Origin of the sequence: Luteimonas sp. TWI596 (assembly GCF_039674105.1) — a bacterium.
Lineage (GTDB): Bacteria > Pseudomonadota > Gammaproteobacteria > Xanthomonadales > Xanthomonadaceae > Luteimonas.
In genome coordinates, this window is the sequence record NZ_JBDJMU010000022.1 from 1 (window position 1) to 50,906 (window position 50,906).

Sequence of the window (50,906 nt, forward strand, 5' to 3'; positions counted from 1 at the left end):
ATGAACGGGCGACCGCGCAAGACGCTCGGCTGGGCAACACCAGCCCAGGTGATGGAGAGGGAAATCATCGACTTCAAATCACGTGTTGCACTTGATTCTTGAGACCGCCCTCTGCACTGGCGCTCCAATGTGGTGGCTGGAATGGCGCCGCCATTCTCCGACGACTTGTCCGGCAGCATTAGTCAAGCAAGATGCCCGTGCGCGCAGAAGGCACAGGGCAGCAGGCCTGATGGCGATGGCTGCAATCTGGGCAGTGATGCTCAATATCCTTCCGGCCTCGCAACCATCCGTCATATCCGGCTTTTGGGACGCCGTTTTCACGATATGGCCAGCACTCGCGCTCTGCGCAGCGCTTTACATTTTTCGAACTACAAGCACAGATCCATGCGGGATCGAAATCCTCGGAAGATGGGCACTCCTGAGCCGAAAGATCAGGGATATCCCTGTTTCTGAAATCAGAGATCAAGCTGTCAAAGCGTTCTTCCTTCCTTTGATGGTGAGCTTCGCTTACAACTGGTCAGACACCTTCAGCATCTCCAATCAAGCCCTGGCCACATCTTGGTTCCCGCTGTCGATTGCGACCTTTTACCTGATAGATACGATATTCGGTACCGTTGGTTATATTTCGACATCACGAAGACTCGACGCCCATATACGCTCGAGCAATTCGAGCTGGATCGGGTGGAGCGCTGCACTCTCCTGTTACCCGCCGATTTTCATATGGCTACAATCGGCCGGACTCAGATACAGCGATGGATTCACATGGAATAATTGGCTATCCACCAGCCACCCAACATATTATCTGTGGGCACTAGCGATAATTACGCTCACGGCCATATATACACTTTCAACAATATCGTTTGGCATCAGATTCAGCAATCTGACGAATAGAGGAATAATCACCAGCGGCCCCTATAGATTCACAAAGCATCCGGCCTATATAAGCAAGAACATTTCTTGGTGGCTGATATCAGTCCCATTCATTCCATCCTCTGGCGCAACGACCGCAGTCTGGCACTGCATCGCGCTTCTCGCGATCAATTTCGTTTACCTCATCCGCGCAAAAACCGAGGAAAGGCATCTTGCCCGAGACCCCGCGTACCAGGATTACTGCGCATGGATAACTGCTCACGGCATTCTCCCACGAATCCATCGCGCTTTGAGACAAGAAAATAAACCCCGCTCTTAACTTTCGCCCATAAGCTCCAACACCGCTCATTTGATGGCGCGTTGCAAGGCTTTGCAACGCCCAACTCACCCCACCTCTTCCTGAACGGCCTAGGAATTTTCCTACATCAGGACGCGCGCTTTCCCGAACCAAAATTGTGATCTCCAGCGCAATACTCGCTCGCCGGGCTGATCCGGCGCAGATGGAGATCATCATGGCGGGACGCTATGTGCTGTCGCGATCCGGGGACCAGTACCACTTCGTTCTCAAAGCATCGAACGGCGAGCCCATTCTCAGCAGCGAGCGTTACACAACCAAGGCGAACGCGCTCGGCGGTATCACGTCAGTCCGCAACAACTCACCTATCGATGCCCGCTACGAGAAGCGGACTGCGGCCAACGGTCAATTCTATTTCGTTCTGAAAGCATCGAATGGCGAACCCATCGGCACCAGTGAGACCTATACCTCGTCCGCAGGGCGGGATGCGGGGATCGCATCGGTCAAGGCGCATGGTCCCGACGCCACGCTCACCGACAACACCTGAGACCGCACCGAGGAAGGCGGGCTGCACCACGATGTGTTCAGTGCAGCCCCTGCGACCGTCGGAGCCGATGGGTGAGCCTTAGACCTCGGTCCAGCGCATGCGGTCACCCATGCGCTGGGCCTGATCCACCACATCCGGCCCAAACGCTAAGCGACAGCAAATCCACCCCACCCTACGAGCGCATGTTCGAATCACCCGGACGCCGTCCGGCGCCCGGTCGCAGCAACCGACAGGGCGACTGAGATGAAACGGCTGACCTGGCTTGATTTGATCGTCATCGCGATGATGGCGCACCGCCATGCACCCGTAGCCCCTTCTGCACTCCGGTGTCTTGCGTGCGGATGATGGCGGTCTTCGCACCGTTCTCTCACGCCTCGCAATGTCGAGCATTGACTTCTCGGATCAGAACGCTCGGTATGCTGTCCGTCGATCTTGAGAGCCGATGCGCTGGAGCCGCCACCGATGAGATCTTTCTGGCTCGCCCTGTCGATCGCCGCGATCGCCGGCCTTGCGCTCTGGAGTGCTGTGTCGCTGTCGTCGGGCGGTATCGAGCCGTGGGATGCGGCCCGCTACTGGACCCTCGCCTGTCCTGCAGCGCTGCTGTTGTCGCTGGCACTCGGCATCGCGTTCCCGGTGCGTGGGTGGGTCTGGGGCGCGGTCGTCATGCTCGCGCAGCTGCCCGTGGTGATCGCGGTGTCGGGCATCGGCCCCCTGCTGGCAGCCGGCGCGGTGTATGCCGTCCTGCTCGCGCTGCCGGCGATGCTGGCGTCCGCATTCGGGGTTTGGGGCCGGCGCCGACTACTCGGAAACACCGACCGGTCGTTGCGCGATCAGCGCTAGCCACCGCCAGAACCGGGGTCAGAGTGCAATTTCGCCAGGCGAAATTGCGCTCTGACCCCGGTTCTGGCGGCGAAGCCTCATTCATACGCATCGGCATTGCCGATCGCCGAGGGGCTTGTTGGGCCGCGATGCGCCGTCGCGACGCCGGTTGCAGTAGAGTGCCCGCGTCCACCGCAGAGCGATCAGATGAGCGTCCAATCCGGCCCCAATCTCGTCGGCATCACCGGCATCGCCCGCCGCTTGGTCATGGACGGTGCCCTGGACGAGGCAGCGGCGCGCGAGGCGCTGGACAAGGCGACCGCGGCGCGACGCAATGTCGCAGGCTACCTGCGCGAACACAAGCTGGTCAGCGCTGCGCAGATGGCGGCGGCGTTGTCGGTGGAGTTCGGCATGCCGCTGTTCGACCCGGCGGCGATGGCACCGCAGGCGAGTGCGGTCAAGCTGGTCAGCGAAGAGCTGCTCAACAAGCATGCGGTGCTGCCGCTGTTCCAGCGCGGCCCGCGGCTGTTCGTGGGCACCGCCGATCCGACCAACACCCTGGCGCTGGACGACATCAAGTTCCAGACCAACCTCACGGTCGAACCGATCCTGATCGATGAGGACAGCATCCGCCGCACCTTGGAGTTGTGGCTGTCGAGTTCGGATTCGCTGGCCGGCGCGCTGGACGATGCCGAAGGCCTCGAAAGCCTGGACGTGGGCAACGACGAGGACGGCGGCCGGATCGAGAACGTCGTCGACGGCAAGGACGATGCGCCGATCGTGCGCTTCGTCAACAAGGTGCTGGTCGACGCGATCAAGCGCGGCGCTTCGGACATCCATTTCGAACCCTACGAGACCGACTACCGCGTGCGGCTGCGCGTCGACGGCATGCTCAAGCTGGCGGCCAAGGTGCCGGTCAAGCTCAACCAGCGCATCGCCGCGCGCCTGAAGGTCATGGCGCAGCTCGACATCGCCGAGAAGCGGGCGCCGCAGGACGGACGCATCAAGTTGAACCTGTCCAAGACGCGACAGATCGATTTCCGCGTGAGCACACTGCCGACGCTGTTCGGCGAGAAAGTGGTGCTGCGCATCCTCGATGCCAGCGCCGCAAAGCTGGGCATCGACAAGCTGGGCTACGAGCCGGACCAGCAGAAGCTGTTCCTCGACGCGATCCACAAGCCCTACGGCATGGTGCTGGTCACCGGTCCGACAGGCTCGGGCAAGACGGTCTCGCTGTATACGGCGCTGGGCATCCTCAACGACGAGACCCGCAACATCTCCACGGTCGAGGACCCGGTCGAGATCCGCTTGCCGGGCGTGAACCAGGTGCAGCAGAACGAGCGCCGGGGCATGACGTTCGCCGCGGCGCTGCGCGCGTTCCTGCGTCAGGACCCCGACGTGATCATGGTCGGCGAGATCCGCGACCTGGAAACGGCGGAAATCGGCATCAAGGCCGCGCAGACCGGCCACATGGTGCTCTCGACGCTGCACACCAACGATGCGCCGCAGACGATCGCGCGCCTGATGAACATGGGCATCGCGCCCTACAACATCGTCAGTTCGGTCACGCTGGTGATCGCCCAGCGGCTGGCACGGCGGCTGTGCCCGCGTTGCAAGCAGCGCGTCGTGCTGCCCGACCATGCACTGCTCACCGAGGGCTTCACCGAAGAGCAGGTCCGCGCCGGTGTGGAAATCTACGAGCCGGTCGGCTGCGACGAATGCACCAACGGCTACCGCGGACGCGTGGGCGTGTACCAGGTGATGCCGATGAGCGAGCAGATCCAGACCATCGTGCTGCAGGGCGGCAACGCGATGCAGATCGCGGAGGCCGCGCAGCGCGCCGGGGTCAAGGACCTGCGCCAGTCGGCGCTGGAGAAGGCCCGCCAGGGCCTGACCAGCCTGGCCGAGATCAACCGCGTCACCAAGGACTGATCCCCCGCCGGAGCCCCGCGGCGTCGAGCGCCTGGGGCCGGTTTTCGCTACCATGCGGCCATCCGTCCGGCGAGGGACACGCCGACCCCTGGGGAACGTTCCATGTCGACCTCACGTACCGCGGCCCGCAAGACTGTCCGCGCTTCGAACGCGACGCCGGCACAGGCCGGGGCGACGCTGCGCCTGTTTGCCTGGGAAGGCACGGACCGGCGCGGCGTCAAGATGAAGGGCGAGCAGCAATCCAAGAGCGCGAACCTGCTGCGCGCCGAGCTGCGTCGCCAGGGTATCCAGCCGACGCTGGTGCAGCCCAAGCGCCAGCCGCTGTTCGGCGGTGCAGGCAAGTCGATCTCTGCACGCGACATCGCGATCTTCAGCCGGCAGACCGCCACGATGATGAAGTCGGGCGTACCGGTGGTGCAGGCGCTGGAGATCATCGGCAACGGCCAGAAGAACCCGCGCATGAAGCAGATGGTCGACGGCATCCGCGTCGACATCGAGGGCGGCGCGTCGATCTTCGAGGCGCTGAGCAAGTATCCGGTGCAGTTCGACGAGCTCTACCGCAACCTGGTGCGCGCAGGCGAGTCGGCCGGCGCGCTGGAAACCGTGCTCGACACGATCGCCTCGTACAAGGAGAGCATCGAGTCGATCAAGGGCAAGATCAAGAAGGCGCTGTTCTATCCGGTCGCGATCATCGGGGTAGCGATCCTGGTCTGCGCGATCCTGATGGTGTTCGTCGTCCCGACCTTCCGCGAGACCTTCGAAAGCTTCGGCACCGACTTGCCTGCGTTCACCGAACTGGTGTTCGGGATCTCGGCGATCATGGTGAAGTGGTGGTGGCTGATCGCGATCGTCGTGTTCGCGTCCGCGTTCGGCTTCATGTTCGCGTTCAAGCGCTCCCCGGCGCTGCAGCACGGAGTGGACCGCACGCTGCTGCGCCTGCCGGTGGTCGGCCGGGTGCTGCACAACTCGTCGATCGCGCGCTTTGCGCGCACGCTGGGCGTGACCTTCAAGGCCGGCGTGCCGCTGGTCGAGGCGCTGGACTCGGTGTCCGGCGCGACCGGCAGTTCGGTCTACGAGCACGCGGTGCTGCGCATGCGCGACGACGTGGCCGTGGGCTACCAACTCAACATGGCGATGCGGCAGACCGCATTGTTCCCGCACATGGTGGTGCAGATGACCGCGATCGGCGAGGAGGCAGGGGCGCTGGACACGATGCTGTTCAAGGTGGCCGAATTCTACGAAGAAGAGGTCAACAACGCTGTCGATGCGATCTCGAGCCTGATCGAACCGTTCGTGATGGTCATCATCGGCACCCTGGTCGGCGCGATCGTGATCGCGATGTACCTGCCGATCTTCAAGCTCGCAATGGCGGCGACCGGCTGACCCATGGCGTTTCTCGATCACAACCCGGCCCTGGGCTATCCCCTCGCCGCCGGCCTCGGCCTGCTGGTGGGCAGCTTTCTCAACGTGGTGATCCTGCGGTTGCCGCGACGCCTGGAATGGCAGTGGAAGCGCGACAGCCGCGAGATTCTCGGCGAACCCGACCTCTACGACCCGCCGCCGCCGGGGATCGTCGTCGAACGCTCCCACTGCCCGCATTGCGGGCACCAGTTGTCGTGGTACGAGAACATCCCGGTGGTCAGCTGGCTGGCGCTGCGCGGGCGCTGCCGCAGCTGCAAGGCGCCGATCTCGGTCCAGTACCCGGCGATCGAGCTGCTGACGATGCTGCTGTTCGCGGCCTGCGTGTGGCGGTTCGGCTTCGGCTGGCAAGGCTTCGGCGCGCTGGTGCTGACCGGCTTCCTGGTCGCGTTGTCGGGCATCGATGCGCGCACGCAACTGCTGCCCGACTCGTTGACGTTGCCGTTGATGTGGCTGGGACTCATCGCCAGCCTCGACAACCTGTACATGCCGGCCAAGCCCGCGCTGCTGGGGGCGGTGGTCGGCTACGCCAGCCTCTGGTCGGTGTGGTGGCTGTTCAAGCAGGCCACCGGCAAGGAGGGCATGGGCCACGGCGACTTCAAGCTGCTGGCCGCCCTCGGCGCTTGGTGTGGCTTGGCTGGACTGCTGCCGATCATCCTGCTGTCGGCGGTGACCGGGGCGATCGTCGGCTCGATCATCCTTGCGGTCCGCGGACGCGACCGGGCCACGCCGATTCCGTTCGGGCCGTACCTGGCCGTTGCCGGCTGGGTGACCTTCATGTGGGGCCAGGACCTGACCGCGTTCTACCTGCGCGTGTCCGGCCTGCAGTAGCGCACCGCCAAGATGGTCGCGCTGGTCATCGGTCTCACCGGCGGCATCGCCTCGGGCAAGTCCGCGGCCACGGCGGCGTTCGAAGCGCGCGGCATCGTCGTCGCCGACGCCGACGTCGCGGCGCACGCGGCTGTCGCCCGCGGCAGCGAAGGCCTGGCCGAAGTGGTGGCGGCCTTCGGCACCGACGCCCTGGCCGCTGACGGCAGCCTCGATCGCGCCGCGATGCGGCGACGGATCTTCGCCGACCCCGACGCCCGCGCGCGCCTGGAGGCGATCCTCCATCCGCGCATCCGCCTTGCCCTGCGCGCCACCTGCGACGCCGCGACAGGGCCATACGCCGTCGCCGCGATCCCGCTGCTGGCCGAGGGTGGGCGCGTCCATTATCCCTGGCTCCACCGCGTGCTGGTGATCGACGTGCCGGTGGCGGTCCAACTGGCCCGCCTGCTCCGCCGCGACGGCATCGACGAGGCCTTGGCCCAGAAAATGATCGCCACCCAGGCCACCCGCGACGCCCGCCTGGCCATCGCCGACGACATCATCGTCAACGACGGCAGCCTGGCCGAACTGGACACGCGCATCGGCGACCTCGACACCCGCTATCGCGCACTCGCCGCGGCGCGTGCGGAGGGATTGGCGGCAGACTGATCATCGCTCGGTCGTGCTTGGCGCTGTGAGGGTCGCCGCGACCCACCTGCCCCCACCCGGCGCCGAGGGCGCCGGCCTCCCCCGCACGCGGGGGAGGCGACTCCAGTACGCCGCGCGCGGCCAAACCTCCCCTGCGCGGATACTGCTTTGCGCCTTCCCCCGCCCGCGGGGCATTGCGCCCTTCACGGGCGGAAGGTTGGGATGGGGGCGCTTTTCCGCGACACGCCCCGCCCCCACCCGGCGCACAGGGCGCCGGCCTCCCCCGCACGCGGGGGAGGCGACTCCAGTACGCAGCGCGCGGACAAACTTCACCCGCGCGAGTACTGCTTTGCGCCTTCCCCCGCACGCGAGGGAGGCGACTCCAGTACGCAGCGCGCGGCCAAACCTCACCTGCGCGGATACTGCTTAGCGCCTTCCCCCGCACGCGGGGCATTGCGCCCTTCATGGGCGGAAGGTTGGGATGGGGGCCGCTTCTCACGCGATGCCTGGCCAGAGGCTGCGGATCGCGGCGATGCCTTGGGCGCCGTGGCGCCGGGCGGTCTCGATGTCGGAGGGGGTCATTCCGCCGATGGCGTAGATCGGCAGCGCACTGTGTTCGCGCAGGCTGGCGAAGGCCGGCCAGCCGATGCCGGGCTGGCCGGGATGGCTGGCGGTCTCCGACACCGGGCCCAGCACGACGAAGTCGCAGGCCAGGCGCGCGGCATGGGCGAGATCGTCGGCGTCGTGGCAGGAGGCCGCGAGCGGCAGACCGGCGGCGAGCGGCCGTTGCGCATGTTCGCGCAGCGCGGCGGCCTTGAGATGCAGGCCGACGCCCGCGGCCTGCGCCAAGGCCGGCGCCCCATTGAACAACAGTTCCGCGCCGCGGCGGCGGCAGCGCGCGGCAGCCTCGGCGAGCAAACTCGCCTGCCGGTCCGGGGCGATGCCGGGCAGGCGCAGTTGCACGCGGCCGATGCCGCTGCGCAGGGCGTCGTCCAGGCTGCGTAACCAGGCGGCGTCATCGTCGCCCGGCGGTGGGGTGACGAGGTAGCGATCGGGGGCCTGCAGGGCGGCCACCACAGGCAGGTCGGCAGGCGGCATTGAGTAGCGGCCGAGCTTGTCGGGCGCGACCCAGGTTAAGGCCTGACCTTCGCGCCCCTTGGGACTGCCGTGCCACTGGGCCACGTGGCGGACGTCGAGCCGCAACCGCTTGCTGGGATAGCGCTGGGGCACCACCATCAGCGGCGCGCCGACGACGACCTGGATGCCCAGCTCCTCGTCGAGCTCGCGCGCCAGCGCCGCTTCCGGCGTCTCGCCCGGCTCGCATTTGCCGCCGGGAAACTCCCACAAGCCCGGCATGTCACGGCCCGGCGTGCGCCGGGACAGCAAGATGCGGCCGCGCTTGTCGGTGATGATCCCAGCAACGACTTCGACGACGCGCTCGCTCATGCCTGGCGGATTCGGCGGACAAGGGGTCGAGATTAGGCAGGCGACGGCGGCTTGCCAAGCGGTCGGGACGACCGGTACGGCCGGCAGCGCGTCAGCTGCGACGCCCACAAAGACCGCCGGCACGCAGGCGGATGAGGCCACGCCGCGATCGACCGGCCACCATGCGCATCAGCCGGGGCATCGCCCGCCGCTGCGAGGCGCCGATCGCCGGACGTCACGTCCGGCCCGGACGTTGCGCATCGGCCCCGCGATGGCGGGCCTGACGGATCAGCTCAGCTGACCGTGGCAGTGCTTGTACTTCTTGCCGCTGCCGCAGGGGCAGGGATCGTTGCGGCCGACCTTGGCGCCGTCGCGGACGATCTGCGCCTGCGGACCGGCAGCGGCGGCCTGGGCGGCCCGCACGTCCTCGGCTTCCTCGTCGGCACCGTAGCCACCGGCGTCGGCGTGCTGGAACTGAGCCTGGTTGAGCTTGGCCTCGACCTGGCGACGTTCCTCTTCCTCGAGCGCAGCGATCTCGTCCTCGCTGCGCACACGCACGCGTGCGAGCATGGTCACGACTTCGTGCTTGACCTTGTCGAGCATTTCGGAGAACAACTCGAACGCCTCGCGCTTGTACTCCTGCTTGGGCTGCTTCTGCGCGTAGCCGCGCAGGTGGATGCCCTGCCGCAGGTAGTCCATGCGGGCCAGGTGCTCCTTCCAGCCCTGGTCGAGCACGTTGAGCATGATGTGCTTTTCGAGCATGCGCATCGTCTCGCCGCCCAGCTGCGTCTCCTTGTCCGCGAACAGCGCATCGACCGACTGCTGCACGTGTTCGGCGATCTGCTCGGCGTCGAGCTCGTCGCGCGCCTTGGCCATCGACACCAGTTCCAGGCGCAGGCCGAACTCACGCTCGATCTCGGCCTCCAGGCCCGGCAGGTCCCACTGCTCGTCGATCGACTGCGGCGGCACATAGCGGCCGACGATGCCGGCAACGACGTCGGCGCGGATGCCGTCGACGTTCTCTTTGACGCTTTCGGCGTCCAGCAGTTCGTCGCGCTGGCCGTAGATGACCTTGCGCTGGTCGTTGTTGACGTCGTCGAAGTCGAGCAGGTTCTTGCGGATGTCGAAGTTGTGCGCCTCGACCTTGCGCTGCGCGTTGGCGATCTGGCGGGTCACCAACGGGCTTTCGATGATGTCGTCTTCCTGCAGCCCCATGCGCGCCATGACCTTCTGCACCCAGTCGGCGGCGAAGATGCGCATCAGGTTGTCTTCGAGCGACAGGTAGAAGCGCGACGACCCCGGGTCGCCCTGGCGACCGGAGCGGCCGCGCAGCTGGTTGTCGATACGCCGCGATTCGTGGCGCTCGGTGCCGATGATGTGCAGGCCGCCGGCAGCGACGACGGCGTCATGGCGCTGCTGCCACTCCGCGCGCAGGCGCGCCTTGGTGGCGTCGTCGACCGGCACGCCGGACTCGGCCTCGAGCAGCGCGAGCTCGGTCTCGAGCGAGCCACCGAGCACGATGTCGGTACCGCGGCCGGCCATGTTGGTGGCGATGGTCACCGCGCCCGGGCGGCCGGCCTGGGCGACGATCTGCGCTTCGCGCTCGTGCTGCTTGGCGTTGAGCACTTCATGCGCGATGCCTTCCTTGCGCAGGTGCTCGCTGAGCAGCTCGGAGACCTCGATCGAGGTCGTACCGACCAGCACGGGCTGTCCGCGTTCGTGCGAGGCCTGGATCTCGCGCGCAACGGCGCGGTATTTGCCGGCGCGGTTGAGGAACACGGCATCCGGCGCATCCTTGCGGATCATCGGGCGATGGGTCGGGATCACCACGACCTCCAGGCCGTAGATGCTCTCGAACTCGAAAGCTTCGGTGTCGGCCGTACCGGTCATGCCCGAGAGCTTGCCGTACATGCGGAACAGGTTCTGGAAGGTGATGCTGGCCAGCGTCTGGTTCTCGCGCTGGACCGGCACCCCTTCCTTCGCTTCGACCGCCTGGTGCAGGCCATCCGACCAGCGGCGGCCCGGCAGGGTACGGCCGGTGAATTCGTCGACGATAACGACTTCGCCGTCGCGGACGATGTAGTGGTCGTCGCGCTGGTAGATCGCGTGCGCGCGCAACCCGGCGTTGAGGTGATGCACGACGTGGATGTTCTGCGGCGCGTAGAGGCTTTCGTCCTCGCCGAGGATGCCCGCGCCGCGCAGCAGCGCTTCGGCATGTTCCTGGCCTTCCTCCGAGAGGTGGACCTGCTTGGCCTTCTCATCGACCCAGAAGTCGCCTTCGCCGTCCTCGGCTTCCTGGCGGACCAGCGACGGGACGATCCGGTTAACCTTGATGTAGAGCTCGGGGGAATCGTCGGCCGGGCCGGAGATGATGAGCGGCGTGCGCGCCTCGTCGATCAGGATCGAGTCGACCTCGTCGATGATCGCGTAATTGAGCGCGCGCTGGTAACGGTCGGCCTTCGACAGCGCCATGTTGTCGCGCAGGTAGTCGAAGCCGAACTCGTTGTTGGTGCCGTAGGTGATGTCGGCGCGGTAGGCCTCGCGCTTGGCCTCGCCGTGCGGCATGCCCGGCCAGATGACGCCGACCGACAGGCCCAGCCAGTTGTAGAGCTTGCCCATCTGTGCCGCGTCGCGGCGAGCCAGGTAGTCGTTGACGGTGACGACGTGGACGCCCTTGCCCTCGAGCGCATTGAGATACGTCGGCAGCGTGCCGACCAGGGTCTTGCCCTCGCCGGTGCGCATTTCGGCGATCTTGCCCATGTGCAGCACCATGCCGCCGATCAGCTGGACGTCGTAGGGGCGCATGCCCAGCACGCGCTTGCTGGCCTCGCGGCAGACCGCGAAGGCTTCGGGCAGCAATTTGTCGAGCGTCTCGCCGTCGGCGATGCGCTGCTTGAACTCCGGGGTCTTGGCCTGCAGGGCCTCGTCGGACAGCGCCTCCATCTGCGGCTCGAGCGCGTTGATCTTGACGACGACCTTCTCGAGCTGTTTGACGAAGCGGTCGTTGCGACTGCCGAAGACACTGGTGAGCAAGCGATTGAGCATTGGAGTACCGAAGTCTGGAATCGGAGCGCGGGACCGAGGCGGATTCCCCAGAAGCCGCAAACAGAAAAGGGCGCTAGGCGCCCTTTGATGGCAACGCGCATTGTAGCTCGGGGCGAGGAGGCGCGTTTGCAAGCCACTGGCTTGCGCGCCGACGAGCGCCGGAGCGGCTGTGCCGCGCAGGCCGGAACGAGCGGGGGCGTTTGCAAGGCATGCCTTGCGCCCCAGCGAGCGCCCGGAGCGGCTGTGCCGCGAAGGGCCGGAACGAGGAGGCGCGTTTGCAAGCCACCGGCTTGCGCGCCGATGAGCGCCGGAGCGGCTGTGCCGCGCATTCGCCCTCCCCGCGTGCGGGGGCGAGTTGCGCAACCAGACCTACCGGCACGGCCATCTGACCACCCTCCCCCGCACGCGGGGGAGGGTTGGGTGGGGGCGGCGACAGGTCGATGCGGCGTCCTTCAGCCCGCCCCGTCCAAGCCCGTGCCCCCACCCGACACCTACGGCGTCGACCTCCGGAGGTGTGGCGCCATGCGCGCATGCGAGCATCGGCGCAGCTGTGCCGCGCATTCGCCCTCCCCCGCGTGCGGGGGCGAGTTGGGCAACCAGGCCTACCGGCGCGGCCATCTGACCGCCCTCCCCCGCATGCGGGGGCGGGTTGGGCGGGGGGGGCGCCCCAATCGGTTACTGCCGGCTCACGCCCATGGCACCAAGGAACTTGCGCGGGTTCTGCACCTGCCCGTTCTCCCAGACCTCGAAGTGCACGTGGGCGCCGGTGGAACGGCCGGTCGACCCGGCCTTGGCGATCTCGTCACCGATGCGGACCAGATCGCCGACTTTCACCACGTTGCGCGAGTTGTGCGCATACCGGGTGACGTAGCCGTTGCCGTGGTCGACCTCGACGACGTTGCCGTAGCCACGGCGCACGCCCGAATAGCTGACCACGCCGTCGGCGACCGTCATCACCGGATCCCCGGTGCGCGCGTCGAAATCGATGCCCTTGTGGAACTGACCGCCGCGACCGAACGGATCGGCGCGGTACCCATAGGACGAGGTCACGAAGCTGCGGCTCACCGGCGAGCGCGACGGCAGCGCGTCGCGCTGAAGCTTGCGGTCGAGCAGCAGCGCCTCGAGTACCGAGAGCTGCTGGCCGGAATGGGTCAGGTCGCCCTCCAGCGCATCCAGGCCGCCGAGCAGCTTGCCCGCCGGCATGTCCTGGGCAGGCTCGGGTCCGCCGACACCGAGGGTCCGGTCGAAGTCGAACTCGCCGTCCTCCATGCCCGCACCGCGGGCGAGCCGGTCGCCGAGCGCGTTGAGGCGGTTGGCCTGGGCCTGCAGCTCGCCGAGCCGAGCGGCGAGCGCGTTGACTTCGCGCTGCGCCTCGCGACGGGTCTCGTCCAGGCTGCGCTCGTGGGCAGCGGCCACGTCGTGGAGGCGGGCGATCTCGGCCGAATTCATGGCCCCGGCAGCGCACATGCCGGCCGCAGCGACCACGATCGCCATCGAGACCGGCCGGCGACGGGCCAGGATGCGGGCCCTGCGGGCCACCTGTGCGGCGACGCCGCGCATATCATTCAACAAGGTTTTGACGGTCATGGTGCCAATGTCTGATTTCCGGTCCAGATCCAAGCCATCCCGCATCGGAGCCCCGACCGCCGCGCTGGACGCGGCGCTGGATGGCACGTCGGCCGATCCGATCCGCCGGGCCATGTGGCTCGACGCACTGGATCGCCGCCTCGTTCCCCTGCTGCCTCCGGCACTGGCGCCGCATGCGCGGCTGGCCAATGTCGATCGCCGCAGGCTGGTATTCCTCGTCGATTCACCCATCTGGCACGCCAGGCTGCGCCTGTCGGCCGATACGCTGCTCGACGCTGCCCGCTCCATCGGACTGGATGTCGACGACATCGTCGTCAGGACGTCGACCCAACCCCTGCGACCGGCACCGCCTGAGGCCCGCGGTGCGCTGGCCAACCCGCCGTCGGCGGTCGCACGCGACACGCTCCGCTCGGTACTGGCCTCGCTCCGACCGCCGGAAGGCGGCAAGGACGAAGGGGTGTGATCTGGATGGGTGCCGCCTGCCCCCCTTCATCGGCATCAAGGCCAAGTGAAGGAGAGGGGGCATGCTACCGGGCATCGCCCCACGGGGCGTTAACACGAAGCTAACTTTTCAGAAAGCAAAAGTTAAATAATCGTTATCGAAGGCGCCCGGGCTGAACCCAAGCGATCGCATTCCTGCGGTACGCCTGCAGCAGACGCGCCGGGGGTCGATTCGCAGATGGGCCGCCCTCCGGTCGACAAGCGCGGGGAGGCAGAGAGGCGGGCGCGGCGCGGCCGAGCGATTCAGGCAGCGACCGGGGCGCCATAGACGACGGGGGCCGCATCGTCTTCGGCAAAGCTGACGATGTCCCAGGCCGAACGGGTCTCGAGCAATGCGCGCACGAGCTTGTTGTTCAGCGCGTGTCCGGACTTGTAGCCCTTGAACAGGCCCAGGATCGGATGGCCGGCCAGGTACAGGTCGCCGACCGCGTCGAGGATCTTGTGGCGCACGAACTCATTGGCGTAGCGCAGGCCGTCGTCGTTGAGCACGCGGAACTCGTCGAGCACGATGGCGTTGTCCATCGAGCCACCGAGCCCCAGGTTGCGCTCGCGCATGTACTCCAGGTCGCGCATGAACCCGAAGGTGCGCGCACGGCTGACCTCGCGGATGTAGGCCTCGGTCGAGAACTCGACTTCGGCACGCGACTGCGCCAGCGGGATGGCCGGATGATCGAAGGCGATGGTGAAATCGAGACGGAAGCCGTCGTAGGGCTCGAACCGTGCGATTTTGTCGCCCTCGCGCACTTCGATCGGCGCCAGGATCCGAATGAAGCGCTTGGGCGCGGCCTGCTCGACCACGCCTGCGGACTGCAGCAGGAACACGAACGGGCCAGACGAACCGTCCATGATCGGCACCTCGGCCGCCGACAGCTCGACATACAGATTGTCCACGCCGAGTCCGGCGAGGGCGGACATCAGGTGTTCGACCGTCTGCACGTTGGCCGTCCCCAGGCTCAGCCCGGTACACAGCGTGGTCTCGGTGACGAGTCCGCCCTCTGCGGGGATGTCAACCACCGGGTCGAGATCGACGCGCCGGAAGACGATGCCGGTATCCGGAGCGGCCGGACGCATGGTCAGGAACACTTTCTCGCCGCTGTGCAGGCCGACGCCCGTTGCGCGGATGACGTTCTTGATGGTGCGTTGGCGGGGCATCGGGAATCCGGGGGAGAGAAGCGCCGACCGCAGACGCGGGAGGCAACCGGGCGAGATTATCACGGGGACCGCTGAACCTGAACGAAGCGATCCGAGGCGATCGAGGCCCTGCGGGACCGGGGTCGGGACTGCGCGCCGAGGCGATGCGCTGGCCGATGGACGAACAACAAACCGGCCCGCCGGGCGTACCTGGCGGGCCAAAACGGCGATCTGCGGACAACAGCGCGCCAATGCTTGCGAGGACAACACCCTGCGCGCCGCCGCACCGGACACGTGCGATGCGGGCACAGGCACCGGCGTCAGTCCGCCCGACGCCGACAGGCCGGTGCGGCCTGTACAGCGCCAGTCGACGACGCCATCGACACGCTCAGTCGGCCTGCCGACGCAGGAACGCCGGGATGTCCAGGTAGCTGCTGTCGCTGCCGAAGTCGGCGACCTTCGGCGCATCGCCCGCATCGCTGCGCGCCGCGCCCTGCCCGGCCGGACGCGAGGCGGTCGACGCCGCCGCACCGCCATTGCCGCGCAGCGAGGCTGCGATGCTGTGACCCGGGCTGTACGGGGCCACGGCATCGCCGTCGTCGATCAGCAAACCGGTGGTGCCATCGCGAACGCCGCGCTGGTTGTTGCTGATCAGCTGCACCTGCGGCTTGCCGCGACCGGCGCTGTCGTTGTGCCCGGTGCCGCGCGCCGGCGCCCGGTTGAGGCCGGTGGCGACCACGGTCACGCGGACTTCGTCCTGCATATCCGGGTCGAGGACGGTGCCGATGACGATCGTCGCGTCTTCGCTGGCGAAGTTCTCGACGGTGCGGCCGACCTCGTCGAACTCGGCCATCGTGAAGTCGGCGCCGGCAGTGATGTTGACCAGGATGCCGTTGGCGCCGGCCAGGTTGACGTCGTCGAGCAGCGGGTTCTGGATCGCGGCTTCGGCGGCGGCCTGCGCGCGGTCGTCGCCGCGGGCCAGGCCCGTGCCCATCATCGCCAGGCCCATTTCGGCCATGACAGTGCGCACGTCGGCGAAGTCGACGTTGATCAGGCCCGGACGCACGATCAGGTCGGCGATGCCCTGCACCGCGCCCAGCAGCACATCGTTGGCGGCGCGGAAGGCCTGGATCATCGTGGCGTTGCGGCCGAGCACGGTGATCAGCTTCTCATTGGGAATGGTGATCAGCGAGTCGCAGTGCGCCGACATCTCCTCGATGCCCTTGAGCGCGACCTGCATGCGCCGGCGTCCCTCGAACGGGAACGGCTTGGTGACCACGGCCACCGTCAGGATGCCCATTTCCTTGGCGAGCTGGGCCACGACCGGCGCCGCACCGGTGCCGGTGCCGCCGCCCATGCCGGCAGTGATGAACACCATGTCGGCGCCCTGCAGCGCATCCATGATGATCTCGCGGTCCTCGAGCGCGGCCTGGCGGCCGACCTCGGGGTTGGCGCCTGCGCCCAGGCCCTTGGTGACGCTGCTGCCCAACTGCAGCTGCAGCTTGGCACCACAGTTCTTGATTGCCTGCGCGTCGGTGTTGGCGGTGATGAACTCCACGCCATCGACGCTGTTGTTGACCATGTGCGCGACCGCGTTGCCGCCGCCGCCGCCCACGCCGATGACCTTGATCACCGCGTTTGGAGCCATCTTCTCGACCAGTTCGAAATGTGCCATGTCCGTTGTCCTCGGTTTGGAGCCGTGATTGGTGGAAGGGGATGCGTGATTCGAAAGCGCCGAACCCGTATCTCTCACCGCCATCCGGCATTTATGTTGTTGTCGAATGCGCTCGTTGCCGTTACCGCTGTCTTCGTCGCCGCCCTGCCCTTGCCCTTGTTGTTGCTGTTTGTTTCAACCGTCCATTCCTCATCACGCAGCACGAGGCGGGTTCATCAGAACTCGCCGTTGAACCACGTCTTGAGTTTCTTCAGCAGCCCGCCCGCGCGGCCGGCGGAGATCACCGGGCGTCGGGGGTGCTCGATCTGGCTGCCCATCAGCAGCAGGCCCACGCCGCTGGCGTGGACCGGATTGCCCACGACCTCGCCCAGGCCGGTGACGTGCTGGGGAATGCCCACGCGCACCGGCATCTGCAGCATTTCCTCGGCCAGTTCGACGACGCCTTCCATCTTCGCCGCGCCGCCTGTGAGCACCATGCCGGCGCGCACATGCTGCTCGAAGCCCGAGCGGCGCAGTTCGGCCTGCACCATCTCGAAGATTTCCTCGTAGCGCGCCTGTACCGCCTGCGCCAGCGATTGGCGCGGCAGCCGCCGTGGCGGCCGGTCGCCGACGCTGGGCACCTGGATCGATTCTTCGCTGGTCGCCAACTGCGCGAGTGCGCAGGCGTAGCGGACCTTGATCTGCTCGGCTTCCGGGGTCGGCGTGCGCAGCATGTGCGCGATGTCCTCGGTGACCTTGTCGCCGGCGATCGGCAGCGATGCGGTGTGGCAGATCGCGCCCTGCACGAACACCGCCAGATCGGTCGTGCCCGCGCCCATGTCCACCAGCACCACGCCGAGCTCGCGCTCATCAGAGGTCAACACCGCGGTGCTGGAGGCCAGCGACGACAGGATCAAGTCGTCGATCTGCAGGCCGCAGCGCTGCACGCACTTGCTGATGTTGGCCGCGGCCGACTGCGCGCACACCACCAGGTGCGCATGCACCTCCAGGCGCACGCCGGTCATGCCGACCGGGTTGCGGATGCCTTCCTGCGAGTCGTCGAGCACGTACTCGCGCGGGATCGCATGCAGGATCTTCTGGTCGGCCGGGATCGCGACCGCCTTGGCCGCGTCGAGCACGCGGTCGAGGTCCGACCAGGTCACTTCGTTGTCGCGGATCGGCACGATGCCCGGCGAGTTGCGGCACTGCACGTGGTTGCCGGAGATCGAGGCGTAGACCGAGCGGATCTCGCAGCCGGCCATCAGTTCGGCCTCTTCGACCGCGCGCTGGATCGACTGCACCGTCGATTCGATATCGACGACCACGCCGCGCTTGAGCCCGCGCGACTCGTGGCTGCCGATCCCGATCACCTCGATCGGGTTGCCGGGCGAGTACTCGCCGACCAGCGCCACCACTTTGGAGGTGCCGATGTCCAGTCCGACGATGAGTGTCTTGTCGCCTTTGCGGTTCATGAGAGGCCGTGATTCGTGAGTCGTGAGTCGTGATGAACGGGCATGCCCGCCATGTGGATCGCCAGTGCGGGCAGCCCGCCGGATGCGGATGCCGACGCGGTGCCCGCGGCCTCGGTGTCGGCGCTCGGTGTCCCCCAGACCAGGGCGAAGCCGTTGGTGTAACGCAGGTCGGCGCGTGCCAGCGGTTCGGCGCGGTTGGCGACCAACCGCGGCAACATCCGGGCGAAACGCGCCAGGCGCGGGACCGCTTCCTGGCTGCCGACCAGCACTTCGGTGCCGCTCGACAGGTGGATCAGCCAGCTGCCGCGCGCGTCGAGCACGACACCTTCGATCTGCTGGCCCGACGGCCGGAACAGCTCGCGCGCCTCGTTGTAGAGCGCGACGACCTCGTTGGCGCGCGCGTCTGGACCATCGAAGCGGGGCATCGCGTCCGGCACCTCGACCCCCTCGGCCGAGAACAGCCGGCCGCGGGTCGACAGCAGCCGGTCCTCGCCCCAGCGCGCGAACGGGACATGCTCGCCGATGCGCACTTCCAGCACGTCGGGCCAGTGCTTGCGCACCTCGACACCCGCGACCCAGGGCAGGCGCGCGACATCACGCCGCGCCTGCGTCAGATCGACCGCGAAGAAGCCGCGCTGCGCGTGCGGCAGCACCGTTTCGCGCACACGGGCGACATCGACCTGCTCGAGGCCGTCGTTGATCCGCAGCACACGCAGCGGCCAGCGCTCGGCGCCGATCCAGCCCTGCATCACGGCGACGACCGGCAACGCCACCAGCGCCAGCGCCAGCAGCCAGGCCAGGATCCGCGTCGTGGTGGCGAGCGCCTGGTTCATCGCGCGGCCGCCTCCGGCATCAGCGTCGATTCGAGCACGCACCAGCACAGCGCGGCATAGTCCATGCCCAACTGCGCGGCCGCCTTGGGCACCAGCGAATGGCTGGTCATGCCGGGCGCGGTGTTGACCTCCAGCAGAGACAGCGCACCGGTGGCGCGATCGCGCATCACGTCGACGCGGCCCCAGCCGCTGCAGCCGGCGGCGACGAACGCCTCGACCGCCAGCGCACCGATCCGCGCCTCATCGTCGCCGTCCTGGCCCGGGCACAGGTACCGGGTGTCGTCGGAGACATACTTGGCCTCGTAGTCGTACCACGCGCCCTTGGGCACGATGCGGATCGACGGCAGCGCGCGCGGGCCCTGCCCGGCATCGAGAATGCCGACCGTGAGCTCGTCGCCCTCGATCATCTGCTCCATCAGCAGCTCGCCCGGATAGCGCGCGGCCAGGGCGACCGCCGCGTCGAGGTCGGCATCGGCGAAGACCCGGCTGACGCCGACGCTCGAGCCTTCCTTCGACGGCTTGACGATGACCGGCAGTCCGAGCTCGCGGGCCGCGGCGTGCACATCCTCACCGGCCGCGATGCGGCGATAGCGCGGCGTCGGCAGCCCCAGGCTCAGCCACACCTGCTTGGTGCGGATCTTGTCCATCGTCAGCGCCGAGCCAAGCACGCGCGAGCCGGTGTAGGGCACGCCAAACGCATCCAGCAGCCCCTGTACCACGCCGTTCTCGCCATCGCCGCCATGCAGGATGTTGAAGACGCGGTCGTAGCGGCCGGCGACGATCGCCTGCGCAAGCGCGGGCACGCCATCGACCGCGTGCGCGTCGACACCGCGCGAGCGCAACGCATCGAGCACGCCCTGCCCGGACTGCAGCGAGACCTCGCGCTCCGAGCCAGGGCCGCCGAGCAGCACGGCGACACGGCCGAACGCGGCCGGGTCGGTGACACGCGGCGCGGGCAGGATCGCGCTCATGCGGGCACCGCCGCAAAGCCGTCCTGGACCAACCGCTGGACGGTCGCACCGATGTCGCCGGCGCCCATCATCAGCAACAGGTCGCCATCGCGCAGCACGTCGGGCAGCACGTCGATCAGGTCCTCGGCCGCATTGACGACGACCGGCTCGATGCGGCCGCGCGCGCGGATCGCGCGCGCCAGCGTCTTGGCATCGGCGCCGGCGATCGGCGCTTCGCCGGCCGGATAGACCTCGGTCAGCACCAGCGCGTCGACGTCCGACAGCACGCCGGCAAAATCGTCGAACAGCGCGCGGGTGCGGCTGTAGCGATGCGGCTGGAACGCGACCACCAACCTGCGTTCGCCCCAGCCGCCGCGTGCGGCGGCGAACACCGCGGCCAACTCGCGCGGATGATGGCCGTAGTCATCGACCAGTTGGACGCGTGCGCCGGTCGGCGTGACCAGTTCACCGAGCAGGTTGAAGCGGCGGCCGATGCCCTCGAAGCGACCCAGCGCGGCGACGATCGCCTCGGGCGCGACGCCGAGCTGCCAGCCCACCGCCGCGGCGGCCAGCGCGTTGAGCACGTTGTGACGGCCCGGAAGCGCCAGCCGCGCCTCGACGCGCACGTTCTCCGGCAGGCACAGCGTGAACTGCATCGCCGCGCCGTCCTGGCGGATGTTCTCGGCACGCACGTCCGCTTCGTCCGACAGGCCGTAGGTCATCATGTGCCGCGGCACGCTCTGCGCGAGCCTGGCGACTTCGGGATCGTCGATGCACAGCACCGACAGCCCGTAGAACGGCAGCCGATGCAGGAACTCGGTGAAAGCATCCTGGACGCGGGCGAAATCGCCGCCGTAGTTCTCCAGGTGGTCGGCGTCGATGTTGGTGACGATCGCGACCAGCGGGTTGAGCCGCAGGAAACTGCCATCGCTCTCGTCGGCCTCGGCGACCAGCCAGTCGCCGCTGCCCAGCCGGGCGTTGGCGCCGGCGGCGAGCAACTGCCCGCCGACCACGAAGGTCGGATCCAGGCCGCCCTCGGCGAGCACGCTGGCGGTCAGCGACGTCGTCGTGGTCTTGCCGTGGGTGCCGGCGACCGCGATGCCACGACGGAAGCGCATCAACTCGGCGAGCATTTCGGCGCGCGGCACGATCGGGATGCGCTGGGCGCGCGCCTCCATCAGCTCCGGGTTGTCGGCACGGATGGCGCTGGACACCACGATGCAATCGGTGCCCAGCACGTTGGCCGCCGCATGCCCCCGATGCACGGTCGCGCCCAGGCGGGCCAGCCGGCGGGTCGCCGCGCTGTCGGCGGTGTCCGAGCCGGAGACCTTGTAACCGAGCGTCACCAGCACCTCGGCGATGCCGCTCATGCCGGTGCCGCCGATGCCGACGAAATGGACGCGCGAGAAGACCTTGGCGAAGTCCTCCTTCGACAGACCGCGGGTCTGGTGCAGGCGACGGATCATGCGGGGCTCCTGCCGCCGAAGCTCGGTTCGACGCGCTGCTGCAGGCGGCTGGTGCCGCGCGTGGCGGTCGCTGGCGACACGGGCAGCGGCGGTTGATTGGTGGGGGGCATCGGATCGGCCGGAGCGGGTGCCGGCGCGGCGGCATCGCCGCGCAGCCGAGCGACCTGGCGCTGGGCGCGGTCGAGTTCGTAGGACACGCGCAGCAACAGGCCGAACGCCACGCAGGTCATCATCACGCTCGAGCCGCCCGAGGACACCAGCGGCAGCGTCAGGCCCTTGGTCGGCAGCAGCCCCAGGTTCACGCCGATCGAGACCAGGCTCTGCAAGCCGATCATCAACGCGACGCCGAACGCGCAGTAGCCGGCGAAGTGGCGACGCATCTCTACGCATTTCAGGCCCAGCCACAGCGCGCGTCCGACCAGCGCGACGAACAGGCCGACGACCAGGCACACGCCCACAAAGCCCAGCTCCTCGGCCAGCACCGAGAAGATGAAGTCGGTATGCGCCTCGGGCAGGTACGAAAGCTTCTGCACCGACGCCCCCAGGCCGACCCCGGAGAACTCCCCACGACCGACCGCCATCAGCGCGTTGCTGAGCTGGTAGCCCGCGCCCAACTGGTCTTCCCAGGGGTTCATGAACGAGGTGATGCGGCGCAGCCGGTAGGGCTCCATGATCGCGACCGCGACCACCGCCGGCAGCAGCAGCAGCACCGGCAGCATCATGCGCTTGAGATGGCCGCCGCCGAGCACCAGCATGCCGGCGGTCACGCCCAGCAGCAGCATCGACGAGCCGAAGTCGGGCTGCAGCAGCAGCAGGCTGACCAGCACCACGGCCACGCCGATCGGCTTGAGCATCGCGGCCCAGGTGGCATTGACCTCATCGCGGAAACGCACCAGGTAGCTGGCCAGCCAGACGATGTAGATGACCTTGACCGCCTCGACGACCTGGAAGTTGGAGATGCCCAGGTTGATCCAGCGGTGCGCACCGTTGACCGAACGCCCCAGGCCCGGCACGAATACCAGCAGCAGCAGCCCCGCGCACATCAGCAGCACGAAGCGGTCGTACTTCTCGATGGTCTTGAGCTCGGTGCGCATCACCGCGAACGCCAGACCCAGCCCTAGGCCAATGAACATGAAATGGCGGCTGAGGAAGTAGTAGCGCCCCACGCCCATGTCCTCGCCGACGGCGATCGAGCTCGACGCGACCATGATCACGCCCAGCGTCGCGATCGCGACCATGATCCCGACCAGCCACGGGTCGAACCGCCCGTGGATCTCGTCGAGCCGGGTCGCCTGACGGGCGCTGAAGGCCTCGTGGAGCGCGGTGTCGTGGACGCGGGCCATCAGCGCACCTTCAACGTGGCGAGACCGACGAGGACCAGGATCACCGAGATGATCCAGAAGCGGACGATCACCCGCGGCTCGGGCCAGCCCTTGAGCTCGAAGTGGTGATGGATCGGCGCCATGCGGAACACGCGCTTGCCGGTCAGCTTGAAGCTGGCCACCTGGATCATCACCGACAGCGTCTCGATGACGAAGATGCCGCCCATGATCACCAGCACCAGTTCCTGGCGCACGATCACCGCCATCGTGCCGAGCACCGCGCCGAGCGCGAGCGCGCCGATGTCGCCCATGAACACCATCGCCGGATAGGTGTTGAACCACAGAAAGCCCAGCCCCGCCCCGGCGATCGCCGCGCAGATGATCACCAGTTCCCCGGCGCCCGGCACCTGCGGGATCTGCAGATAGCTGGAGAACACCGCGTTGCCCGAGGCGTAGGCGAACACGCCCATGCCGCAGGCGACCAGCACCGTGGGCATGATCGCCAGACCATCGAGGCCGTCGGTGAGATTGACTGCGTTGGAGAAGCCGACGATCCAGAAATAGGCGATCGCCACGAAGCTGATGCCGGCCAGCGGCAGCGCGATCGACTTGAACAGCGGCAGGTAGAACGTGGTCGCCGCCGGCACGTCGGCGTACAGGTACAGGTACAGGCCGGCAGCCAGGCCGAACACCGACTGCAGCAGATACTTCCAGCGGGATTTCAGGCCGTTGGGATCGCGGTGCACGATCTTGATCCAGTCGTCGTACCAGCCGATCGCGCCGAAGGCCACCATCACCGCCATCACCAGCCACACGTACTTGTTGCGCAGGTCGCCCCACAGCAACACGGCCGCCAACACGGTGATCAGGATCAGCGCGCCGCCCATCGTCGGCGTGCCGGCCTTGGAGAAGTGCGTCTGCGGTCCGTCCTGGCGGATCGGCTGGCCGCCCTTGTACTGCGCCAGCTTGCGGATCACCGCCGGGCCCAGCCACAACGACAGCGACAGCGACGTCAGTGCCGCCAGGATGCCGCGGAAGGTGAGGTATTCGAACAGACCGAAGAAGTCCTCGAACCCCTGCAGCCAGCGGGCGAGTTCAAGCAGCATCGTGGGTTCCTTGCGCGTCGAGCAGTGCGGCGACCGTCCGGTCCATCGCACTGCCCCGGGATCCCTTGACCAGGATCGTGAGGGCCGGTCGGTCGTCCGTGGAAGACCGCGTGTCGTGAGCCGCGGCGCTGGCATCCAGGTCGCGGACCAGGGCCTGCGCCAGTGCGGCGTGGGTGTCGAAATGCTGCGCGTCATCGCCGAAGGCATCCGCCGCGTGCGCGGCCAACGGCCCGAGTGCATAGAGCCCGGCGATACCGGCGGCCTTGGCGCGCAACCCGGCTTGGGCATGCATCGCGGCGCCGTCGGCGCCGAGTTCACGCATGTCGCCCAGCACCAACCAGCGCGTGCCCGGCGTGGTCGCCAGGGTCTCGATGGCGGCATGCAGCGAGCCGGGATTGGCGTTGTAGCTGTCGTCGATCAGGGCCGCACCGCCGGACAGGCGATGGCGAGCCAGCCGGCCGGACACTGCCTGCGCCGCTTGCAGCCCATCGACGACCGTCGCCAGCGGCACGCCGGCCGCCAGCGCGATCGAGGCTGCGGCCAGCGCATTGCGCACGTTGTGGCGGCCGGCCAGCGGCAGCGCGACCGGCGCCTCGCCGGCGGGCGTGATCAGCTGGAAGCGGGTGCAGGCCGCGTCGGGACGGATGGCGTGAGCGACGACGTCCGCCGTGGCTTCGATGCCGAAGCGCAGCAGGCGGCGACCATGGGCGCGCTGCGCGAAGTACGGCGCGAACGCATCGTCGGCATTGATCACCGCGGTGCCGTCGGCGGGCAGCGCGTCGTAGACCGCGGCCTTGGTGTCGGCGATGCCCAGCAGGCTGCCCATGCGCTCGAGATGCGCCGGGGCGACATTGTTGACCAGGGCGATCCGCGGGCGCGCGATCGCCGTGAGGTAGGCAATGTCGCCCGGCTGGCCGGCACCCATCTCGTAGACCGCGAACGCTGCGTCTTCGGGCGCATCGAGGATCGACAGCGGCAGGCCGATCTCGTTGTTGAGGTTGCCGGGGTTGAAGCAGGTCGCGGCATGCCGGCGCAGGATCTCGACCGTCAGCTGCTTGACGCTGGTCTTGCCGTTGCTGCCGGTGATCGCGACGATCTGGGCGACGCGCGTACGCTGGACCGCGGTGGCCAGCGCGCCGAGCGCGACCTGCGGGTCGGCGACGACGATCTGCGGCAGCGCCAGATCGAGCGGGCGGGCGACCAGCGCGGCGCGCACGCCCAACTCGGCGGCGCGCGCGACGTGCGCGTGGCCGTCGAAGTTGTCGCCGCGCAGCGCCACGAACAGCCGCGCGCGCGGGTCCGCGGCCTCGAGCCGGCGGGTGTCGGTGACGACCGCCTCGATCTCGACGCCGTCGTCGGCGCCGTGCAGGCGGCCGTTGACCAGCGCGGCGATGCGGGTGAGTGACAGCGGCGTCATTGTGCGCCCTCCGTCCCGCGCGCAGCCAGCGCGGCCTGCGCGACCTGTCGGTCGTCGAAGGGATGCTGCACGCCGTCGATCTCCTGGTAGGGCTCGTGGCCCTTGCCGGCGATCAGCACGATGTCGCCGGGCACGGCCTCGGCGATCGCCTGGGCGATCGCGCGGCCGCGATCGCGCTGCACGCGCACGGTATCGGCGCGTTCGAAGCCGGCGAGGATGTCGGCGACGATGGCATCGCCATTCTCGCGGCGCGGATTGTCGTCGGTGACGATCACCCGGTCGGCATGGGCCTCGGCGATCGCCGCCATCTGCGCGCGCTTGCCGGTGTCGCGCTCGCCGCCGCAGCCGAACACGCAGGTCAGCCGGCCGCGCAGGTGGCCGCGCAGCGACTGCAGCGCCTGCTGCAGCGGATCGGGCTTGTGCGAGTAGTCGACGACCACCAGCGGCTGCGTGTCGCCGCCGCCAAAGCGGTTCATGCGGCCGGCGATGGGCTGCAATGCGCCGAGCGCGCGCACGATCTGCGCCGGCGCCTGGCCGAGCGCGGCAAGCACGCCAGCGACGGCCAGCAGGTTGTCGACATTGAAGCGGCCCAGCAGCGACGAGCGCACCGCGAGCCGTTCGCCACCGATGCGCAGCGAGAACGCGATGCCGTCAGCATCGAGCGCGACATCGGACGCGGCGATGTCGGCATCGGCCGCGCCGGTGGCGCTGACGCGGATCGCGCGCACGGCAATATCGAGCCGCGCCGGCAGCGTGGCGCCGAACGGATCGTCGACATTGATCACCGCGGCCTTGAGGCCGGGGCGCACGAACAGCTTCGCCTTGGCCTCGCCGTAGCCGGCCATGTCGCCGTGGTAGTCGAGGTGGTCGCGGGTGAGATTGGTGAACACCGCGACATCGAAGTGCACCGCATCGACACGGCCCTGGTCGAGCGCGTGCGAGCTGACTTCCATCGCCACCGCCTGCGCGCCGTCGTCGCGCAACTGCGCCAGCAGCGCATGGGTCTGCAGCACCAGCGGCGTGGTGAAGCCGGTCGGGGCGACGGCACCGTGCAGGCCGGCGCCGAGCGTGCCGATCGTGCCGGCGCGCGTGCCCGATGCCTCCAGCGCCTGCGCCAGCAACTGCACCGTGGACGTCTTGCCGCTGGTGCCGGTGACGCCGACCATGGTCATCGCCTGGGACGGCTGGCCGTGGAAGGTATCGGCCATCGTGCCCATGCGATCGCGCAGGCCGGCCACGGCGATCGCATCGGCCGGCAGCGTCTCGATCTCGGCCGGGACCGGCGGCTCGAACAGCACGGCGCTGGCGCCCGCGGCCTGGGCCTGGGCAGCGAAATGCAGACCATGCGTGCCGAAACCGCCGATCGCGACGAAGGCATCGCCCGGCCGCAGCGCACGGCTGTCCTGCACCAGGCCGGTGATCACGGTGTCGGCCGGCACGGCGGCAACATCGGGCAGCAGCTCGGACAACGGCATCGCGCGGCTCATTGCGGCGTCCCCGTCGTCGCCGCGTGCGCGGCCGTCGGCCTGCGGCCCTGTTCGCGCGCGAGCTTGGCTTCGTTGGCGGCCTGCGCGGCCAACCAGGTCTCGATGTCGTCGGGCGGCACGTCCATCAGCCGCAATGCGCCATCCATGACGCGCTTGAACACCGGCGCGGACACGTAGCCGCCACCGTAGGTCGAGCCGCCCTTGGAGGTGTCGGGATCGTCGATGACCACGACCATCGCGAAACGGGGATCGGCGACCGGCACCAGGCCGGCAAAGAATGCGAGATACCGCCGGGCGTAACCGCCACCGCTGGCCTTGCGCGCGGTGCCCGACTTGCCGGCGACGTGGTAGCCCAGGATCGCGGCGCGGGTGCCCGTGCCCCCGGGCTCGGTGACCGTCTGCATCATCCGCACCACTTCGTCGGCGACCTTCGCCGACAGCACCTGACGCGGCTCGCCGGCCCCGCCCTTGACGAAGGTCGGCGGCAGCGCGCGGCCATGGTTGCCCAGCGTGGCGTAGGCGTGCGCGATCTGCATCGGCGTCACCGACAGGCCATAGCCGTAGGACATGCCCTGCTTGGTGGTGCCGCTCCAGCGCGCGGGGTCCGGGAACAGGCCAGCGGCCTCGCCGGGGAAGCCGCTGCCGGTGCTGCGGCCGTAGCCGAAGCTGCGCACGAAATCATAGAAGTACTGGCTGTCGAGCTTGTGCACGACCATCGCCGAGCCCACGTTGGAGCTCTTGGTGATGATGCCGGTGGTGTCGAGCACGCCGTAGTTGCGGAAGTCGCTGGTCTTGAAGCGCCCGTTGGGAATCCAGCCCGGGCTGGTGTTGAAGGTGCTGGTCGGCGTGATGACGCCCTTCTCCAGCGCCGCGGCGATCGTGATCGGCTTCATCGTCGAGCCGGGCTCGAGCAGGTCGGTCACCGCGCGGTTGCGGTGCGCGTCGCGGTTTTCGCCGGTGACGCGGTTGTTGTTGTAGGTCGGCAGGTTGGCCATCGCCAACACCTCACCGGTCGCCACCTCGAGGATGACGATCGAACCGGCGCTGGCGCCGGTCTCCTCGATCGCGCGCCGCAGCTCGCGATGGGCCAGGAACTGGATGCGGCGGTCGATGCTCAGCACCAGGTCCTTGCCCGGCTCGGCGGCGCGGACCAGGTTCACGTGTTCGACGATGCGACCGTGCCGGTCGCGGATCACGTTCTGCGCGCCGGGCGTGCCGGTCAACCAGTCGTCGAACGCCAGCTCGATGCCTTCCTGGCCGCGGTCGTCGATATTGGTGAAGCCGAGCACATGCGAGACTGCCTCGCCCTGCGGGTAGAAGCGGCGGTACTCGCGCTGCGAGAACACGCCCGGAATGCCCAGATCGAGCACGCGCTTGGCCGTCGACGGACTGATCCGGCGATGGCGCGGCACATACATGAACTCCTTGTCGGCCCGCTGCGAGACCGCACGCGACAGCTCTTCGAGCGGCAGGCCGGTCGCCTCGGCCAGTTCCGGCAGGCGGTCGGGATGCTTGCTCAGTTCCTGGGGATTGATCCACAGCGATTCGACCGGCGAGGAAATCGCCAGCGGCTCGCCATTGCGGTCGGTGATCATGCCGCGCGAAGCCGGAATCGGCATTTCGCGGCGGAAGCGCGCGTCGGCCTTCTGCTGGTAGAACGCGTTGTCGATCAGTTGCAGGTCGACCGCGCGACCGACCAGCGCCATCGCGCCCAGGCCCAGCGCACCGCCCACCAGCATCAGCCGCAGGCGCAGATCGAACTGCGCGCGCTTGCGCGGCTTCTTGGCGTGGCCGTCGCCGGCCTTGATGAACCTGCCGAGCTTCATGGCCGCACCACCACGATCTCGGCGGTTTCGGGAAAACGCATGCCCAGGCGCTCGCGTGCGACCTGGTCGACGCGGTTGCTCATCGCCCAGGTGGCCTGCTCAAGCTGCAGACGGCCGAAATCGACATTGAGTTCGTCGCGCGCACGCTCGAGCCGGGTCAGCTGGATGTACAGCTGGCGGTAGTCGTGGCGTGCGTGCACCACGCCGATCGCGGTGATCACGTTGGCAGCCAGCAGCAGGGCGACGACGAGGTGGCGCAGCTTCATGCGACCTCCGCATCGGCGGCCGGCAACTTCTCGGCCACGCGCAGCACGGCGCTGCGCGCGCGCGGGTTGTCGTGCAGCTCGGCGGCGTCGGCCTTGGTGGCGTCGGCGACGATGCGCAGCACCGGCACGAACGCCTGCGCTTCGGGCAGGCGGCGATTGCCGGCCGGCGCCTTGGCGTGGCGCGCGATAAAGCGCTTGACGATGCGATCCTCGAGCGAATGGAAGCTGATCACCGCCAGCCGTCCGCCCGGCGCCAGCGCCTGGAGCGCGGCATCGAGACCGGCCTCCAGATCGGCCAGCTCGCGGTTGACGTGGATCCGGATCGCCTGGAACGAGCGCGTCGCCGGATGGGTCTCGCGCTGGCCGCGCTGGGGCTTGGCGCGCGGCACGTTCGCGGCGATGACCGCCGCCAGGTCCGCGGTGCGCTCGAACGGGGCCTGCGCGCGGCGCGCGACGAGCGCCCGCGCGATGCGCCGGCTCATGCGCTCCTCGCCATTGGTCCACAGCACGTCGGCGATCTCCGCCTCGGCGGCATGCGCCAGCCACTGCGCAGCGCTTTCGCCCGTGTCGGGGTCCATGCGCATGTCCAGCGGGCCGTCCTTGCCGAAGCTGAAGCCGCGATCGGCGACATCGAGCTGCGGCGACGACACGCCCAGGTCGAACAGCACGCCGTCGAGCGGCGCCTGCACCACGGCGTCCCAATCGGAGAGCGCAGCGAAGCTGCCGCGGCGGATCGCCACGCGCGCGTCGGCGCCGAAGCGCGCCTGGGCCACTGCGATCGCGTCGGGATCCTTGTCCATCAGCAGCAGTCGACCTCCGGGGCCAAGGCGTTCGAGGACGCCGCCAGCGTGGCCGCCGCGTCCGAACGTGCCGTCCAGGTACCGCCCGTCTTCACGTACACGCAGGCCCTCGAGGACTTGCGCGTACAACACCGGGAGGTGGCCGGACGTGGCATCCGCACCACCGCCCGTCACAACTGCAATCCGACCAGGTCGTCACCGTCCATGTCCGCGTCGCTGAGCGTCTGCCGGATCTGGGCCTGGTGCGCCTGCTCGCTCCAGAGTTCGAATTTGTCCCCCATGCCCACCAGCACCGCCTTGCGTTCGATGCCGACGGTCGTGCGCTGGCTGGCGGGGATGCCGATGCGGCCGTTGCCGTCGGGCTCGACGACCATCGCCGCACCGACCAGCTTGAGCTGGAGGGTGCGGTTGGTGGAGCGGGTGCGCGGCAACGCATTGATCTTGTCGCGAACGCCTTCCCAGACCTTGTACGGGTAGAGGTAGAGGCTGCCGGCGTCGAAGGGGTTGTAGGTCAGCACCAGACGGTTGTCGCACTCACGCGCGACGACATCCCGATAGGCGGTGGGAATCGCCAGTCGGCCCTTGTCGTCGATGGTGATGGCGGTTTCGCCCTGGAACACGTCCGTCCTACCTCGTGGCGCCCGTCTTCGGCGGGCTTGTGCGCCGGAAAACCACGAAATCCCAGGTTTCCCCACGTGTCGCCACCTTAGGAGTGCGTCTGCGGGTTGTCAACAGCTTTGTACGGCGCTTTTCGCCTGTCCCGTCAATGACTTGCGACACTCTTCAGAGACTTGTTCAAGCTTTATCCACAACCGTCTGTTTCGTCTCAAATTTTGAGAATGCGTCACTTTTGGACCTGAACGTCACCGTCACGCGGCCTTTACGGAATCGTCATGTTGCAATGCAACATATGCAGGCCGACCGCCGGGGTGCGACGGGTTGACGCGCAGAAATGTCGCGTTTGTCTCACCTAAGCGACGAGAGCCCCGCCCCCAACCCGCCCCCACCCGCGCGCTGCGCGCGCGACCTCCCCCGCGGTGCGGGGGAGGTGATCGGTACGCGGCGCTGCAGGGAGACCTCGCATGCAATGCGAACCCGCCATGCGCCCTCTCCCGCCTGCGGGGGAGGCCTGGGGTGGAGGCAGACGCCTGCGCCCTCCCCACCTGCGGAGGAGGACTGGGGTGGGGGCGGACGCCTGGTCCCTCCCCACCTGCGGAGGAGGACTGGGGCGGGGGCGGACGCCTGCGCCCTCCCCACCTGCGGAGGAGGACTGGGGCGGGGGCGGACGCCTGCTCCCTCCCCCGCCATGCGGGGGAGGGCTGGGGTGGGGGCGGACGGTCGCAGGATCGGGCCTTTCTCTACTCACTGCGTTCCATCACGCCGCGACCTCGACGAGCGCGCCGCATCTCGACCAACGCAGCCCGTCCAGCCCGCAGCACGTGCCGACCTCCCCTGCGCTGCAGGGGAGATCAGCCGCTTTCGATCAGGTGGCGGAGCCGGCCTGTAAGCCGGGTTCTGTCGTGGACAGTCATTCCTCTAGGCGCATCGTCACCGATACGCTCAAGCAACCTACCCGGACCCGACGCGGGCCGCGTCATGAGGTCCCTATTTGGTCTTGCTCCCGGTGGGGTTTGCCGTGCCGGCCTGTTACCAGGCTCGCGGTGCGCTCTTACCGCACCATTTCACCCTTGCCCGCACCTGGCCGTCCGGAGACGACCGGGCCGCTGGCGGTATCTTTCTGTTGCACTTTCCGTCGACTCGCGCCGCCCAGGCGTTACCTGGCACCGTGCCCTGTGGAGCCCGGACTTTCCTCGGCGCCGGTCTCCACCGAAGTGAAGGCCGACGACGCGACTGTCCGGCCGACTCCGCCGGCGCGCATTGTCGCATGCCACTCCAAACGTGGCAGCCTCGGCTTGGAGCACGTCGCCACGCGGCGCGTTTCATGCATACCGGCAACCTGCGCGCCCCCCCCCTCAATCGCGCTCGACGCGATCCAGCAGCGCCAGCATCGCGGCGCGGAACTGGGGCGAGGACGACGCGTCGTTGTGGCCGCGCTCGGGCACGACCTCCAGGCGCTTGTCCTGGGGCGGCAGCGGCGTCGCGTCGTACAGCGCCTGCGAGAACCGCGGCGCAGTGACGACGTCGCGTTCGCCGACAACGAACAGCACCGGCTCGTCCAGCCGCCTGGCGATCTCGAGGTTGCCGGCCTGCCGCAACGCCGGCGCAATGTCGAAGCGGCGCACTGCCAGCCGCGTCCAGAACCCCGACCGCGCGCGCATCGCCGCGGCCCAGTCCTCGGTCGTGGTCATCGAACTTTCGAGGATCACGGCATCGAGCGTGCGCGCATCGGCGACATGGCCGGCAAGAAAACTGCCCAGCGATTGCCCGTGCACGATCAGCGGCCGGCCCGACGCCGCGGTCTCGGTGCGCAGCGCATCGTAGACCTGCAGCGCGTCGGCCTGCAGCGCGGCGATGGTCGGTGTCCCGGTGCTGCCACCGTAGCCGCGGTGATCGACCAGCACCAGATCCACTGGCAATGCCTCGTAAGCCCGCAGGGCGAACTTGGCATGCAACCCGATGCGATAGCCGTTACCGCCAAAGTACAGCACCGTCGCGCGGGCGTCGGGCCGCTGCAACCGCAGTTGGTACAGCGAGGCGCCATCGGCGGTCTCGATCCGCGTCTCGGTCGCGGTGTGGGCCGGGTAGGCGGCACGCAGCGCGTCCAGATCGGTCGGCGGCGCCGGCATCGGCCGGACGAGATGCGATTCCTGCACGCGGAAGGCACAACCGGCCAGCACGAAACAGAACATGACGGCCGCCAGACGGCGGAGGTCTCGGGACATGCGATCGGCATCCTTGCGACGGATGCCATTCGACCCGTTCAGGCGTCCTGAGTTCCCTGGCCGTAGAGCGCCTTGCGCGGCGCGCCGCTGAGTTCGGCGGCGACCTTGGCCGCGGTCGACGGCGGCAAGTGTCGCGCGAGCGCGGCGTAGAGCCGCCGCCCTTCCGCCAGTGCTGCATCCTCGGAAGCGGGCGCGCCTTCGACAAGCACGACGAACTCGCCCTTGCGCTGGTCGGCGTCGGCGACGACGCGCGCGTGCAACGCTGCCAGGTCGCCGTCGAGCACGGTCTCGAACAACTTGGTGAGTTCGCGGGCGACCACCGCGCGGCGCGCGGGACCGAATGCCGCGACGGCGTCGGCGAGCATTGCGTCGATCCGGTGCGAGGACTCGTAGAACAACAAGGTGCGCGGCTCGGCGGCGAGCGCCTGCAGCCGTTCGCGCCGCGCGCCCGCCTTCGCCGGCAGAAACCCTTCGAACACGAACCGGTCGCTGGGCAGCCCGGCCGCACTCAGCGCCGCAATCAAGGCACTCGGGCCCGGCACCGGCGACACCCGCAGGCCGGCCGCGCGCGCGGCCGCGACCAGTCGGAAACCCGGATCGCTGACCAGCGGGGTCCCCGCATCGCTGACCAGCGCCAGGGCCTCGCCGCCGCGCAGGCGCTCCACCAGGCGCGCCGCCAGCCCGTCCTCGTTGTGCTCGTGCAGCGCGACCAGCGGTCGCTCGATGCCGAAATGGCCGAGCAACTGGCGGGTGTGCCGGGTGTCCTCGGCGCAGATCGCATCGACCTCGCGCAGCACCTGCTGCGCGCGGGGCGACAGGTCGCCCAGGTTGCCGATCGGCGTGGCGACGACGTGCAGGACGCCCGGCGCGGGCATGGGGCGGGCGGATGCAGTCATCGTCTCCACAGCGGAACGCTAGAATGCGGCCATTATCCCGCAGCGGAACCGCGACATGACAGCAACCCAGGCCCAGACCGCGCACGCGACCCCGCGCGTCCTCCGTCCCGGCAGCGCCACCCGCCCGATGGTGGCCGTGGCCCTGGTGGCGCTGATCGCCGGGTGCGCGACCGTGCGCACGACCGGCACCGCCGGCCCAGGGGCCGGCGACGCCGCCCCCGCCGAGCCGGGCCGCTGGCAGTTCGACGACGCTCGCCCGCCCGCCGAATCCGACGGCTACCGCCCGCCGCGCAAGCTCGCGGTGCTGCTGCCGATGAGCGGTGCGCTGGCGACCGCCGCCGGCCCGGTCCGGGACGGCCTGCTGGCCGGCTACTACGGCGAGCGCCGCACGCGGCCGGAACTGGCCTTCTACGACACCGCCGGCACGCCGGCCGGCGCCGCCGGGGCCTATGCCCGCGCGATCGCCGAGGGCGCCGACCAGATCGTCGGGCCGCTGGGCCGCGACGAGGTCGACGCGGTCATGCAGTCGGCCTCGGCGGTGCCGCTGCTCGGGCTCAACCGCGGTGCGACCACGCCCCCCCAGAACGCCGCGGCGTTCTCGTTGGCGCCGGAGGACGAAGGCGATGCGGCCGCGCAGTACCTGCTGCGCCGCAACGCGCGCAATGTACTGGTGCTCAGCAATGGCGACGACAATGCACGGCGCAGCGTCGACGCCCTGCGCGCGCGTCTGACCCAGGCCGGCGGCACCATCGTCGGCACGATCGCGGTCGTCGGCGACACCCCGGTCGACCAGACCGCCGCCTTCCACAATGCGGTGACCGCCGGCGCGGGCGTGGATGCGGTGTTCCTGGCGATCCGCGGCAACCAGGCGCGCGTGATCGCCCCCCAGCTGTCGGTCGCCGGGCTCGGCAGCCGGTTGCGCCTGGGCACCTCGCAGCTGACCGCAGGCACCGGCAAGCCGGAGGAAGACCAGATCCTGGACGGCATCATGTTCCCGACCGAAAGCTGGTCCACCGGCGCTAGCGCGCGCTCGCTGCCGCCGCAGGCGACGATCGCGCGCGACCTGCCGACCGCGCGCGGCGGCGCGGCGCGGCTGTTCGCGTTCGGCTTCGATGCCTGGCTGCTGAGCGGCTACCTTGAACATCTGAGCCGCAATGCCGAGGCCGGTATCGGCGGCGCCACCGGCATGCTGCGCATCGGCCCCGGCGGCCAGGTCGTGCGCCAGCCGGCCTGGGCGACCTGGCGCGACGGCCGCGTGGTCGCGCAGGCGGACGCTGGCGGTTGAACGAGCGCCGCAGCGACGGCCAGGCCGCCGAGCGGGCGGCGCTGGCCCACCTGCAGGCGGCCGGACTGACGCTGCTGGCCGCCAACGTCGGCTACCGCGGCGGCGAGCTGGACCTGGTCATGCGCGACGCGCGCGGCGCGGCCGCGACGGTCGTGTTCGTCGAGGTGCGGCACCGGCGCACCCTGCGCTTCGGCGGCGGCGCGGCGTCGATCGATGCCGGCAAGCGCCGCCGGATCGTACTGGCAGCGCAGTTGTTCCTGTCGCGCCAGCCCCGACTGCGCGACCTGCCCTGCCGCTTCGATGTCGTCGAAACCACCGGCGATGCGGCCGCGCCGATCCTGCGCTGGATCGAGGACGCGTTCCGCGCGGACGATTGAGCGTGTGTCCGCGCCGCGCGGGCGGCGTGCGTCGATCCGCGAGGCAGCGATACCCGATCAAACGCATTCGTGCGTGTCGATCGCCGCACGAACGCACCGCCCCTGGCGAGACCCAGTACGTATCAGGCCGGGCGCATGCGAAGATCGGCGCGGGGAACCACAGGAGATTCAGGGATGAGGCGATCGATCGTCAGCTGCGTGCTGGCCTGCGCGCTGCTCACCGCTGCGATGGGCGGCGCGTGCGCCCAGGAGGCGACACCACCGCCGGTCGGCAGCGTGCCGCCGCCGTTGCTCGGCAAGGATCGCGCGGGCCGCGAGGTGGATCTTGCCGCGCTGCGCGGCAAGGTCGTGATCGTGACCTTCTGGGCCTCCTGGTGCCCGCCCTGCCGCAAGGAACTGCCGGTCCTGGGCCATTTCCAGCGCGTGGTCGGCCGGGATGCGCTCGAGGTCGTCGCGGTCAACTACAAGGAACCGCGCGCCGACTTCATCGACGTGGTCCGCAAGAACCGCGACATCGACCTGACCTGGGTCCCGGACCCGCGCGGCCGCATCAGCGATCTCTACGGGGTCAGGACGCTGCCGCACATGTTCATGCTCGACCGCGACGGCCGCGTCGCCTTCACGCATCGCGGCTACAGCGAGCAGTCCCTGCCCGGCATCATCGACGAAGTGCTGAGCCTGCTGCCCGACGAGGTGCGCACCCGTCCGGTGCCGGACACCGCATCGCGCTGATTCAACCGGCGAAGTGGTCCCAGCCGGCGCGGGCGGGCGTCCAGGCGGCACCGTCGCCGGTGCGCGCGACGACGCCGTCGCCGGCCACGATGCACCCGACCCGGGTGACCGGGATCCCGCTGGCCCGCGCAATCGCGGCGATCGCCGCGCGCGCATGCTGGGGCGCGGTAAAACACAGCTCGTAGTCGTCGCCGCCCGTGGCCTGCAACGTACGATGTTGTCCAGGGTCGGCGATCGCGCGCCGCAACGCCGCGGAGGCCGGCAGCGCATCGACATCGACCTGCGCAGCCACCCCACTCGCCCGGCAGAGATGGCCGAGATCGGCCAGCAGGCCATCGGACACGTCGATCGCGGCATGCGCATGCGTCACCAGCGCCTGACCCAGTGGAAGCCGCGGGTCCGGCCGGTCGAGCCGGCGACGCAATTCGGTATCGCGCGCCCCGCCCTGCGTCCACTGCGCAAGTGCGGCGGCCGCATCGCCCAGGGAACCGCTGACCCAGACGTCGTCGCCGACCTGGGCACCATCACGTCGCAGCGCCTGCCCGGGCGCAACGAAGCCGTGGACCGCGACACAGACCGACAGCGGGCCGCGCGTGGTGTCGCCACCGACCAACGCAACCGCGTGCGGACGCGCCAGCGCGTCGAAGCCGTCGAGGAAGGCGTCGATCCAGCCGGCGTCAGGGGCCGGCAACGACAGCGACAAGGTGCACCAGGCCGGTCGCGCGCCCATCGCCGCCAGGTCCGACAGATTGACCGCCAGCGCTTTCCAGCCGATGTCGGCAGCGGCGGTGTCGCCGGGAAAATGCACGCCGACATTGAGCGTGTCCATCGCCACCACGAGCTGCCCGCCCGCCTCGGGCGTCAGTAGCGCGGCGTCATCGCCGATGCCCAGCACCACATCGCCCCGCCGCACCACGCGGGCGCGGATGCGATCGATCAGCGAGAACTCGCCAGCCACCGGAATGCGACGCGAAGGCGGTCAGCGGCTGCGCAACGCCCCGACCTCGGGCGCGCGCCACTGCGCAGCGGCGCGGTCGAGCACGCCGTTGACGTAGGTGTGGCCGTGCTCGGAGCCGAAGCGCTTGACCGTACGCAGGGCCTCGTCGATGACCACGCGGTAGGGCACGTCGACGCGGTGCTGCAGCTCGTAGGCGGCGATGCGCAGCATCGCGCGCTCGATCGGGTCGACCTCGTCGATCTCGCGGTCGAGGAACGGCGCCAGCGCGGCGTCGAGTTCGCGGTAACGGCTGCCCACGCCGTGTACCAGATCCTCGAAGTACGCCAGATCGGCGACTTCCTTGGCCTGTTCGTGGGCGAACTGCGCGACGATCTCGCGCGCCTGCGCGCCGGACATCTGCATCGCGTAGACGGCCTGCAGCGCGCGGCGGCGCGCGCGCGAGCGCAGCACCGGGTCGACGCCATGGGGTTTGCGGGTCTGGGTCATCCGATCTTGTCCAGCAGGTTGCTCATTTCGATGGCGACCAGCGCCGCCTCCTCGCCCTTGTTGCCATGGCTACCGCCGGCCCGCTTCTCGGCGTCGCTGTAGTCTTCGACCGCGAGCACGCCGTTGGCGACCGGCACGCCGGCATCGAGCGCAACGCGCATCAGCGCATCGCTGCAGCCGTCGGCCACCTGCTCGTAGTGCCGGGTATCGCCGCGCACCACGCAGCCCAGGCCCAGCAGTGCGGCATAACCGCCGGCCGCGGCGAGGCGCGCGCACGCCAGCGGGATCTCCCAGGCGCCGGGCACGCGCACCACGTCGACCGCATCGTCGGCGACGCCGTGGTCGGCAAACGCCGCGCGCGCGCCGGCAACGAGGGCGTCGGTGATCTTGGGATTCCAGCGGCTGGCGACGATCGCGTAACGCGCGCCGGTCGGGGCGCGCAGGTCGCCTTCGATGTGGCTCATGGGCATGGGGTCTCGCTCAGGCCGGCCAGTTTAGCGCGCGTCATGCCGGAACGGTCTCCACGACCTCCAGCCCGTAGCCGGATAGGCCGATCTGCCGGCGCGGCGTGCCCAGCACGCGCAGCCGGCCCAGGCCGAGGTCGGCCAGGATCTGCGCGCCGGCGCCGTTGCGTCGCCACTGCCCGACATCCTTGTCCTTGCCCGGGGGGCGCACGACCGGCTCGCGCCGCAGCCGCGCCAGTAGGCCATCGGCATCGCGCGGCGCCGACAGCACGACCATCACGCCCTGCCCTTCGGCCGCGATCGCCCGCAGCGCATCGGTGGCGGCGACCCCGAAATCGTCGCGGCGCCAGTGCAGCAGGTCGGCCAATGGGTTCTCGACCTGCACACGGACCAGCGTCGGCGTCGCCGCATCCGGCGTGCCGCGCACCAGCGCGAAATGCAGCTCGTGCGCGATCCGGTCGCGATAGGTCACCAGCCGGAACGGGCCGAACTCGGTCTCGATGTCGCGCTCGTCGATGCGCTCGACGGTGCGCTCGGTGCTCAGGCGATAGGCGATCAGGTCGGCAATCGAGCCCATCTTCAGCCCGTGCTCGCGCGCGAACGCCGCCAACTCTGGACGACGCGCCATGCTGCCGTCGGGGTTGAGGATCTCCACCAGCACGCCCGCCGGCTCAAGACCGGCCAGCATCGCCAGGTCCACACCGGCCTCGGTGTGGCCGGCGCGGGTCAGCACGCCACCGGGCTGGGCGATCAGCGGGAAGATGTGGCCGGGCTGGTGCAGGTCCTCCGGCCGCGCGTTGGCCCGGACCGCGGTGCGGATGGTATGCGCGCGGTCGTGCGCCGAGATGCCCGTGGTCACGCCCTCGGCGGCCTCGATGCTGACCGTGAAGTTGGTCTGGAACTGCGCGGTGTTGGCCCGCACCATCGGCGCCAGGCCCAACTGGGCCGCGCGGTCGGCCGTCAGCGGCAGGCAGACCAGGCCACGACCGTGGGTGACCATGAAGTTGATGTCGGACGGGCGGACCAGTTCGGCCGCCATGATCAGGTCGCCCTCGTTCTCGCGGTCCTCATCGTCGACGACCACGACCATCCGGCCGGCGCGGATCTCCTCGAGCAGTTCGGGGATCGGTGCGAAGTTCATGCGCGCGCCTCCGACGGCGCCACACCACTGGCGAGCAGGCGCTCGACGTAGCGCGCGACCAGGTCCACCTCCAGGTTGACCGCCTCGCCGACCGCGGTGGCGCCGAACGCGGTATGCGCGACGGTGTGCGGCACCAGCGCGACCTCGAAGCCCTCGGCATCGACCGCGTTGACCGTCAGGCTGACGCCATCGACGCAGATCGAGCCCTTGTGGGCGACGTAGCGCAGCAGCGCCGCCGGCGCCTGGAAGCGCCAGCGCTGCGCGCGCGCGTCGTCGTGCACCGAGGCCACCCGGCCGACGCCATCGACATGGCCGCTGACCAGATGTCCGCCGAGCCGGTCGGTCGGGCGCATCGCGCGCTCGAGGTTCACCGGTCGGCCCGCGGCCAGCGCACCGAGCGTGGTCAGGGCCAGCGTCTCGGTCGAGGCATCGGCCTCGAAGTGCGCGTCGTCGTGTGCGACGACCGTCAGGCAAACGCCGTTGACCGCGATGCTCTCGCCCAGCGCCACGTCCGCGAACGGCAACGTGCCGACCGCGATGCGCAGCCGCGCGTCGCCGCCGCGGGACTCGTTGGAAACCAGGCGTCCGACGCCTTCGATCAATCCGGTGAACATGTCGCTGCCTCCGTCCGCGCGGTCGCCCGCACGGTGTGCCGAATGGGAACGGTTCGGGACGCGACAGCGCGCGCGGCCGCGGGGCCACGCATGACGTCGTCTTCTTGCATCCGGACTCTGACCGTCGGCCCCGGACTTCGACCGGGTCTGCTGACCTGTCGGGCCGACGCGAGGATCTCGCACGTCGCCGGCAGCGCTCGCGGGCTCGCGCGTCGCCGCGCCTACCGCCGGTGGGGACTTCCACCCCGCCCTGAAGACATTCGATTGGTTGCCGGACAGGCCGGCGCGGGCATTCTAGCAGCGCCGCGGCCCTCGCCTGCCCCGCGCGGCGGGACGCTTCATTGCACCGGGCCGGGCCTCACGCGCCTGTCTGGCGCTTTCCCACTCCCGGCGCAGGAAAGCGCCGCGATCCGGTGCCTTGGCGCGGGGCGGGTGGCTCAGCCGGCTGCGACCGGACGCAGCTGCAGCCGGATGTCGTCGCCAAAACGCGCAACATCGACCGTTTCCAGCTGCAGCCGGTGCGCCATCGCGTCGATGCCCAGGCCATCGAACAGCGGCCGGGCGCGCTCGCCGAGCAGCACCGGGGCGACGTAGAGCAGCAACTCGTCAACCAGGCCGGCGCGCAGTAGCGCGCCCGACAGCACGGCCCCGGCCTCGACCTGGACCTCGTTGATCCCGCGCGCGGCCAGCAACTCCAGCGCCGCCGCCAGGTCCAGCCGGCCGTCGCGCCGCGGCAACGCGGCGTGTTCGCAGCCAAGGTCCGCCGGCACCGCGACATCGGCGGCGTGCAGGTAGAGCGTAGGCGCGGCCGCATCGCGGACCTGTCGGCGCGACAGCGAGGCGAGCCCGGCATCGAGCACGACACGCAGCGGCGGCACGAACGACGCCGCGTCCTCGAGCCGCACGGTCAGCGCTGGATCGTCGGCCAGCACGGTCCCGCTGCCGGTCAGGATCGCGCCGCTGCGTGCGCGCCAGCGCATGACATCGACCCGCGACAGCGGCCCGCTGATCCATTTCGAGTCGCCGTCGGCCATCGCCGTGCGGCCATCGAGACTGCAGGCAAGCTTGACCCGCACCCACGGCCGGCCGCGCTCGACCCGCGACAGGAAGCCTGCATTGAGCGCGCGCGCCTGCGCTTCCAGCAAGCCGGCCTGGACTGCGATCCCGGCCGCGCGCAACCGGACGAAGCCGGCGCCGTCGACCTGCGGAAACGGATCACGCATCGCCGCGACCACGCGTGTCACCCCGGCCGCGATCAACGCATCGGCGCACGGCCCGGTGCTGCCGACATGCGCGCACGGCTCGAGGGTCACGTAGGCGGTGGCGCCCTGCGCCCGCGCGCCGGCCGCCTGCAGCGCGAACACTTCCGCGTGCGGCCCGCCCTTGCGCTGGTGCCAGCCCTCGCCGACGACCGCGCCGCCCTGCACCAGCACGCAGCCGACCATCGGGTTGGGCCGCGTCGTCCAGGCGCCGCGCTCGGCCAGCGCCAGCGCATGCGCCATATGGCGGTGATCGTCGGTATCGAAGTCGGTCATGCGGGGGTCTCCAGGCGATCAGGGGGCGGGCCTCGCCACAGCGCGCGCGCCTGCGCTCGGCGCGTCATCGGCGGTCACGGTGCTCCGATCTCGCCAACCGCACAGTTGGCGCGGCCAGTCAGCGCTTGCGCGCGCCCCGGCCGGGCGGCAGCGCCTCGCCGCCGAGTAGCGGCAGTTGCGCATCGGCCGGCAGGTCGCGCTCGAGCCGGTCGAGTTCCTCACGGAAATCGGCCACGTCCTCGAATGCCCGGTACACCGAGGCGAACCGCACGAAACCGACGTGGTCGAGCTTGCGCAGCTCGGCGATAACGAACTCGCCGACTCGCCGCGACGAGACCTCGCGCTCGGCGGTCATGCGCAACTGGTGCACCACCGCCCGCACCGTCGCCTCGATCTGCTCCTCCGACACCGGCCGCTTGTGCAGCGCGCGGTCCATGCTCAAGCGCAGCTTGCGCGCGTCGAACGGCTCCCGGCGACCATCGCCCTTGATGATCGCAGGCAGCTTGAGCTCGATCGTCTCCAGCGTGCTGAACCGCTCCCCGCAGGCCTCGCACTCGCGACGCCGGCGGATCGTCGCGCCGTCCTCGGACGCGCGCGAATCGATCACCCGGGTATCGATGTGCTGGCAGAAGGGGCAGTGCATCAGGCGTAGGAATTCGCGATCGAGGCCCGAGGATCGGGAGAAGCAACCGCGCCGGGAAACGGACGTAATCCGGACCCCGACGCCTGCATTCCCAATCCAGGCGCGTCAGCCATACACCGGATACTTGGCGCACTGCGCGGCGACCTTCTCGCGCACGGCGGCGATGACGCTGTCGTCGGCCGGTGCGTCGAGCACGTCGCAGATCCAATGGGCCAGGTCGGCGCAGTCGGCCTCGGTGTAGCCGCGCGTGGTCACCGCCGGCGTCCCCAGGCGCAGGCCCGAGGTCACGAACGGCTTGCGCGGGTCGTTGGGCACGGCGTTCTTGTTGACCGTGATGTGGGCGCGGCCCAGGGCTTCTTCGGCCTCCTTGCCGCTGACGTCCTTGCCGATCATGTCGACCAGCATCAGGTGATTTTCGGTGCTGCCGGAAACGATCTTGTAGCCGCGCTCGATGATCACCTTCGCCATGGCCTGCGCGTTCTTCACCACCTGCTGCTGGTAGGTCTTGAACGCCGGGTCGAGTGCCTCCTTGAACGCGACCGCCTTGGCGGCGATCACGTGCATCAGCGGGCCGCCCTGGATGCCGGGGAACACGATCGACTGCAGCTTCTTGCTCATGTCGTCGAACGCGTCGCCCGCGCCTTCGCGACTGGCGACGATGATGCCGCCGCGCGGGCCGCGCAGCGTCTTGTGCGTGGTCGAGGTCACGACGTGCGCATGGGGCAGCGGGCTGGGATAGACCCCGGCCGCGACCAGACCCGCGACATGGGCCATGTCGACGAAGAGCAGTGCACCGACCTTGTCGGCGATCGCGCGGAAGCGCGCCCAGTCGATCTTCTGCGAGTACGCCGAGAACCCGGCGACGACCATCTTCGGCTTGTGCTCGAGCGCGAGCCGCTCGACCTCGTCGTAGTCGATCAGCCCGGCATCGTCCACGCCGTACTGCACCGCGTCGAACAGCTTGCCAGAGGCGTTGACCTTGGCGCCGTGGGTCAGATGGCCGCCGTGTGCCAGGCTCATGCCCAGGATCTTGTCGCCAGGCTGCAGCAGCGCGAAGTAGACCGCCTGGTTGGCCTGCGAGCCCGAGTGCGGCTGCACGTTGGCATAGTCGGCATCAAACAGTTGCTTGAGCCGGTCGATCGCCAGTTGCTCGGCGACGTCGACGTACTCGCAACCACCGTAGTAGCGCTTGCCCGGGTAGCCCTCGGCGTACTTGTTGGTCAACTGGCTGCCCTGCGCGGCCATGACCAGCGCGCTGCAGTAGTTCTCCGACGCGATCAGCTCGACGTGATCCTCCTGCCGGCGGACCTCCTGCGCGATGGCCTGGGCGAGTTCGGGGTCGAATTGGGCAAGACGATCAGCGCGGAGAAACATGACGACTCCGTAAGGAAAGGGAAGGCAGATCAACGAACGATTGTATCTCCTCGGGCGCCGCGCGCTCCGATCTGCACGGCCCGTTTCCGCACGGTGCGCTGGACCCACACGCGCTCGGATGGCAGGAGGCCTATTGATTACTGGTTCAGGTTTGTTAAGCTCCAGAGAATGATACCCGCTCAAACGCTCGCGCTCCCGTCACCGCTGCTCCTGGTGGAAGACGAACCACTCGTCCAGGCACGCCTGATACGTTTGCTGGTGGATCTGGGCTATAGCGCTGGCACCATCACCTGTGCTGACACACTTGCGCAGGCACGCGCATTGAGCCGGAGCGGGCCGTTCGCGATCGCGCTGGTGGACCTGCGGCTGCCTGACGGGGACGGCCTGGACCTGATCAAGGAACTCCGCGCCGCCGATCCGGCGCTGCGCATCCTGGTGATCTCCGCCTGGAGCGCGCGGCGGACGCTGTATGCCGCGCTGCGCGCCGGTGCAACGGGATACGTGCTCAAGGAGCGCGATGACCTGGAGGTGAGTCTGTCGATCCGCAGCATTCTGCGCGGTGGCGCTCCGATCGATCCATTCATCGCCCATCACATCATCGCCGAACTGCCCTTCAGTGCCACCCCAAGCGAGCCGGCCGCCGACAGCGCAGGCCTCAGTCCCCGGGAACAACAGATCTTGACCCTCGTCGCCAAGGGACTGAGCAATCGCGAGATCGCCGAGTCCTTGTACCTGTCACGCTACACGGTCGAGTGCCACATCAAAAACGTGTACCGGAAGCTCGAAGTCTCATCACGCACGCGCGCGGTGAACGAAGCCCGCTCAATAGGCCTGGTGTACTGACGCACGTGCTGCGCCAGCGCGCCCTCTGCCTGCTGACGTGGCTACTGCTGCTGCCCACCACAGGCTGGTGCTGCACACCGGTCATCGAATCGATCTCCGCCGCGCGCGGTGTTGAGGGTTCCCAGCAGGCCGCAGCCGCTCACCCCGCCACCGGCTGGGTGCCGGTCACCCTGCCGGACCGGTGGTCGCAGCGATGGCCCGGCCACGACGGCACGGTCTGGTACAGGATCGACTGGCACTCGGACTGCACGCAGAGAGCCGGGCCTCCGTCGCTGGTGATCGAGTCCATCGTGATGGCCGGGGCGGTCTACTCCAACGACGACCTGTTGTGGGCTGACCTGCAACTCGACGAGCCAATGTCCCGCAGCTGGAACATGCCGCGCCACTGGATTCTGCCCGGATCGGGGCTGCGCCCGGGACGCAACACCCTGTGGTTCAAGGTGCAAGGCCACGGACAGCCCTCGCAAGGACTCGGGCTGGTGCATCTCCTCGACGCGCCCCAGGCCCATGCACTCATGGACTCCCTGCAGTTGCATCGGCGCACCATGTTCACCGTCAGCCTCACCCTCTCGCTCGCCATGGGGGGCATGTTTGCGGGGATGTGGCTCTTCTATCGCCGCCGCGCCGAGCACGGCTGGTTCGCGCTGACCAGCTTCGCCTGGGCCGGCTTCATCTGGAACGTCCTGGCCACCGACACCTGGCCGTTCCCCGACACCCAGACACTGATGCGAGCCAACACGCTCGCACTGCTGGCATACGCTTACTGTTTCCGGATGTTTGTGCTGCGGCTCCTGGTGAAGGCGCCGTCCACCCGGCAGACCCGTGCCATGGCCGCGCTCGGTGGCATGGGCGCCGCGTCGATCCTGCTGTCCCCTCAAGCGCTCCTCGCCTCGATCATTTCCATCAATGCACTCGTTGCGGTGGGCGCGTTCATCATGACGTGCCTCGAGCTTATCGTACGCAGCGCACACAGGGCGAACGCACGCAACCGGCCCTTCGCCATCGTGGCACTTGTCTTTCTGTTCGCAGCCGCGCACGACCTGCTGGCAGTCAACGGACTGCTCTACACGCGCGGTGCCTATGCGCCCATTGCCGGGATTGCCCTCTCGCTCGTCATTTCGATCGTGCTCGCCGCACGTGTGGCCCGCAACATGCGTCGTGTCGAGCGCTTCAGCCAACGTCTCAATGCCGCGGTCGAGACGGCATGCACCGACCTCGAAATCTCGTTGCGGCAGGAGCGGGAACTGGCAATCGCGAACTCGCGCCTCAAAGAGCGCCTGCAGATGAGTTACGACCTGCACGACAGCCTGGGCGCCGCGCTCGGCCGCGCCATTGCGCTGGCCGAGCAGCCTGGGCACGCCACCGGCAGGTCCGATGACGCCCGTCACCTGTCGACACTGCGTTCGTTGCGAGACGACCTGCGCCAGATCATCGACAGCGGCGCGGCCACCGACCCCGTCCCCCCGCAAACGCCCACCGCCTGGCTCGCGCCCGTCCGCCACCGATTCTCGACCCTGTTCGATGAGCTCGACATCCACAGCCGCTGGCAGGTGCCCGCGCATTGGGGCGTTCCGCCCGATGTACGCCAGTGCCTGGAAATGAAGCGGCTGCTGGAAGAGGCGTTGACCAACGTCATCAAGCACGCGGATGCATGCAACGTCGACGTCACCCTGCACATCCCGATGCCGGGCGCGCTCGAACTGCGGATCGAGGACGATGGCGTCGGCTTCGACGCGCCCCACGTCCGCCAGCATGGTGCAGGCCTTGGCATGCACTCGATGCAGGCGCGTGCAGGCGCCTTGGGTGGGGAACTCCAGATCCAGTCGCGGGCGGGCCACACCCGGATCAGCCTGCACCTACGCGATGTGCAGCACGCCCTGAAAACAGAGCCGCAGGCTTGCTGACGCAGGCTCGCAACTGACCTGCATTTTTCGATCGATTACCCAATTGCAGTGATTCCTGCGCGCAGGAACGGTCTACATACTTCTCTGCCGCCTCTGCCCGGTGCCACCCGCACTGCCACAGACCACTGCTGACCGCTCGGGGGATCCGGTCGCCACGCACTCTCCGCTCCCGGAATCCCGGCATCGCATCCGCGTTGGGCGCACACCTGTGCGCTCCGCCCACCGTCCGTTTGCCAAGGACGCGTGTGCGCCCGAGTGCACCCGTATCCACCTGGAGTTCCCAAGCATGCGACCGATTCATCGCCCCACACGTCATTCCGGCATCGGCGCCCTCGCCCTCGCCCTGGCCGCCGTTCTTCAGCCTGCTCTGGCGCGGACAGGCGACGACCCTGCGCCACCTGCCGTCGAATCCGGCCCGACAGCTGGCGAAACCCTGCTGCTGCGCGGCGTCACGGTCAGGGGTGCGGGCGAGCACGCCGACAAGGGCATCACCGCACAGCACGTGAAGGATGCCGCCAATGACGCTGCGGCGCGGATCATCGGCCCGCTGCCGGCGCAGGCCAGCCTGGCGCAGCTCGAAGCGATCGCCGAAGAGATCACGGGGTTGTATCGCCAGGCGGGCTTCGTCGTGGCCTACGCCTATCTGCCGCCGCAGGACATCAGCCAGACCGGCATCGCGCGCATCGAAGTGCTGGAAGGCAGCATCGGACGGATCCTGACGCATGGCAGCCAGCGCTACCGCGAAGATCAGATCGCCGCCAGCAGCCTGTCGCTGATCGGCAAGCCACTCCACCTGCGGGAACTCGAGCGCGCCCTGCTCTATGCCCGCGACCTGCCCGGCGTCACGCTTTCGCCTGTTCTGCGCCCCGGCCTCAATCCGGGCGAAACCGACGTGCTGCTGCAGGCCGAGGACAACGCCCGCCCCTATGGCGTGCGCGTGGGCGTGAACAACCACGGCACCGATGCCACGGGCCGATACCGCGTGGAAGCCGGCATCGCCGCGTACAACGTACTGGGCGCGAGCGACACGCTGTCGGCAAACCTGGCCTATGGCGTCGACCCGGCCGACAGCTGGCAGGCCGCCGTCGCGCTCAACCTGCCGTTCGCCCACACGCCCGGTTTGAGCGGTGTGTTCGGCCTGAGCCGCAGCGAGCTGGAACTCAATACCGGCCCGATGGCGGCGCTGGAGATCCACGGCCCGACCACCATCGGCTACGCAGGCCTCGACTGGACCTTCGCGCAGTCGGCTGGCCTCACCGCCAGCGCCTCGGCACGCTGGATCCACGAACAGTCGCGCCTGGACGGCCTGGGCATGGAGCTGTCGCGCCACAAGTTCGACGTTCTGGAAACCGGGGTGCGCCTGCGCCATACCGATCGGCGCTTGCGCGGCATCAACGTCGCCGAAGCCACGGTACGCAAATCGATCAACGACGAATCGCCCGGCTTCAACTGGCTCTACCCGGCACATGCATCGCACTTCCTCGTCAGCAAGCTGTCGCTCGCCCGCCTGCAGGCCCTGCCGGGCAACCAGCGCGTGCTGCTGCGCGGCAGTGCGCAGTTCACCGAGGATGCGCTGGTACCTCTCGAGCAGTTCAGCCTCGGCGGGCCAGACAGCGTGCGTGCCTTCCCGTTGTCGAGCGCACTGGGCGACCGCGGCGTCCTGGCGTCATTCGAGTACCAGGTCGATGCCCCCGGCTTCGCCGATCGCGCATCCCCCCTCGAAGGCGGCACCTGGCGCGACCTACTGACGTTCTCGCTGTTCTACGACTGGGGCCGGGTATCACCGGCCGACGACAACCGCCGCCGGGGCGCACTGCCCATCGCCCTGGAAGGCGCTGGCGTTGGCATCGGCCTGCGCCTGCCGTGGCAGCCAGACATGCGCCTGGATCTGACCGCGGCGCGGCCGACTGCCCGCCACCGCGCCTTTGATGACGACGGCACCCAGATCTGGGCCCGTCTCGGCATGACGTTCTGAGGACTCCACCATGAATCGAATCTACAGCCTTGTCTTCAACCGTATCCTCGGCCGCATCCAGGTCGCCTCCGAGCTGGCTTGCCACTCGTGCGGCCGCGGCGCCAGTCCACGGCGCAAGCGCCTGCCCTCGACGCTTGCGGTCGCGATCGCGTTGGCCGGCGGCAGCGCCTGGGCACAGGTCGCGTCGGACGCGCTCCCCACCGGCATCCAAAGCTATCGAGGAATCTCGAGTATTACCCAGAATAAAGACGGCATGCGCATTGAGCAGTTTGCACATCGCGCCGCGATCGACTGGCACAGCTTCAACGTGGGCGCAGACAAGCTGCTGCGTATCGACCAGGCCAGCGGCGATGTCCTGCTCAATCGCGTGACTGGCGGCGACATCAGCTACATCAACGGCCGCATTGAAGCACCCGGGCACGTGTTCCTGGTCAACAGCGCAGGCGTGGTGTTCGGCCAGGGCGCGCGAGTCGATGTGGGCGCACTGGTCGCCTCCACGCTCGACATCAGCAATGACGACTTCCTGACCGGCACCCTGCACTTCAACACTGCGAGCAACGCCCCTTCCGCTTCGATCGCCAATCATGGCGAGTTGACGGCCCAACATGGTGGCAGCATCACGCTCCTGGGCGGGAAGGTTGCCAACCACGGACAGATCGAAGCCCCGCGCGGTCGTATCACCCTCGCCTCTGGCCGGACCATCACCCTGGATCCAGGCGACGGCGGTGCCAGCCTCCAGGCCGGCGCCGTCGGTGCGCTGGTCGAGAATCACGGCCAGATCCATGCCGATGGCGGCCAGGTGCTGCTGACCGGACGCGCAGTCGACGCCACGCTGCAGACGCTCATCAACAACACCGGCACCGTCCGCGCCCGCACTGTCGGCGAGCTCGCAGGCACAATCCACCTCGCTGGCCACTCCAGAGGTGGCGCGGTCGAAGTGGCCGGATCGCTGGACGCCAGCGCGCCCGACTCCGGCAATGGCGGCACCGTCCGCACCAGCGGCACACATGTGCGCATCCACGACGATGCCCGGATCTCGACCCGAGCGGACGCAGGCCGGACCGGTGCGTGGACGATGGAAACGACGCATCTCGCGGTGAGGCCGGGCGATGTCGGTCAACCTGGAAGCAAGCTTCTTGCCCAGACACTCCAGGCCAACCTGGAAAACACCAACGTCGCGCTGATTTCAACGCCCTCGGCCAGCGATCCGGGCGACGTTCAGGTCCTGGGCGCACTGGCCTGGAGCGCCGATACCACGCTGTCGCTCAGCGCCCACCAGAACATCCTCCTTGACGCCGCGATCGTGGCGCCCGCCGGCGGACTGCAACTCGACGCGGGTGCAGGCATCTCCGCACATGCGACCCTCGACCTGGGTACGTTTGCCCTTGATCGCGGAAACTGGTCGCAACGCGGCCCCAACCTGCCCGACTTCAGCGCCCGCGACTTCCGCCTCGGCGGCGGTAGTTTTCTGCGTGTGCTGGGGGGCGATGGCGCCCAAGCCGACACGCCGTACCAGCTGACCGACATCTACGGCTTGCAGGGAATGGTCGGGTTCCTGACCGGACACTTCGCGCTGGCGAACGACATCGACGCAAGTGGGACGCGGGGCTGGAACTGCAGTGCCGGCACCTGCAGCGGTTTCGTGCCGATTGGTGACAATCGTACCGACAGCAATCCGAGCCGATTCACCGGCAGCCTGGACGGCCGCAGCCACGTGGTGTCAGGTCTGACCATTTCAGCCGGCCCCACCTACACCACCGACGACGGCAACACGTTCACCTATGCAGGCCTGTTCGGTCGCACAGGTTCAGGTGCGAGGATCGCCAACATCGGTCTGGCGGATGCCAATGTCAGAGGACACAGCGGCAGTTACGTCACCGCAGGCGCATTGGTAGGATTCGCCACCGGCAGCGTCATCGCCAACAGCTATGCCACCGGCACGGTGCATGCTTCCAGCGATCACACGTCGTACGCCGGGGGGCTCGTCGGTCGCAGCAGCAGCCGCGTCGACGCCAGCTACGCAGCGGTTTCGGTCTCCAGCGAAGTTCCCAATTCGGTCGTCGGCGCAGCAGGCGGTCTGGTTGGCTTCAATCACAACGACGGCCACGTCGCCAACAGCTATGCCCTGGGCCAGGTCGTGTCCGGCCAGCAAAAGGGTGGACTGGTGGGGCAGAGCACGGCGTCCAGCAGTGTCGTCCGCAGCTTCTACGCCACCACGGATGCCTCGGGCACCATCAACAATCGCGGTGCGGGCGGACCTGGCTGGGAAGGCAACAGCGTCGGCACGGGCAGAACGCTGGCGCAGTTGGGCCAGCGCAGCACGTTTGCCAGTTGGGGCAGCGATCTCGATACGCGTGGCGGTACCGGCAGCATCTGGCGCCTCTACGAGGGTCACGGCACGCCACTGCTGCGCAGCTTTCTCACTCCGATCGATGTGACGGCGTCGACCTTCCCGAGGACGGTTTACGACGGCACCGTTGCCACGGGCATCGCCGCCTATGACACCAGCATCAGCGGCGCCCTGCTGGATGGCAGCCTCGCCTACATGACCCGGTCCGGGAATGTGGGCGTCTACCGCACGACGGATGGTTCACTTGTTTTGTCAGGCCTGTACTCGGGCCAGCAGGGCTATGACATCAGCTACGGCGATGCGAGCATGACCATCGACCCGCGGGCGATCACCGTCACCGCCGACAGTCTCGCCAAGGTCTACGGCAATGCCGATCCCTCGCTCACCTGGTCGGTGACCGAAGGCAGCCTCGTTGGTGCCGACACTCTCACGGGTGCACTCACCCGCGAAGCCGGCGAGAACGTGGGCCGCTACACCATCGATGCCTCCGCGCTGGCCAACGGCAACTACGTCGTCACTGCCATCGACGGCGTACTGACCATCGACCCGCGGGCGATCACCATCGCCGCACACGACGCCCGCAAGGTCTACGGGGATACGGACCCAATGCTGTCCTGGTCGTTCAAGGAGGGCAGCCTGGCCGCAAGCGATACGATGACCGTGACCCTCGTCCGTTCGAGCGGCGAGAACGCAGGCACTTACACCATCGGCACATCGGTGCAGATCAATGACAACTATGTCGTCACCGCCATCGATGGCGTGCTCACCATCGACCCGCGGGCGATCACCGTCACCGCCGACAGCCTCGCCAAGGTCTACGGCAATGCCGACCCCACCCTCACCTGGTCGGTGACCGAAGGC

Annotated in this window: 42 protein-coding genes, 1 other RNA gene and 1 riboswitch; of the genes, 14 read left to right on the forward strand and 29 right to left on the reverse strand. The window is 68.7% G+C overall.

Annotated elements, in window-relative coordinates:
- Positions 1-970 precede the first annotated feature (970 nt).
- Positions 971-1,384, reverse strand: a complete 414-nt coding sequence (locus tag ABE487_RS14665) for a hypothetical protein (protein ID WP_346452829.1) — start codon at positions 1,382-1,384, stop codon at positions 971-973.
- Between ABE487_RS14665 and ABE487_RS14670 the strand changes: the two genes are divergently transcribed.
- The 6 genes from ABE487_RS14670 (at position 1,383) to coaE (ending at position 7,358) form a co-directional block, all read left to right on the forward strand.
- A complete protein-coding gene (locus ABE487_RS14670) occupies positions 1,383-1,712 on the forward strand; it encodes a YegP family protein (RefSeq protein WP_346452830.1) in 330 nt (109 codons plus the stop codon). The genes ABE487_RS14665 and ABE487_RS14670 overlap by 2 nt on opposite strands.
- A gap of 462 nt (positions 1,713-2,174) precedes the next feature.
- On the forward strand, positions 2,175-2,552 hold the full coding sequence (locus ABE487_RS14675) for a hypothetical protein (RefSeq protein ID WP_346452828.1): 378 nt from the start codon (positions 2,175-2,177) through the stop codon (positions 2,550-2,552).
- A 186-nt stretch (positions 2,553-2,738) separates the two neighbouring features.
- The gene (gene pilB / locus ABE487_RS14680; protein ID WP_346445223.1) at positions 2,739-4,463 is read left to right on the forward strand and encodes a type IV-A pilus assembly ATPase PilB; all 1,725 of its coding nucleotides are present in this window, start codon (positions 2,739-2,741) and stop codon (positions 4,461-4,463) included.
- A gap of 222 nt (positions 4,464-4,685) precedes the next feature.
- Positions 4,686-5,846, forward strand: coding sequence for a type II secretion system F family protein (locus tag ABE487_RS14685; protein WP_346445254.1), 1,161 nt, complete (start codon positions 4,686-4,688; stop codon positions 5,844-5,846).
- A gap of 3 nt (positions 5,847-5,849) precedes the next feature.
- Entirely contained in the window at positions 5,850-6,713 is an 864-nt protein-coding gene (locus ABE487_RS14690; protein WP_346445224.1) for an A24 family peptidase, read from the forward strand.
- A 12-nt stretch (positions 6,714-6,725) separates the two neighbouring features.
- Positions 6,726-7,358 (forward strand): dephospho-CoA kinase, encoded by a 633-nt coding sequence (gene coaE / locus ABE487_RS14695; RefSeq protein ID WP_346452446.1) that lies wholly within the window; start codon positions 6,726-6,728, stop codon positions 7,356-7,358.
- A 474-nt stretch (positions 7,359-7,832) separates the two neighbouring features.
- On the opposite strand, the gene ABE487_RS14700 is transcribed toward coaE, so the two are convergent.
- The 3 genes from ABE487_RS14700 to ABE487_RS14710 form a co-directional block, all read right to left on the reverse strand.
- A complete protein-coding gene (locus ABE487_RS14700) occupies positions 7,833-8,783 on the reverse strand; it encodes a Nudix family hydrolase (protein WP_346452445.1) in 951 nt (316 codons plus the stop codon).
- A 267-nt stretch (positions 8,784-9,050) separates the two neighbouring features.
- Positions 9,051-11,807 carry a preprotein translocase subunit SecA gene (gene secA / locus ABE487_RS14705; RefSeq protein WP_346445227.1) on the reverse strand — a complete coding sequence of 919 codons (2,757 nt, stop codon included), beginning with the start codon at positions 11,805-11,807 and terminating at the stop codon, positions 9,051-9,053.
- A gap of 675 nt (positions 11,808-12,482) precedes the next feature.
- Positions 12,483-13,274, reverse strand: a complete 792-nt coding sequence (locus ABE487_RS14710; RefSeq protein WP_346452449.1) for a M23 family metallopeptidase — start codon at positions 13,272-13,274, stop codon at positions 12,483-12,485.
- A 127-nt stretch (positions 13,275-13,401) separates the two neighbouring features.
- Here ABE487_RS14710 and ABE487_RS14715 point away from each other — a divergent pair, with 127 nt between their 5' ends.
- Positions 13,402-13,857 (forward strand): DciA family protein, encoded by a 456-nt coding sequence (locus ABE487_RS14715; protein WP_346445228.1) that lies wholly within the window; start codon positions 13,402-13,404, stop codon positions 13,855-13,857.
- A 281-nt stretch (positions 13,858-14,138) separates the two neighbouring features.
- Here the strand turns inward: ABE487_RS14715 and lpxC are convergent, their stop codons facing one another.
- The 17 genes from lpxC to rsmI all read right to left on the reverse strand — a co-directional run bounded on the left by lpxC (position 14,139) and on the right by rsmI (position 33,343).
- A complete protein-coding gene (gene lpxC, locus ABE487_RS14720) occupies positions 14,139-15,047 on the reverse strand; it encodes a UDP-3-O-acyl-N-acetylglucosamine deacetylase (RefSeq protein WP_346445229.1) in 909 nt (302 codons plus the stop codon).
- 367 nt (positions 15,048-15,414) lie between these two features.
- Positions 15,415-16,701, reverse strand: coding sequence for a cell division protein FtsZ (gene ftsZ, locus ABE487_RS14725; protein WP_346445230.1), 1,287 nt, complete (start codon positions 16,699-16,701; stop codon positions 15,415-15,417).
- Positions 16,702-16,916: 215 nt separating this feature from the next.
- Positions 16,917-18,152: a cell division protein FtsA gene (ftsA, locus tag ABE487_RS14730; RefSeq protein ID WP_183427894.1), complete on the reverse strand. Its 1,236-nt coding sequence runs from the start codon at positions 18,150-18,152 to the stop codon at positions 16,917-16,919.
- Positions 18,149-18,985 (reverse strand): cell division protein FtsQ/DivIB, encoded by an 837-nt coding sequence (locus ABE487_RS14735; RefSeq protein WP_346452444.1) that lies wholly within the window; start codon positions 18,983-18,985, stop codon positions 18,149-18,151. The genes ftsA and ABE487_RS14735 overlap by 4 nt, the downstream gene beginning before the upstream one ends.
- Positions 18,982-19,956 carry a D-alanine--D-alanine ligase gene (locus ABE487_RS14740; RefSeq protein ID WP_346452443.1) on the reverse strand — a complete coding sequence of 325 codons (975 nt, stop codon included), beginning with the start codon at positions 19,954-19,956 and terminating at the stop codon, positions 18,982-18,984. The genes ABE487_RS14735 and ABE487_RS14740 overlap by 4 nt, the downstream gene beginning before the upstream one ends.
- On the reverse strand, positions 19,953-21,401 hold the full coding sequence (gene murC, locus ABE487_RS14745; RefSeq protein ID WP_346445233.1) for a UDP-N-acetylmuramate--L-alanine ligase: 1,449 nt from the start codon (positions 21,399-21,401) through the stop codon (positions 19,953-19,955). Before murC ends, ABE487_RS14740 begins: the two co-directional genes overlap by 4 nt.
- Positions 21,398-22,744: a putative lipid II flippase FtsW gene (gene ftsW / locus ABE487_RS14750; RefSeq protein ID WP_346445234.1), complete on the reverse strand. Its 1,347-nt coding sequence runs from the start codon at positions 22,742-22,744 to the stop codon at positions 21,398-21,400. The genes murC and ftsW overlap by 4 nt, the downstream gene beginning before the upstream one ends.
- Complete coding sequence (gene mraY / locus ABE487_RS14755) at positions 22,744-23,829, reverse strand: phospho-N-acetylmuramoyl-pentapeptide-transferase (RefSeq protein ID WP_337244080.1); 1,086 nt, start codon at positions 23,827-23,829, stop codon at positions 22,744-22,746. The genes ftsW and mraY overlap by 1 nt, the downstream gene beginning before the upstream one ends.
- On the reverse strand, positions 23,819-25,246 hold the full coding sequence (gene murF, locus ABE487_RS14760) for a UDP-N-acetylmuramoyl-tripeptide--D-alanyl-D-alanine ligase (protein WP_346445235.1): 1,428 nt from the start codon (positions 25,244-25,246) through the stop codon (positions 23,819-23,821). The genes mraY and murF overlap by 11 nt, the downstream gene beginning before the upstream one ends.
- On the reverse strand, positions 25,243-26,733 hold the full coding sequence (locus ABE487_RS14765; RefSeq protein ID WP_346445236.1) for a UDP-N-acetylmuramoyl-L-alanyl-D-glutamate--2,6-diaminopimelate ligase: 1,491 nt from the start codon (positions 26,731-26,733) through the stop codon (positions 25,243-25,245). Before ABE487_RS14765 ends, murF begins: the two co-directional genes overlap by 4 nt.
- A complete protein-coding gene (locus tag ABE487_RS14770; RefSeq protein WP_346445237.1) occupies positions 26,730-28,559 on the reverse strand; it encodes a penicillin-binding protein 2 in 1,830 nt (609 codons plus the stop codon). Before ABE487_RS14770 ends, ABE487_RS14765 begins: the two co-directional genes overlap by 4 nt.
- Complete coding sequence (gene ftsL / locus ABE487_RS14775) at positions 28,556-28,819, reverse strand: cell division protein FtsL (RefSeq protein ID WP_183427949.1); 264 nt, start codon at positions 28,817-28,819, stop codon at positions 28,556-28,558. Before ftsL ends, ABE487_RS14770 begins: the two co-directional genes overlap by 4 nt.
- 2 nt (positions 28,820-28,821) lie before the next feature.
- Entirely contained in the window at positions 28,822-29,808 is a 987-nt protein-coding gene (gene rsmH, locus ABE487_RS14780) for a 16S rRNA (cytosine(1402)-N(4))-methyltransferase RsmH (protein ID WP_346452447.1), read from the reverse strand.
- A complete protein-coding gene (locus ABE487_RS14785) occupies positions 29,796-30,245 on the reverse strand; it encodes a division/cell wall cluster transcriptional repressor MraZ (protein ID WP_346445238.1) in 450 nt (149 codons plus the stop codon). Before ABE487_RS14785 ends, rsmH begins: the two co-directional genes overlap by 13 nt.
- A gap of 868 nt (positions 30,246-31,113) precedes the next feature.
- Positions 31,114-31,492, reverse strand: an RNA gene (rnpB, locus tag ABE487_RS14790) — RNase P RNA component class A.
- Between the two features lie 106 nt (positions 31,493-31,598).
- Positions 31,599-32,468: an alpha/beta hydrolase gene (locus tag ABE487_RS14795; RefSeq protein WP_346452442.1), complete on the reverse strand. Its 870-nt coding sequence runs from the start codon at positions 32,466-32,468 to the stop codon at positions 31,599-31,601.
- Between the two features lie 38 nt (positions 32,469-32,506).
- Positions 32,507-33,343, reverse strand: a complete 837-nt coding sequence (rsmI, locus tag ABE487_RS14800; protein WP_346445257.1) for a 16S rRNA (cytidine(1402)-2'-O)-methyltransferase — start codon at positions 33,341-33,343, stop codon at positions 32,507-32,509.
- A 76-nt stretch (positions 33,344-33,419) separates the two neighbouring features.
- On the opposite strand from rsmI, the gene ABE487_RS14805 reads away from it, so the two are divergent.
- From ABE487_RS14805 to ABE487_RS14815, 3 genes are all read left to right on the forward strand, one after another.
- On the forward strand, positions 33,420-34,649 hold the full coding sequence (locus ABE487_RS14805) for a penicillin-binding protein activator (protein WP_346445240.1): 1,230 nt from the start codon (positions 33,420-33,422) through the stop codon (positions 34,647-34,649).
- The gene (locus ABE487_RS14810) at positions 34,646-35,026 is read left to right on the forward strand and encodes a YraN family protein (protein ID WP_346452441.1); all 381 of its coding nucleotides are present in this window, start codon (positions 34,646-34,648) and stop codon (positions 35,024-35,026) included. The genes ABE487_RS14805 and ABE487_RS14810 overlap by 4 nt, the downstream gene beginning before the upstream one ends.
- A 174-nt stretch (positions 35,027-35,200) precedes the next feature.
- Positions 35,201-35,758: a TlpA disulfide reductase family protein gene (locus ABE487_RS14815; RefSeq protein ID WP_346445242.1), complete on the forward strand. Its 558-nt coding sequence runs from the start codon at positions 35,201-35,203 to the stop codon at positions 35,756-35,758.
- Between the two features lies 1 nt (position 35,759).
- Here the strand turns inward: ABE487_RS14815 and thiL are convergent, their stop codons facing one another.
- From thiL to glyA, 8 genes are all read right to left on the reverse strand, one after another.
- The gene (gene thiL, locus ABE487_RS14820; RefSeq protein ID WP_346452440.1) at positions 35,760-36,716 is read right to left on the reverse strand and encodes a thiamine-phosphate kinase; all 957 of its coding nucleotides are present in this window, start codon (positions 36,714-36,716) and stop codon (positions 35,760-35,762) included.
- Between the two features lie 21 nt (positions 36,717-36,737).
- Positions 36,738-37,202 carry a transcription antitermination factor NusB gene (gene nusB, locus ABE487_RS14825; RefSeq protein ID WP_346445244.1) on the reverse strand — a complete coding sequence of 155 codons (465 nt, stop codon included), beginning with the start codon at positions 37,200-37,202 and terminating at the stop codon, positions 36,738-36,740.
- The gene (gene ribH / locus ABE487_RS14830; protein WP_346452439.1) at positions 37,199-37,666 is read right to left on the reverse strand and encodes a 6,7-dimethyl-8-ribityllumazine synthase; all 468 of its coding nucleotides are present in this window, start codon (positions 37,664-37,666) and stop codon (positions 37,199-37,201) included. The genes nusB and ribH overlap by 4 nt, the downstream gene beginning before the upstream one ends.
- 40 nt (positions 37,667-37,706) lie before the next feature.
- A complete protein-coding gene (gene ribB / locus ABE487_RS14835; protein ID WP_346452438.1) occupies positions 37,707-38,807 on the reverse strand; it encodes a 3,4-dihydroxy-2-butanone-4-phosphate synthase in 1,101 nt (366 codons plus the stop codon).
- Positions 38,804-39,421, reverse strand: coding sequence for a riboflavin synthase (locus ABE487_RS14840; protein ID WP_346452436.1), 618 nt, complete (start codon positions 39,419-39,421; stop codon positions 38,804-38,806). Before ABE487_RS14840 ends, ribB begins: the two co-directional genes overlap by 4 nt.
- A 94-nt stretch (positions 39,422-39,515) precedes the next feature.
- Positions 39,516-39,683: riboswitch (FMN riboswitch) on the reverse strand.
- A gap of 175 nt (positions 39,684-39,858) precedes the next feature.
- Entirely contained in the window at positions 39,859-40,956 is a 1,098-nt protein-coding gene (gene ribD / locus ABE487_RS14845) for a bifunctional diaminohydroxyphosphoribosylaminopyrimidine deaminase/5-amino-6-(5-phosphoribosylamino)uracil reductase RibD (protein ID WP_346452434.1), read from the reverse strand.
- Positions 40,957-41,074: 118 nt separating this feature from the next.
- Positions 41,075-41,599 (reverse strand): transcriptional regulator NrdR, encoded by a 525-nt coding sequence (gene nrdR / locus ABE487_RS14850; RefSeq protein WP_346445248.1) that lies wholly within the window; start codon positions 41,597-41,599, stop codon positions 41,075-41,077.
- A 105-nt stretch (positions 41,600-41,704) separates the two neighbouring features.
- Positions 41,705-42,973, reverse strand: coding sequence for a serine hydroxymethyltransferase (glyA, locus tag ABE487_RS14855; RefSeq protein ID WP_346448297.1), 1,269 nt, complete (start codon positions 42,971-42,973; stop codon positions 41,705-41,707).
- Positions 42,974-43,186: 213 nt separating this feature from the next.
- Here glyA and ABE487_RS14860 point away from each other — a divergent pair, with 213 nt between their 5' ends.
- From ABE487_RS14860 to ABE487_RS14875, 4 genes are all read left to right on the forward strand, one after another.
- A complete protein-coding gene (locus tag ABE487_RS14860; RefSeq protein WP_346445250.1) occupies positions 43,187-43,816 on the forward strand; it encodes a response regulator transcription factor in 630 nt (209 codons plus the stop codon).
- 5 nt (positions 43,817-43,821) lie between these two features.
- Positions 43,822-45,720 (forward strand): ATP-binding protein, encoded by a 1,899-nt coding sequence (locus ABE487_RS14865; protein WP_346452432.1) that lies wholly within the window; start codon positions 43,822-43,824, stop codon positions 45,718-45,720.
- 286 nt (positions 45,721-46,006) lie between these two features.
- Positions 46,007-47,695, forward strand: coding sequence for a ShlB/FhaC/HecB family hemolysin secretion/activation protein (locus ABE487_RS14870; protein WP_346445252.1), 1,689 nt, complete (start codon positions 46,007-46,009; stop codon positions 47,693-47,695).
- A gap of 10 nt (positions 47,696-47,705) precedes the next feature.
- The coding region (locus ABE487_RS14875) for an MBG domain-containing protein (RefSeq protein WP_346452914.1) at positions 47,706-50,906 on the forward strand (3,201 nt) is incomplete at its 3' end.

Coding starts and splice junctions, on each gene's coding strand:
- ABE487_RS14670 (WP_346452830.1), top strand. CDS start 1,383: ATGGCGGGACGCTATGTGCTGTCGCGATCCGGGGACCAGTACCACTTC.
- ABE487_RS14665 (WP_346452829.1), bottom strand. CDS start 1,384: ATGATGATCTCCATCTGCGCCGGATCAGCCCGGCGAGCGAGTATTGCG.
- ABE487_RS14675 (WP_346452828.1), top strand. CDS start 2,175: ATGAGATCTTTCTGGCTCGCCCTGTCGATCGCCGCGATCGCCGGCCTT.
- pilB (WP_346445223.1), top strand. CDS start 2,739: ATGAGCGTCCAATCCGGCCCCAATCTCGTCGGCATCACCGGCATCGCC.
- ABE487_RS14685 (WP_346445254.1), top strand. CDS start 4,686: ATGAAGGGCGAGCAGCAATCCAAGAGCGCGAACCTGCTGCGCGCCGAG.
- ABE487_RS14690 (WP_346445224.1), top strand. CDS start 5,850: ATGGCGTTTCTCGATCACAACCCGGCCCTGGGCTATCCCCTCGCCGCC.
- coaE (WP_346452446.1), top strand. CDS start 6,726: ATGGTCGCGCTGGTCATCGGTCTCACCGGCGGCATCGCCTCGGGCAAG.
- ABE487_RS14700 (WP_346452445.1), bottom strand. CDS start 8,783: ATGAGCGAGCGCGTCGTCGAAGTCGTTGCTGGGATCATCACCGACAAG.
- secA (WP_346445227.1), bottom strand. CDS start 11,807: ATGCTCAATCGCTTGCTCACCAGTGTCTTCGGCAGTCGCAACGACCGC.
- ABE487_RS14710 (WP_346452449.1), bottom strand. CDS start 13,274: ATGTGCGCTGCCGGGGCCATGAATTCGGCCGAGATCGCCCGCCTCCAC.
- ABE487_RS14715 (WP_346445228.1), top strand. CDS start 13,402: ATGTCTGATTTCCGGTCCAGATCCAAGCCATCCCGCATCGGAGCCCCG.
- lpxC (WP_346445229.1), bottom strand. CDS start 15,047: ATGCCCCGCCAACGCACCATCAAGAACGTCATCCGCGCAACGGGCGTC.
- ftsZ (WP_346445230.1), bottom strand. CDS start 16,701: ATGGCACATTTCGAACTGGTCGAGAAGATGGCTCCAAACGCGGTGATC.
- ftsA (WP_183427894.1), bottom strand. CDS start 18,152: ATGAACCGCAAAGGCGACAAGACACTCATCGTCGGACTGGACATCGGC.
- ABE487_RS14735 (WP_346452444.1), bottom strand. CDS start 18,985: ATGAACCAGGCGCTCGCCACCACGACGCGGATCCTGGCCTGGCTGCTG.
- ABE487_RS14740 (WP_346452443.1), bottom strand. CDS start 19,956: ATGAGCGCGATCCTGCCCGCGCCGCGTGTCACCGACCCGGCCGCGTTC.
- murC (WP_346445233.1), bottom strand. CDS start 21,401: ATGATCCGTCGCCTGCACCAGACCCGCGGTCTGTCGAAGGAGGACTTC.
- ftsW (WP_346445234.1), bottom strand. CDS start 22,744: ATGGCCCGCGTCCACGACACCGCGCTCCACGAGGCCTTCAGCGCCCGT.
- mraY (WP_337244080.1), bottom strand. CDS start 23,829: ATGCTGCTTGAACTCGCCCGCTGGCTGCAGGGGTTCGAGGACTTCTTC.
- murF (WP_346445235.1), bottom strand. CDS start 25,246: ATGACGCCGCTGTCACTCACCCGCATCGCCGCGCTGGTCAACGGCCGC.
- ABE487_RS14765 (WP_346445236.1), bottom strand. CDS start 26,733: ATGAGCCGCGCGATGCCGTTGTCCGAGCTGCTGCCCGATGTTGCCGCC.
- ABE487_RS14770 (WP_346445237.1), bottom strand. CDS start 28,559: ATGAAGCTCGGCAGGTTCATCAAGGCCGGCGACGGCCACGCCAAGAAG.
- ABE487_RS14795 (WP_346452442.1), bottom strand. CDS start 32,468: ATGTCCCGAGACCTCCGCCGTCTGGCGGCCGTCATGTTCTGTTTCGTG.
- rsmI (WP_346445257.1), bottom strand. CDS start 33,343: ATGCCCGCGCCGGGCGTCCTGCACGTCGTCGCCACGCCGATCGGCAAC.
- ABE487_RS14805 (WP_346445240.1), top strand. CDS start 33,420: ATGACAGCAACCCAGGCCCAGACCGCGCACGCGACCCCGCGCGTCCTC.
- ABE487_RS14815 (WP_346445242.1), top strand. CDS start 35,201: ATGAGGCGATCGATCGTCAGCTGCGTGCTGGCCTGCGCGCTGCTCACC.
- nusB (WP_346445244.1), bottom strand. CDS start 37,202: ATGACCCAGACCCGCAAACCCCATGGCGTCGACCCGGTGCTGCGCTCG.
- ribH (WP_346452439.1), bottom strand. CDS start 37,666: ATGAGCCACATCGAAGGCGACCTGCGCGCCCCGACCGGCGCGCGTTAC.
- ribB (WP_346452438.1), bottom strand. CDS start 38,807: ATGAACTTCGCACCGATCCCCGAACTGCTCGAGGAGATCCGCGCCGGC.
- ABE487_RS14840 (WP_346452436.1), bottom strand. CDS start 39,421: ATGTTCACCGGATTGATCGAAGGCGTCGGACGCCTGGTTTCCAACGAG.
- ribD (WP_346452434.1), bottom strand. CDS start 40,956: ATGACCGACTTCGATACCGACGATCACCGCCATATGGCGCATGCGCTG.
- nrdR (WP_346445248.1), bottom strand. CDS start 41,599: ATGCACTGCCCCTTCTGCCAGCACATCGATACCCGGGTGATCGATTCG.
- glyA (WP_346448297.1), bottom strand. CDS start 42,973: ATGTTTCTCCGCGCTGATCGTCTTGCCCAATTCGACCCCGAACTCGCC.
- ABE487_RS14870 (WP_346445252.1), top strand. CDS start 46,007: ATGCGACCGATTCATCGCCCCACACGTCATTCCGGCATCGGCGCCCTC.